We start from the raw sequence: 55,366 nt of genomic DNA on the forward strand, positions 1-55,366 counted from the left end.
TCAGACCGGAACTGGGACGACGACACCGCCTCCAACCGTCACATCTCCAACCATCCCGCCTCCAACCGTCACATCCCCAACCATCCCGCCCCCAACCGACAGCTCATCTTCGACGACCGATAAAGTCGTCGGTACCAGCGGAGCCGATATTCTTAAGGCGAACGGTGCCGGTGCCCACACAATGACCGGCTACGGCGGCAACGACGATTACTATGTCGACCATGCCGGCGACAAAGTGGTCGAGGCCGCTGGCCAGGGCCAGGACAGGGTGTGGACCTCTGTGAGCTATGCGCTCGCGGCCGGCTCGTCGATTGAAGTCCTTGGCACCACCAACGACGCCGGCACCACCGCAATCAACCTGACCGGCAACGAGTTGGCCCAGACCATCCAGGGCAATGCCGGTAACAATATCATCAATGGCGGCGGCGGTGTTGACAAGATGAGCGGCCTTGGCGGCGATGACGATTACTATGTCGACCATGCCGGCGACAGGGTGATCGAGGCCGCTGGCCAAGGTCAAGACAGGGTATGGACGTCTGTGAGCTATGCGCTTGAGGCTGGCTCGTCGATCGAAGTCCTTGGCACCACTAAGGACGCCGGCACCACGGCAATCAACCTGACCGGCAACGAGTTGGCCCAGACCATCATAGGGAATGCCGGTAGCAACGTCATCAACGGCGGCGGCGGCGCCGACAAGTTGAGCGGCCTTGGCGGCAACGACATTTTCGTTTTCAATACCGCTCTTGGTAGCGGCAATGTCGACAGGATCACCGACTTCAACGCGTCCCAGGACAAGATCCACCTCGAGAACGCCATTTTTGCCGGGCTGGGCGCGGGCGCGCTCACAGCCGCCGCTTTCTTTGCCGGGACGACCGCGCACGATAGCTCCGACCACATCATCTACAACAGTTCAACCGGGGCGCTCTCTTTCGACAGCGACGGCATCGGCGGCGCGGCTCAGATACAGTTCGCCACCCTTTCTCCAAGCCTCTCGCTTACCGCAAGCTCATTCTTTGTGACTTGAACGAGTGGACGGAAGTCAACGTAGTACGGTGTTTGCGGGGCCGGCGAGATAGCGTCCCTGCAAATGCTGTGCCTGTCGATTTCTGAAAACACTACCTGCACGCAAAAGCTCTGAGCCCGGCACCACCTAAACGCCCTCGATGTTGCGTCATTAATAGACTCTGTTCATCTGGAAGCCGATGATCACTGTCGCCCGCCACGAGGAACGCCGCGCCCCACCCGCCGCAGCCAGCAATTGCAATGACAGTGCTATTCGCGGTAGCCATTCTCAGCTTGATTTCAGAGGGAGACGCGGCATGGACCGGTTCACCGGCGGTTGCCTGTGCGGCAATGTCCGAATTGTGGCGTCGGGACTCCCATACCGGGTCGGCATCTGTCACTGCCTCGACTGCCGCAAGCATCATGGAGCCCTTTTCTACGCTGCCGCGGTATTCCCTCAGGATGCGGTGACGATCGATGGCGAAACACGCGATTACGCTGGGCGGTTTTTCTGTCCTCGCTGCGGCTCGTCCGTTTTCGCGCGCAGCGCGGACGAGATTGAAGTGCACCTGGGATCCCTGGATGCCCCCGACCAGCTTATGCCGACCTACGAAAGCTGGACCGTCCGTCGCGAATCCTGGTTGCCGCCGTTTCCGCTTACGAGGCGATACGAGCGCGATCGTGACGCCACGGGTCGCTCGGAGGAGTAAGTCGCACACACGAACGGTGCGAGGGCGGCGCTACGAGCTGACCGAGATTGCCTTCATCAAAACCTGACGCATCACTCCGGAAGGCCGGCCTTGCGGAAGCCATCGACGAAATGATCGAGCGTTGCAGCATCGCGGAATGGCTCCGTCGTGACCCAGAAGCGGGTTGTGAAATGCGGGTTGCTGACAAGGAACAGCTCAACCTCCGCGCGCGCCTCGTCGAGCCGGCCGAGTTGCGCGAGGCTTGCCGCCAGGAAACGGCGTGAGCTTGTGCGATAAGTCTCGTCCCTGCGCAGTGTCTCGACCGCGGCTTCGTATTCGCGCGCCGCATATTGCGCCTGGCCGAGCGTCAGATAGTACCAGCTTGCCGGAAACGGATTCAGTCGGAACGCCTTGCGGATCTGCTCAAGGCCTTCCTCGACGCGCCCGGCCAGTGTCGTGATGTCGGCCAGTGTCGCCCAGGCGTCGGCCTCGTTCGGGTCGAGCTCGAACGCCTTGGCGAATTCCGCATCCGCCTCGTCGAAGCTGCGCTCATAGGCAAGCAGGTTGGCCAGCACCCAATGGCAGCCGGCATCGTTGGGATCGATCGCTACAGCCTTACGCGCCAGTTCCAAGGCAATGCCACGGTTAGGTTCAATGGGTTGGCCCCAATGCACCCATCCCATCCAGTGGTTCATGGCAAGCCAGCGATAGGCCTCGGCGTATCCCGGATCGAGCGAGACCGCGCGGGTGAGCATCAGATGCGCTTCCCGCGCCGTCTGCGGCGAATCGTCGATCAGCTTGCGCGCCCGCACGCAGAGATCGTAAGCCTCGAGATTCTTGGGCCGATTGCGCGGTGGCGGTGCACGCAGCCGGCCGAGCAAGGCCTCCACGATCGTGGCCGTCACCTCGTCCTGAACCGCAAAGATATCTTCCAAACTGCGATCGAAGCGTTCCGCCCATAGATGTTCGCCGCTCGCCGCGTCGACCAGCTGTGCGTTGATGCGCACACGCCCAGCGGCACGTCTTGCACTACCCTCCAACAAGTAGCGCACGCCAAGGTCCTCGGCGATCCCCCGCACGTCCATCGCCTTTCCTTTGTAGGCAAAGGTCGAGTTGCGAGCGATGACGAACAGGCCGGAGATCCTGGACAGGTCAGTGATCAGGTCTTCGGTCAATCCATCCGCGAAGGAGTCCTGCTCGGGATCGTTGCTGAAATTGACGAAGGGCAGCACCGCTATCGATGGTTTGTCGGGCAGCGGCAAAGGTTTTCGCTTCGCGCTGCCGAGCTGTTCGATGGCCCCGGTGAAGCGGTAACCGACGCGCGGAACCGTGGCGATCCATTCACCGCCCCCATTGCTGGCATCGCCGGACGGACCAAGCAGCTTGCGCAACTGCGAGATCTGGACGGTGAGGTTGCCTTCCTCGACGGCCGTGCCCGGCCATGCCGCATCCATCAACTCGGCCTTCTCAAGGATTTCGCCGGGCCGTTCGACGAGCGCCGCAAGCAGCTTAAGCCCGCGGTAGCCAACGGCAACGGGGACATCGTTCCGAAGCAGCGTTCCCGCATCGGAATCAAGCACGAACGGACCAAAGGCAAAGCGCGATCCCATGGGCGCATCTATAGAGCAATTCCAGGAAAAGTGTGAGACGGTTTTCTGTCCGGAATTGCGTCAAAACAAAGAGTTAGAGCAGTTTGTCGGTTCCAGGAACCGGTGAACTGCTCTAGCCCGTTTGGAAGTTTTGAGAACTATTTGGGAGAGCTTAATTACGACGCCGGTCGTATCCTGCAGAATTCAACCTCTTTCAGGTCGAGGGTCACCGGACCCTCAAACCATAGGAGGTTGCCATGAACGATACCCTTGCGTCGGCTCCGCATCAGGCAGCGCGGCCGGAAACGCCCGTGGGGCTGGCGGCAGTTTCGCGTCGGCGCCTGACGACCCTGCGAGACACTATCGCGACCTGGCGCGAGCAGACACGTTTTCGCTGGGACCTCAAAAGAATGTCGCAGGACAATCCCCATTTGATCGACGATATCGGCCTGACGAGACGGCAGGTCGAGGAAGAGATCGCCAAGCTGCCCTTCTGGCAACGATAAGGTGCGAAGAACCGCGAGACCTTACAGCACAACGACCCCCGGAATATCCCGATCGAGTATTGTCGCTCATGTCTCAGGTACAAAACGTTACCGATGTCTCCGGGCCGTACACCTGGGGGAATTGGCGCACCCGACAGGATTCGAACCTGTGACCTCTACCTTCGGAGAATGGATAGTGGCTTTCGCCGAAACTATCCACTTCTACCCGATTGCGCGCTATGCCACTGAAATCACAAAACAAATTTGAAGTCGATCAGCGCCGACGGTACGACGGAGCGGTTCAAACCTGCGGGCATGATCCTAGGTTTGCGCTCGAGTTGGCAGATGAGCTTTAACTAGATTGCGTGCCGCCATCACATCTGCAGAGGGAAAGCTGTTGTCGAAGCGCCGCAAGATCGAGGCAAGTTGCGTCAGTGCGGCGTCACGTTGGCCCGTCACCGCCCCTAGTTCAACCAAACTTGTTGTTGCGCGCAATTCGAAACTCAAAGCGCCGCTCTGTCGAGCCAGCCGAATGGCTTCGTGCAGTCGAGACTCCGCCCCGTCGATATCCCTCTCGCGCCAGTGCATCATGCCCTGGAGGCGCCTCAGCTCGGCGTCGCACCAGTGCTCATCCGTCCGATGGGCATGTTCTAGCGCCTGCTCGACCGAGGCTCGGGCGACGTCGAGTTGATCATGGGATAGCGCTACATCCGCATGCATCGCAAGGCGCATCGGCAAATGAACGAGGAGATTGCATCCGACGAGTTCGTCGATGGCTGCGCGCATTCTTTCGAGCGCGCCCGGAATTTGGTGCTTAGCGTCGATTGTAGCCTGATAGTAACGCGCGAATGGTGGCCAAATTTCATCCTGGATCAGGGCGATATAGCCGGACAGAGCCAATACCCCTCTCTGAGCGACATCGAGAAAACCACACAAAATCGCGACCGGGATTGCTCCCAAGCCTAAGACAAAGGTGCTCGAAACGGTATGCTCCAAACTTCTCGCGGCTTCCGTGGCTTCCAGCGAGGTTTCGAAAGCCTTTCGGGGTTCGCCCGCTGTCCATGCTGCCAAGGCCAAAAACGTTCGGATGGCGACAAAACGGTCGATCACAAACCGCGAGATTTGTGATCGATGAACCACTGTCCCATGTTCGCGAGCCAGTTTTGTCAAACCGTCATGCGCGTAGTTGAGGTCCCCGCAACAGAAACGGATCATCAACTCGTGCCACTGGATGTCTGGCGATGCGGATCCTGGACCGGCGACACCAATGATTGCGCGGAGTTCGGCGAGGGATAGCAGCGCCTCGCGATAACGGCCCGAGAAAAACTGGGCGCCGGCCGATATGCCGACCATGCGAGCGCGATATTCGACATCGCCCAATTCGTCAGCTAAGCGCACGCCCTTTCGCAGAATATCTATTGCGGCATTCAACTCGCGGGCATGGCAGAGGTTGATACCCTGTACGGCAAATAGCTTCACTTTGAGCATGCGATCGCAACCGGGAAGCGCGTCAATGGCGTTCAACGCGGTCCCGATACGGGATCGGTTTTCCACGAATGAAGACAGTTCGCGCCACAGAGGAATCCCCGCAACTGTAAGCCGCACCCCGAGCTGCGGGTCCTGTCCTGCGCCGAACGACCAGTCGATTGCCCGACGTAGATCATTTCCCCAATAGCCATAAAGCGCAGTCCAATCCTCTCTTGTGCGCCAGTTCCACTCGTCCTCGGCGTTCTCGAAGAGAGTCAGCAGGTAACGTGAATAGCTGGCCATTGCGGCTGGCTGCTCCCCGCCGGAGCGAAGGTGTTCGCTCGCAAAGCTGCGCGTGCTGTCGAGCAACCGGTAGTGCCGGCGACCAGCATCGTAGCTGAGCGACAACAAAGATCGGGCGGCAAGGTTCTCCAGGCCGACAGCAAGGTGCTCCGCTGCCGCCAAGTGCCCGCACACGCCGAGGACATTGTCCAGTGCGAATGTGCCACCGAATACGGACAGATGACGTAACAGACGGGCCTCGTGCTCCGAAAGCAGCCTATAGCTCCAGTCCAGTGTCGCCATCAGCGTGGTATGGCGGGGCGTCGCCCCGTCCGCCGGCGACGCCAGCAAGTCGAAGCTTTCCTCCAACAGGCCGAGCAGCATGGCAGGCCCCTTGACGGACAAACGTGGCGCCGCCAATTCAATAGCCAGCGGAATTCCATCCAAGCGGCGGCTTATTGCGGCGAGCAAGTGTATGTCCGCCTCCTTCAACCGGTAGCCTTGCGCCGCAGCGCGGTGCACCAGCAGTTCCACTGCGGGGAAGCTCATCGCCGAGCCCGCCGCAGTCTCGCTCTCCCCGGGGCAAAGGAGCGGTGCAAGTCGATAGATCGACTCCCGCCTGCACCGAAGGGGTTCACGGCTCGTCGCGACAATCATGAATTTGGGAAGCGCGTCGCTCAGGTAGTCTGCAATCGTCGCCGCAGCGCTCAGCACATGCTCGCAATTGTCGAGTACCAGCAACATCTCCCGGCCACGCATCGACTCGACAAGCCCCGGAAGAATATCGATACGATTGCTGCGCACTCCGAGCGCAAAAGCGATTGCTGGAGCGACGAGGTGTGGGTCCTCGATCACCGCAAGGTCGACGAAACAGACGCCATCCTGCAACGGCTCTCCGATCTGCCGCGCAATGGTTACCCCAATGCTCGTCTTGCCGACGCCCGCTGGTCCAACGATCGTCAGCAGCCTGGTCTTCAGGAGGTGTTCAGCGAGTTCGACTATTGCATCATCGCGACCGATCAGGGCCGATGTGGCGGGCAGTTCGCCTGTGATCCTCCTGACCGAGTCCGGGACTGAGATCTCGTCGGATGAGGCGAGGACGCGCAGCGGTGCGACAAAACGGTAGCCGCGGCCGGGAACGGTTGCGATATAGGAGTGCTCGGACGCGATAGTCGCAAGCGCTCGCCGCAGAGCGGCTATGTTGACCTTCAGATTCTCGTCTTGGACGAATGTGTTCGGCCAGGCGAAGCGAATGAGTTCGTCCTTGGTGACCAATTGCCCGGGCCTCCGAACCAGGGCGTGCAGAAGATCGAGCGCGCGCGAGCCTACTCGGATTCGAACATCGTCGTGAAGCAGCAATTGACGAGCTGGAATGAATCGGAAGTCGCCGAAATAGTAGATGCTATCGTCAGCCTCTTCCGCCTGCTTCATGGCTTTTCATCTCGTGCCGCCAGGCATCTGCATTTTTGTTCGCCGCTTGGTTCGTCCTTCTGCTCCCACCATAGGAAGCCGGATACACAACACCTCCTCTATCAAAATTACCTATTTTTACCATCAATTTCCTACGTTTGGTCGTAACGTGCCTCGAAGGCGAAATCGCTTGCGCGCTATCGGTCATCCAAGCGCTCCGAAGCAATCGCCTCAAACTAGGACAGCTGCTCGGCAGCAACTCCACAACCTTATCTTGAGACGCGCGCAAGCAGCTTACGAGAAGTAGCCGAATTGACCTCCGAAAGAGCAATCCTAAAGCGAGCAGTCTGATGCCTCGTTCGCGTACCACCCTCACGCTGGCCGATGCGAAGCAGATGCTCGAGGCGGGTGAAGCCAAGGCCGTGAGCTTCGGAATTCCATATAATATTGCCGTTGTTGATTCTGGCGGTGCCCTCATGGCGTTTTCGCGTCAGGATGGTGCCCTGATCGGAAGCATCGATCTCGCCATAGGCAAGGCAGTGACTGCCCGTCTGTTCGATAAGACCACCGCCTACCTGAGCGAGTTGGCGCAGCCCGGTGCGCCGCTCTTCGGCATCGAGCAAAGCAATGGCGGAAGGGTCGTTATCTTCGGCGGGGGAGTACCGGTCCGAGTTGATGGTGAAATCGTGGGCGCGGTTGGCGCGAGCGCCGGCACGGTCGAGCAGGACATTTCGGTCGCAGAGGCGGCGGTCGCAGCCATTACCCTAAGCAACGCCTAAAGAGACGTTGCGACGAAATCGACGCGCATCGCATTCAACCGACGACATGAAGATTTGTAGTCGAGCGACTTTCAGCTCAATGCGCGTGCGGCTTGTTCTCCGGAAGACGATTTCACGCTTCTGAAGCCCAATGCAGCGCGGTGCCGTCCCGGCTACGGTTAAAAGAGGTAAATTCTGCACAATCATCTTGCTCGCGTTGTTGGCAACCTTTGAGGCCGCCATTACGGTTGTGCGCAATAGCCATGTACCGACAACCGAGGGACGGCTTACGATGTTTGATATTACGGTCAATGGCGTTAAGCATCAGGTCGACGTAGTATCCGAGATGCCTTTGCTTTGGGTTTTGCGAGATGAGCTCGGCATCACAAGTCCAAAATATGGTTGCGGAATAGCCCTGTGCGGCGCCTGTACGGTGCAAGTCGATGGCGAGGCCGTCCGCTCCTGCCAGGCGCGCATGGCCGACGTCGCCGGCAAGGCGGTAACGACGATCGAAGGGGTTGGCAACGGCAAGCTGCACCCGGTGCAGGAGGCATGGATCGAGCACCAGGTTGCGCAGTGCGGCTACTGCCAGACGGGGCAGATGATCCAGGCGATCTCGCTGCTCAAAACGCATCCCAAGCCGACCGACAAGGACATCAACGAGGTCATGTCGGGCAATCTCTGCCGATGCGGAACGTATGAACGCATCCGCGTCGCGATCCACGCAGCCGCCGAAAAGATCGGAGGGGAGTGAGATGGGCGCTACGCCAGGACTTTCCCGCCGCGCCTTCGTATTTGGCTCTGCTGCCGTCGCTGGAGGGGTCGCCTTCGGGTCATATGGCCGCGCTGAGGAGACGCCCGCTTCTCCCGCCCCGACGAACCCGCTGGCGGCGGACCTCGGCCCGGACTCGGTCGCCTTCAATCCGTGGGTCGAGATCAGCCCGGACAGGATCACGCTCATTGCACAGCATGCCGACATCGGACAGGGCATTGGTTCTATTCAGCCGGTGATGATCGCGGAGGAACTGGATCTGGAATTCGGCCAGTTCGAGATCCGTTTCGCCGGACCCAGCCCCGCCTATTTCAACACCGGCTTCGCGCACGAACTGGCTCCCTTCATGGCGGCGGACCAAAGCCCTGAGGCCGAGAAAGCGCGCGCGGTGGCGCTGGAATCGCTGCGGCAATCCGGCCTGCAGATGACCGGAGGCTCCAGCGCGATCCCTGACACCTACGAGAAGCTGCGCGTCGCCGGCGCCGTTGCGCGGGAAACACTGAAGGCGGCCGCTGCCAGCCGCAGCGGCGTCGCTGTCGCAGATATCCGCACCGAGGCGGGCCATGTAATCCTGCCGGACGGGACCAAAATCCCCTACGTCGCGCTTTCAGCGGAGGCAGCGAAGATACCGCCGGTCACCGACGTCAAGCTGCGCGACCCGTCACAGTGGCGCTTGATCGGCAAGCCGATGGAGCGGCTCGACACCCGCGCCAAGGTTACCGGCGAAATCATGTTCGGCATCGATCGCAAGATGGACGGCATGGTCTACGCGGCAGTCAAACTGAACCCGAACAAAGGCCAGCCGATCAAGTCGTACGACGCGAGCAAAGCGCAGTCGATGCCCGGCGTTCGGCAGATCCTCAAGCTATCGAACGGCGTAGCCGTCATCGCGACCAACAGCTGGTATGCGATGCAGGCGGCGGACCTTGTCGAGTGCATTTGGGAACCATCCAAATACCCGGCCGAGCAAGCCGGGCACTGGGACATCGTGCAATCCTCCTTCACCCCGGAATTCCTCGCCAAGCAGTGGCGCAACGATGGCGATATCGATGCTGGTCTAAAAGAGGGGACGCTGCTCGAGGCGGAGTACCGGGCGCCCTATGTCGGCCACCAGCCGCTGGAACCCCTCAACGGCATCGGCATCGTGACTGACGACGGGATGGAAATCTGGGTCGGCCACCAGACGCCGCAATCGGTGCAGTACATTGCGGCAAATGCGATCGGCATGAAGCCCGAACAGGTCACCTTCCACAATGAGTGGTCGGGTGGAAGCTTCGGCCACCGCCTCGAATTCGAAAACGTCAGGGCGCTCGCCGAGATCGCGAACCAGCTGCGCGGAACGCCGGTGAAGATCGTCTTCTCGCGCGAACAGGATTTCCTGCAGGATATCCCGCGGCAGATCGCGATGGGCAGGTATCGGGGCAGCGTCAAGGACGGCAAAATCGTGGCGGCCGATGTTCAGGTGGCGGCAACGCCTCCCTTCAAGGAGCTGCTGGGGCGCATGGGCATGCCGCCGAAGGCCCCCGACGGCCAATTGGCCGTGGGTATCTGGAACATGTACTACGACATCCCGAACTACCGTGCGGCGAGTTTCGAGGTGCAGGGCGTGTCGCCTTCCACCACCTGGCGGTCGGTCGGCGCGTCGGCCAACGGCTTCTTCACAGAAAGCTTCATCGACGAACTGATCCATGCGGCCGGGCTCGATCCGCTCCAGGCGCGCATCGACATGTGCAAGATCCCGATCTACCGCAAGCTTCTGGAAACGGTCGGCGAGATGGCCGACTGGAAGGGTCCGCTCGGCAACGGAAAGGGCCGCGGCGTCGCCTTCGTCGAGTCATTCGGCACGTCGGTGGCCGAGATTGTTGAAGTGACCATGACGGATGCCGGCATCAAGATCGACAAGGTCTGGGTGGCTGCCGATGTTGGTAAGGTCCTCGATCCGATCAATTTCGAGAACCAGGTCCAGGGCGGCGTCGTCTGGGGCCTTGGCCACGCCATGAACTGCGAACTGACCTATGCGAACGGCGCTGTCCAGCAAACCAACTACAACCACCACGAAGCGATGCGGATGTATCAGTGTCCGGTGATCGAAGTGCGTGGCCTGGAAAACGACTATACGGTGCGGGGCCTCGGCGAGCCGCCCGTACCACCCGCGGCGCCGGCGCTCGCCAATGCGATCTTCGCTGCGACGGGCAAGCGCATCCGCGAGATGCCGTTCAACAAATTCATCGACTTCGTTTGAGGGGGGCAGTCATGGACAGATTCCTGATTGCCATTGCGCTCGCTGCTTCAACGTTGGCGCCTCTGACAGTGATGGTTTACGCGGAAGGGGAGGGTTCCAGGGATGCACTGCCGCCAGGCAGCGTCAGCCAAGCGGCAGGTCTGGAAGCATGGCAACGGATCGAGGCGGTGGTCACCCATCCGCGCTGCGCCAACTGCCATGTCGACACTCGAGCGATTCCGATCTGGACCCCTGCCGGTGAAACGAAGTCTCGTGCCCACGGGATGAACATTCATGGGGGGGTGAGCAGGATTGGCGCTGAAGCGATACCCTGCTCGACCTGCCATATGACGTCCACCCTGCCGAACGACCCTGCTCCCGCGCCGCCACGAGCCGGTATTCCCTGGCAACTTGCTCCGGTGGAGTTTCTTTGGTACGGCCAAAGTGGCGCCGAGATCTGCAAGCAGCTCAGGGATCCAGCCCGCAACGGCGGCCGCGATGCCGTCGCCCTGCTCAATCATCTTCGGCATGATGCGTCCCTAAGCGGGTTTATCCCGCGAGGGTGGGAGCCCGGGGAGGGCCGCAGCACGCCGCCCGGAACGTTCGAGGACCACGTGCGGGACATGGCGGAATGGGGAGCCGCCGGACAGCCATGCCCGGAATGACGCTGTTTTTTGGCATTCAGTACAGACCGCCGTCACAGTAGACATACGCATCGTGCTGGCGGCTGCGCTTGAGCGGGCATACGGAACAAAACTTGAGCATGACCCGATAGTGCTGGCAAGAATAGGCATGGTCCTCGCAACAGGTCATCCCAGATACGACCAGATGTTCCCTGTCCTGGAGCCGCGCGACATCGAGCGGTTGAAGCGCTTCGGCAGGAGCGTGACGTATCTCGCCGGCACGCAGATCGCGAAGACCGGCAGCCTGGGCCCCGGCGTCGTCGTGCCTGACCTACACCTCGTGCAATTGACTGGAAAATAAGAAGAAATTGGCGCACCCGACAGGATTCGAACCTGTGACCTCTGCCTTCGGAGGGCAGCGCTCTATCCAGCTGAGCTACGGGTGCTTTCAGGATCGGCGATCCGGAAAACGAACCGGTCGGTGAACCGGCCAGTCACGGCTTCTTAGCGGAAGCGGAAGCAGGCTTCAACGGTCAATTGGGATAGCTTCCTCAGGGCATGGCGCGACCTCACCCAGCCGCGTCACCCTTCGCCACCCGTCTCCGCCCCGCGTCGCCCGCTTCGGCTTATTCGCCCAGCTATGGATTCGGCAAACCAGGTGGCGGCAAACCGGGGAGTGGCGAAGCGGTCTGCTGCTGCCCTGCGTACATCAGCCTTGTCTTGGTATCCGCGCTCGTCGGCGAGAGGCTGCGCTGGATCAGCGCCTCGACATGGTCGTTGCGCTGGCGCGCGCTGTCGGCGCCCATCACCACGACGATGAGCTGGCGCCCGTCGGCCTCGTAGGAGGTGACGATGTTGAAGCCGGAGGCCCTGATATAGCCGGTCTTGATGCCGTTGACGCCGCGCACCCGGCCGAGCATGTCGTTATGGCCGCGCACCAGCCGGCCGCGGAACATGAAGTCGCCGTCGGAGAAATAGTGGAACTGCTGCGGGAAGCGGGCGCGCAGCGCCATGCCCAGCACCGCCATGTCGCGCGCCGTGGTGTGCTGGTCACCGTCCGGCAAGCCGGACGCGTTGCGGAAGACGGTGCTGCGCATGCCGATCTGCCGCGCCTTGGCCGTCATTGCGCCGGCGAATGCGTCTTCGCTGCCGGCGAGATACTCGGCGACGGCGACAGCCACATCGTTCGCCGATTTGACGACGATCGCCCGGATCGCCGAATCGACATCGATCGTCTCGCCGCGCCTGAAGCGCAGCTTGGTCGGCGGCTGCCTGGCGGCATTGTCCGAGACCGGGATCCGCGTCTCTTTGCTGACGCGGCCTGAATCCAGCGCCTCGAACAGCAGGTAGAGCGTCATCATCTTGGTCAGCGACGCCGGATAGCGCGGCGCCGTCGAATTCACCTCGAACAGCGTCTGGCCGGTTCTGGCGTCGACGACGATCGCCGCATATTTCTGCGGCGCCGCCGGCACCGCCAGCATGGTCTCCGGCGGCGTCGTCGTGCAGCCGGCGACGAGCGCCAGCAGCGCGAACGCCGCGACAAATCTTTGGATAAGCGGAAAGGGACGCGGTTTGGACAAGATGGTCTATTCTGAAGGCAAGCTGTTGCTGAGACTGATGGAATCTAGCCTAACCCGGTTGCCGCGTCCATTTGGTTAATGCCGGTCCCGCCCGGGATTGTCGGCCAGCCTGATGTGAAATGCTGGCCACGCAGCTTGCTTAACAGGCGCTGAGCGAGTTTGCTGATGCGACAGAATCGGCGGGTGCGCATGGACATTGTCACGATCGAGGCAAAGGGTATATCGGTGTCGGTCGATCTTGCGGTTGGCCACCTCTCCGACATGGCGGTCGACATGGACGGCCGCAGGCTGAAGCCGCTGCATCGCGCGCCCTGGGTCGAGGAGGCGCGCGAGACGCTGCCGCAAGACCTGCCCGAGGGCACCGTCCACCTTTCCGGCGATTTTCTCTGCGCGCCGTTTTCGCGCAGCGATGTCGAGGCAGCACCCTTGCATGGCTGGACGGCGAACAGTCCCTGGGATGTCGTTGCCTCCGGGGCGACGGCCGATGGCTGGCAGGCCACCTTCAGGCTGCGCCGCAAAGTCATGGGAGCCGCGGTCGACAAGATCCTGACCTTGCGCGACGGCCATACCTTTCTCTACCAGGAGCATATCTTTTCCGGCGGTTCGGGCGCGATTTCCGTTGCCCATCATCCGATGACGGCAATGAAGAATGGCGGCAGGCTCGCCTTCTCGCCGAAGCGGCTTGCCGCGACGCCGGACGATCCGCTGGAGCCCGATCCGGCCCGCGGCCGCTTCCGCCTGGCCTACCCCGCCCGTTCAGCCGACCTGACGCGGTTTCCCGCCGCCGATGGCGGCACGCTCGATCTCGGCGACTACCGCATGGACTTCGAGCGCGAGGACTTTCTCACGCTGGTCGAGGCCGACCATGGCGGGCCGGGCTGGACCGCGCTGGCGCGGCATGCCGAGCAGGATCTGGTGCTGGTGCTGAAGAACCCGGCCGAACTGCCGGTCACCATGCTGTGGATCAGCAATGGCGGGCGCGATTACGCGCCCTGGAGCGGCCGTCATCGCGGCGTGCTCGGCATCGAGGATGGGCGCACGGCGCTCGGCCATGCCGCGTCGCTTGGCGACAACTGGCTGAAGCGGGAAGGCGTGGCGACCGCCTTTGCCCTTGCCGAAGGCCGCAGCCTCTCGTTCCGCCATGTCATCGGCGCCTTGCCGCAGTCCCGGGAAGGGTCTCGGAACACAGGCCAGCCGCCGCGCGACATCGCGACTGGACAGGGAAAGATGCGCATCCTGGCTGCTGATGGCACGACGCGGGAAATTGCTTTCAACAGCGATTTCCTGCGGATCGGCCGGTCCGCTCCCGCCTGAATGCGTGGCATAGTTTGAAATTTCCGCGAATTGTCGCCAAGATGCGGCCGAGATTGTCTCACGAATCCAGGTCAGAAAACCCCGATGTCCGAGATCGCCCATCTTGCCGCCACCATCTTCAAGCGCGCCGGCAAGGCGAGCCGCTTTATCGTCGCCATCGCCGGCCCTCCGGGCTCCGGCAAGTCGACATTGTCGGCCAGCCTGCATGATCTGCTGCCCGAGGGTGCCTCGGAAGTCGTGCCGATGGACGGCTTCCACTACGACGACATCGTGCTCGAGCGGCGCGGCCTGCGCGCACGCAAGGGAGCTCCTGAAACCTTTGACTTTGCCGGCTTCGAGACGCTGCTGAAGCGCATCCGCGCCGGCGAGCCGGATATCGCGATTCCCGTGTTCGATCGCAGCATGGAACTGTCGCGCGCCGCCGCTTCGATCGTCGCCACCGGGACCAAGTTCATCCTGGTCGAAGGCAACTATCTCTTGCTTGACGAGGAACCCTGGTCACGGCTGGCGCCTTTGTTCGACTTCTCGATCTTCGTCGATGTGCCGCGCGCCGAGCTCGAACGCCGGCTGCTCGAGCGATGGCACGGTCATGGCCGCTCCGATGAGGATGCCCGCGCCTGGATCGCTTCCAACGACATGCCGAACATCGACCGCGTGCTTGCCCGCCGCCGGCAAGCCGATCTGGTGATCGGCGATCACGCCTAGTTCGCAGAAGGCTCGGGCCGGAACCTTAAGACTTTCAGGCCGTTATGGTTGACACGGCAATTGTGCCCACGAGGGAACCGTCCGATGGCAACCAAGGCAAGGAAGCCTGCGCCCGCCAAGGGCAAGGTAGTTCAATCAAAATCAGTTCAGTCGAAGACGGGCGCCGGTCCCGCGATCGCCGCGCGCTCCAAGGATGCAAAGCCGGTTTTTGGCAAGGCGGCGCCCAAGAAGGTCATGCCAGCGGCCAAGGCAGCTGCAAAATCCGCCCCAAGACCTGCCAAGCCCAAAAAGCCGTCAACCAGCGGCGGCTCCATTGCGGGCAGCGCCATGCGCACGGTCAAGACGACAGCCAATGTTGCCGCCGGCGCCGTTGTCGCCACCGCCAGGGGCGCAGCCTCCCTGGCCGCTTCCGTCATGGGCAAGGGTGGCTCCAAAACCGGGGCCAAGGCAAAATAGGCGGCTACGGCCGGTTTACTCAGGCCCGCGCCGGGATGGTGAGGCCCCTTTGCACCGCCGGCCGGGCAAGGCCGCGCTCCAGCCATGCCGCTACATCGGGAAAATCGTCGAAACCGACGAGTTCCCGCGCCTCATAGAAGCCGATCAGGTTGCGCACCCAGCCGAGCATCGAGATATCGGCGATGGTGTAATCGTCGTCCATGATCCATTTGCGGCCCTTCAGCCTGGTCTCGATCACGCCGATCAGCCGTCGCGACTCATCGCGGTAGCGCTCCAGCGGCCGCTTGTCGGCAATCTCGCGCCCGGCGAATTTGTTGAAAAAGCCGACTTGTCCGAAGATCGGCCCGATCGAGGCCATCTGGAAGAATACCCACTGGATCGTCTCGTAGCGTCGCACCGGGTCGGCGGGGATGAGCTTGCCGGTCTTGTCGGTGAGATAGAACAGGATGGCGCCGGATTCGAACAGGCCGATCGGCTTGCCGCCGGGGCCGTCCGGATCGATCATCGCCGGTATCTTGCCGTTCGGGTTCAGCGACAGGAATTCGGGCGTCCAGCTTTCATTCTTGCCGATATCCACAAAATGCGCCTCGTAGGGCAGGCCGAGTTCCTCCAGCGCAATCGAAATCTTGACGCCGTTCGGAGTCGGAGACGAATAGAGCTGGACGCGGTCGGGGTGGCGGGGCGGCCAGCGCGTGGCGATCGGAAAAGCGGACAGGTCGGTCATCGGAACTCCTGGGCGGGGATTTGCGCCGGGCGGCACGGGCATGGCGAAGGAGAGCTAATACAGCGCCCGGCGCGATCAATATGCATGCGCACAAAAAGTTTCAGCCTGTCGGGATCATGGCACGGTGCCTGCGGTCAGACCGCCTTGAGCGCCAGCACCGCATTGGTGCCGCCGAAGGCGAAGCTGTTGCTGATCGCTGTACGCACCTTGCGCTCGCGCGCCACGTTCGGCGTGATGTCGAGATCGCAATCGGCGTCGGCTTCGCGAAAATTGGCCGTCGGCGGCACGATACCTTCGCGAATCGCCATGACGCAGGCGATCAGTTCCAGCGCGCCCGACGCGCCAAGACAGTGGGCGTGCATCGATTTGGTCGACGAGATGGAAAGCCTGTGGGCATAGTCGCCAAAGACGCGTTTGATCGCCGCCGTCTCGATCTGGTCATTGGCTTTGGTGCCGGTACCATGCGCGTTGAGATAGTCGATATCTTCCGGATTGAGCCCGGCATCGACGAGGCAGAAGCGCATCGCCGCCTCCGGCCCTTCGATGGTCGGCGCGACGATGTCGGACGCATCGCCGGAAAGGCCGGCGCCGGCCACCTCGGCAAGGATTTCGGCGCCGCGCGCCATGGCGTGCTCATAGGTTTCCAGCACCACCATGCCGGCGCCTTCGCCGAGCACCAGGCCCTGGCGATCGGCCGAGAACGGCCGGCACGTGTCGGGCGCCAGCACCCTCAAAGCCTCCCAGCCCTTCAGGATACCCCAGACCAGCGGCGCATCGGTGCCGCCGGCAACCATGATGTCGGCGCGGCCGAGCCTGATCTGGTCGACCGCCGAAGCGATGGCGTGATTGGACGAGGCGCAGGCCGAGGTTATGCCGAAGACCGGGCCGCGCAGGCCGAGATTCATGCTGACATGGCCGGCCGCCGCACCGGGCATCACCTTCGGCACGGTGAAGATGCCGGCGCGGCTCTTTCCTTCGAGCAGGATGGCACGATAGCTCTCTTCGATCGCCTCCCAGCCGCAGACGCCGACGCCGACGATGGTGCCCATCCGGAAGGTATTGGTCTCGTGCGGCGCCAATCCGGCTTGCTGCGCGGCTTCCCGTGCAGCGATCGTCGCCAGGAGGCTGAAGCGGTCCATCGACACCAACTGCTTGCGGTCGATGCCATGCTCGGGCAGCGCCTTGATCTCGCAGCCGACCCTGACCTTGAGGTCATACAGTTCCGAATTGACGATCGGGCCAATGGCCGAGCGGCCGGCGCGCATTTCGCCCCAGATCGCGGACGCATTGGTGCCGAGCCCGCAAATGCCGCCGATACCGGTAATGACGACGCGCTTGTGCATTCGGTCAGGCTTTTTTCGCGATCAGCGCGCGAACCGCCTCGACCATGTCGCCCACATTCTTCAGATTGCTCCAGGCATCGACCGTGTTCATCTCGATCTCGATGCCGTACTCCTCCTCGAGATCGAAGATGATCTCGGTCAGTTCCAGCGAATGGATGCCCAGTGCAGTCAACTCGGTATTGGTGGTGATTTCTTCGCCGCTGGGCTCGGCGTGAGCCTTGATCTTCGAGATGATGTCTGTTGCCAGCTGATCAGCCATTCGGTTTCTTCCCCAACCTTGTCGTTTCCCGACGCCAACTGATCAGCGCCCCTTTGTCCCCGGATTCGGATCGTCGTTGCCTTTTTACCCCATCAGGCGCTGCATGACCGCTCCAAGGAGGCTCCCTCTATAGAAACCGAAACGCTGTCAGGCAACAAGGTATATATCGACAAAGCCGTGCGAGTGCTTAACGTTGGTGTCGTGGATACGATCGAACATGGCCAGACTTCGGTTCTGCCGGCCGCCCAGCGCGTCGCCGGAATGGCGCGGCTTGCCTGCGACAGGAATGGCGGCCGCACGCGCCTGCGGCGCCTCTATCAGGATGGTTCCGCCAAGATCCGCATGCCGGCCGTCTCGGCAGATCCGTTGGAAGCCGTGCTGATCAACACCGCCGGCGGACTGACCGGCGGAGACCGCCTTGGATGGGAGATCGAAGTCGGTGCCGGCGCTTCCGCCACCATAACCACCCAGGCCTGCGAGAAGGTCTATCGGGCGGCATTCGGCCGCGCGGAGGTGAGCGTGAAGCTGAGCGTCGGCGAGCATGGCCGCATTGCCTGGCTGCCGCAGGAGACCATCGTATTTGATCGATCGGCCTTTGCCCGCCGGCTCGATGTGGAACTCGCCGCCGATGCCGAGGCGCTGTTGCTCGAGGCGACCGTCTTCGGCCGCCTCGCCATGGGTGAATGCGCTGCCCAGGGCAGTTTCCATGACCGCTGGCGGGTCAACCAGGCAGGCGTGCTCGTTCATGCCGAGGATTTCCGCATCGGGCCCGGCATTGCGGCCACTCTTGACCGTTCAGCGGTGGCCGGCGGCGCCATCGCCATGGCGACGCTGCTGATGGTCTCGCCGCGCGCCGAGGATTTGCTCGACCCGGCCAGGCAGATCATCGGCGGCGAGGGCGATGCCAGTGCCTGGGGCGTGAGGAAATCTGGCAAGCTTCTTGCGAGGCTGTTCGCTACGGACGGCTACCAGCTCCGTAAGCGGCTGGTTCCGCTCGTTGAATTGCTCAACGGACGGGCGGGCCTGCCCAAATTATGGTCACTCTGATTCCGATTATGCCGTTCTTTGTTGATGTCATCCGGGAAAACGCATGAACCTGACGCCGAGGGAAAAGGACAAGCTGCTCATCGCCATGGCGGCCATCGTGGCGCGCAAGCGGCTCGAACGCGGCGTCAAGCTCAACCATCCGGAGGCGATCGCGCTGATCAGCGACTTCGTCGTCGAGGGCGCCCGCGACGGCCGCCCGGTCGCCGAACTGATGGAGGCCGGCGCCCATGTCGTGACCCGCGCGCAGGTGATGGAAGGCATCGCCGAGATGATCCACGACGTTCAGGTCGAGGCGACGTTTCCCGACGGCACCAAGCTGGTGACCGTGCACGAGCCGATAAGGTGAGGGCCGATAAGGTGAGGAGAGAGAATGCTTGAGCTGCGCCCCAACTGCGAATGCTGCGACAAGGACCTGCCGCCGGAGGCGACGGACGCGCTGATCTGCACCTTCGAATGCACCTTCTGCGCAGAGTGCGTGGAACATGTACTGGGCGGCGTCTGTCCGAACTGCGGCGGCAATTTCGCACCGCGCCCGATCCGCCCGGCAGCGAAGCTGACGAAATATCCCGCCTCGACCAAGCGCGTGCTCAAGGCCGATGGCTGCGGCTCCAGCAAGGCCGCCTGACCGGCATCATCCCTATAACGGAAGGCATACAGATGATCCCCGCAACGATGAAACGCACCACCCTCTCGGCGATCCTGCTTCTGGCTGCGGCGATGCCCGCCTATGCCCATGTCGGCATCGGTACGACATCGTCCTTCACATCTGGCTTCAGCCACCCGCTTTCCGGCCTCGACCACATGACGGTGATGATCGCCGTTGGCCTGTGGGCTGCGCTCAAGGGCGGCAAGGCGGTTCTTGCCTGGCCACTGGCCTTCGTCGGCGTCATGCTGGCCGGCGGCGCGCTTGGCATGGCGCATGTGCCGGTGCCCCTCGTCGAGCCGGGCATATTGGCCTCGGTCGTAGCGCTCGGGCTGCTGGTCGCGCTGGCTGTCGATCTCCCTGTCTCTGCCGGCGTCGCCATCATCGGCATGTTCGCGCTGTTCCACGGCCATGCCCATGGCACCGAGGTGCCCGAAAATGCCGGCGGGCTTGAATATATGGCCGGCTTTGCCGTCGCCACGGCAGCGCTCCATGCCGTCGGCATCGCTGCCGGGCTCGGTCTTGGCGCGCGGTTTCGCAGCCTTGCCCGTGTCGCCGGCGGTGCCTGTGCCGCAGCCGGCGTCGGCCTGGTCTTCGGCGTTCTGTGAGGCTGGCGATGATCCCGGGCGAAATCATAACAGCAGGCGGCGACATCGAGCTGAACAAGGGGCAGCCGACCGTCACCTTGAAAGTGGCCAACAGCGGCGACCGGCCGATCCAGGTCGGCAGCCACTACCATTTCTTCGAAACCAATGAGGGGCTGAAATTCGATCGCGACAGGGCGCGGGGCATGCGTCTCGACATCGCCGCCGGCACGGCCATGCGTTTCGAACCGGGGCAGGAGCGCGACGTCACGCTGGTGCCATTCGGCGGCAAGCGCGAGGTCTACGGATTTCAGCAGAAAATCATGGGCGCCCTGTGAGATCGAGGGACGGCCTAGTTGGATGGCTTGGCCGCGGCGTAGATGACGATCCTTCCCGGATCGTCGAATTCGACGGCGAGAACGTCTTCGGTCGTCACGCGGCGCGAATCGATGGCGTTGAACAGCAGCGCATTCGCCTCGATCTCCTTGCGCAATTCCGCGATGTCGTCCTGATGTTGCTCGACCTTGCTCTCGATCGCCGGCGGCGGGCCGCCTTCCGTGCGTGCGGCGTCGGTCAGGAAAACGATATCGACCTTGTCGAGCTTGGATGTCTTGCGAACCGTGCCGATGTTTTCGCGCGTCCGATCGATCGCGGTAGCGACCTTGCGGGCCTCCACGGCCGTGTTGGTCTCTTCCTGCCTGACCTCGGAGCCGACGATCCGGTCGACGGTATCGGGGCTCTCGAGACTTTGCGCATTGAGCGCTGTGTGAGGGACGCTCGCCGCCAGAAACGCCGCCGCGGCAGTCGCATGAAGCCATTTGGCGTCGGGGAAGGTGGTTATCGCCATGGCTTGCCCTCAGCCCTTTCGAGACTCGTTTTCACGCCAAAAAGTCGAAACGCATCCTCCCCTATGAAGGTTCCCTGCTCGACGCGGCAGGCCGACCTTGTGCCGGCCCGCCACGGCCTGTCGTCAACTCGCTTTCTTGGTGATCAGGGTCAGCGCGCCATCGTTGCTCATGCTGGCGGCGATCACCTGCGCCGAGGTCAGCCCCTTGGCTTCAAGCGCGGACTTGACCTTCGGTGTCGCGTCGATCGAGCTGCGCAGTTTCTGCAGACCTTCGTCGCCGCGCTGGGCGATCACCTGGTTGACCTGCGTCTGCGTGGCCGCGGGCAGTTCCTTGATGTCGACGATGTTGACGCTCTGGATCGTCGGCGCGGCCGGCTGAGCTCCAGGCGCCGCCGGGGCGGGTGCTGCTGGCGGTTGAGCCGGCGCGGGCTGGGCAGGCTGTTGCTGGGCGCTGGCGGCGCTCGCCAGGGCAAGAGTGGCGACTGCCGCGAGAAGTATCGTTTTGCGCATGGATCTTCCTTTCCATCGATTGGCAAACGGTCGGTTTGGGATGACCCGGCCACCTCAAAGGGTAAATGGGATCGCAAGGTGTCGCCGAGCGGGTCATTGCGTGACCATAGGATGGCGACAATGTGGGCCGGGCTTCGACAAACCACATCTTCCGGCCGCATCTTCGGGCCGTATTTCGGGAGCAATTGCTGATGGCTAGAATCACCCGCGCTGCCTATGCCCAGATGTATGGCCCGACGGTCGGTGATAGAGTTCGGCTTGCCGACACCGAATTGTTCATCGAGGTCGAAAAGGATTTCACCCTGCATGGAGAGGAGGTGAAATTCGGCGGCGGCAAGGTGATTCGCGACGGCATGGGCCAGAGCCAGGTGTCGCGTGCGCAAGGCGCGGTCGACACCGTCATCACCAACGCCCTGGTCGTCGATGCCGTGGCCGGCATCGTCAAGGCCGATATCGGCCTCAGGGATGGCCGCATCGCCGCGATAGGCAAGGCCGGCAATCCGGATACGCAGTCGGGCGTCACCATCATCATCGGCCCCGGCACGGAGATCATCGCCGGCGAGGGCAAGATCCTGACCGCCGGCGGCTTCGACGCGCATATCCATTTCATCTGCCCGCAGCAGATCGAGGAAGCGCTGATGTCGGGCATCACCACCATGCTCGGCGGCGGCACCGGCCCGGCGCATGGCACGCTGGCCACCACCTGCACGCCGGGGCCGTGGCACATGGCGCGCATGATCCAGTCCTTCGACGCCTTCCCGATGAACATCGGCCTGTCGGGCAAGGGCAACGCCTCGCTGCCGGCGGCCCTCGAGGAGATGGTGCTGGCCGGCGCCTGCTCGTTGAAGCTGCACGAGGATTGGGGCACGACGCCGGCGGCCATCGACTGCTGCCTGTCGGTCGCCGACGATTATGACGTGCAGGTGATGATCCACACCGACACGCTGAACGAATCGGGTTTTGTCGAAAACACCGTCGCGGCGGTGAAGGGCCGCACCATCCATGCCTTCCACACCGAGGGCGCCGGCGGCGGCCATGCGCCTGACATCATCAAGGTTTGCGGCCTGCCCAACGTCATTCCGTCCTCGACCAATCCGACGCGGCCCTACACCGTCAACACGCTGGCCGAGCATCTCGACATGCTGATGGTCTGCCATCATCTGTCGCCGTCGATCCCCGAGGACATCGCCTTTGCCGAAAGCCGCATCCGCAAGGAAACCATCGCGGCGGAAGACATCCTGCACGACATCGGCGCCTTCTCGATCATCTCGTCGGACAGCCAGGCCATGGGTCGCGTCGGCGAGGTGGCGATCCGCTGCTGGCAGACCGCCGACAAGATGAAGCGCCAGCGTGGTTCGCTGCCGCAGGAGACCGGCGACAACGACAATTTCCGCGTCCGCCGCTACATCGCCAAATACACGATCAATCCGGCCATCGCGCACGGCCTGTCGAAGGAGATCGGCTCGGTGGCGGTGGGAAAACGCGCCGACCTGGTGCTGTGGAACCCGGCGTTCTTCGGCGTCAAGCCGGAAATGGTGCTGGTCGGCGGCTCGATCGCCGCCGCTCCGATGGGCGATCCCAATGCTTCGATCCCGACGCCGCAGCCGATGCATTACCGGCCGATGTTCGGCGCCTATGGCAAGGCGCTGACCAACTCGTCGGTGACCTTCGTCTCCAAGGCTGCTTTAGATTCAGGATTGCAAGTCCGGCTCGGCGTCGACAAGACCATGGTCGCGGTCGAAAACACCCGTGGCGGCATCGGCAAACACTCGATGGTGCTCAACGACGCCACACCGCATGTCGAGGTCGACCCCGAAACCTACGAGGTCCGGGCCGACGGCGAGCTGCTCACCTGCGAGCCGGCCACGGTGCTGCCGATGGCGCAAAGGTACTTTCTGTTCTAGCGCGATGGCGCTAGAACGCCTGATGCAGAACAGGCCGTGATAAATCCATGGAACAGCAGCTCGTTTCTGCCCACGACATTTTCCCGCATATCCGCATTGTCATGGGCATGGTGATCGGTCTCGGCGTTACCCGCCTTCTGTCGGGGCTGGCCCGCATCGTCCAGCATCCCGGCCAGTACCGGATCTACTCCGTGCATCTGGCCTGGGTCGCATCCATGCTGTTGTTGCTGGTGCATTTCTGGTGGTGGGAGTTCGGCCTCTACACCCTCGAGACCTGGACCTTCGGCAAATACCTGTTCATCATCTTCTACGCCGTCATCCTGTTCATGCTGTGCGCGCTGCTGTTCCCGGACTCCATGCTCGACTACACCAGCTACGAGGATTTCTTCTATTCGCGCCGCGCCTGGTTCTTCGGTCTGCTGGCGACGACCTATCTTCTCGACGTCATCGACACGCTGCTGAAAGGGCCTGAGCATTTCGCTCATTTCGGCATTGAATACCTGATCCGAACGCCGGTTTTCGTCGTGCTCTGCATTGCCGCGATCCTGCTGCGCGACCGCCGCTTTCACATCGCCTTTGTCGCCGGCACGCTGATCTACCAGGTATCGTTCATCCTGCGGCTCTTCGACACGATCGCTTGAGCCCCGTTGGGCCGACGGTCAGGATGGTCTAGGTTCCCACGGAAAGGCAGATTTACATGAAGCTCGACATCCGCACCGACTTCACCAAATTCCCGCGCGCCATCTCCGTGCTGACCGCCAGCGAGGCCGGAACGACCGCATCCTATGATCGTGTCGTGCTTGCCCATGACGAGCGGCATCTGCGCCGCCGCGCCATCCAAACGTCAGGCGGCGACAAGGTGCTGGTCGACCTGCCCGAGCCGGTTGCCTTGGGCGACCGCGATCGGCTGGTGCTCGAGGATGGCCGCCATGTCGAGATCATCGCCGCCGAGGAACCACTCTACGACATCCGCGCCTTGAGCGCTGTCCATCTCACCGAGCTCGCCTGGCATATCGGCAACCGTCACCTTGCAGCAAACATCGGGACGAACCGCATCCTCATCCTGCGCGACCATGTCATCAAGGCGATGCTGGAAGGGCTGGGCGCCACGGTCACCGATGTCCTGGAACCGTTCGTGCCGGTGCGCGGCGCCTATTCCGGCCATGGTCATGCCCATGCCGAGGCGCACAGCCATGCCGAAGCGCATTCGCATGCCCATGGCGAGTCGCATTCTCATTCGCACAGCCATTCGCATGACCATCACCATGACTGACCAGCCTTCGGGCATCGCCCTGTTGCGGCTGATGGCGTGGCTGTCGCCGGCTTTTCCGGTTGGCGGCTTTTCCTACAGCCATGGCCTCGAACGCACGGTGCATGACGGGTTGGTGGCCGACGGCGAAAGCCTTGCTGCGTGGCTGGAGACGCTGGTCGAGATGGGCTCGGGCTGGAACGACGCGGTGCTGTTCGCCGAAAGCTGGCGGCGCGCCCGCGAGGGCGGCGATCTCGACGGGATCGCCGCAGTTGCCGAGGCCCTGGCCGGCTCGCGTGAGCGCCACACCGAGACAATGCTGCAAGGCGCGGCTTTCCTAAAGGCGGCCTCGGCCTGGCCGTGCCACGTGCTGGAACGTCTGCCGGCCGAATGCCCCTATTGCGTCGCTGTCGGCGCGGTGGCCGGCGGCAACGGCATCGCCTTGCCTGACGCGCTGTCGGCCTTCCTGCAGGCCTTCTTCTCCAATCTCGTCCAAGCCGCGATCAGGCTCGGCGTCGTCGGCCAGACGGAAGCCGTGGCGCTGCTCGCCGGCTTCGAGCCGCTGGCGTTGGAAACGGCATCCCGCGCCTCCAATTCGACGCTTGACGATCTCGGCGGCTGCGCCTTCGTCTCCGATATCATGGCGATGAAGCACGAAACCCAGTATTCCCGGCTGTTCCGCTCATGATCGTGCTTGCCTTCATTCTTTCCCTCGTCCTGCTTTTGATCACCACGCTGCATGTCTATTGGGGCATCGGCGGCATCTGGCCAGGCAGGGACGCTGCCTCCTGCGCCCACGCGGTGGTCGGCTTTCGCGGCGTCGACGAGATGCCGGCGCCCTTCGCCTGTTTTGCCGTCGCCGCTTGCCTCGGCCTGGCGACGCTATGGCCGATGGCGCTCGAAGGCGTCTTTGCCACACCCTTTCCCAAGGCCGGGCTTGCCGCCGCCTCACTGCTCATTGCGCTGGTTTTCCTCGGCCGCGGCATTGCCGGCTTCACGCCCTGGTGGCGGCGGCTGGCGTCCGAACAGCCTTTCGCGCGCCTCGATGTCAGCTATTATTCGCCGCTCTGCCTGTTGATCGGGGCAGGCTTCGCCGTTCTTGCCATCACGGGGTTTTCCGCATGACACAGACCAATGGTCCTCTTCGCATCGGCATCGGCGGCCCCGTCGGCTCCGGCAAGACGACGCTCACCGAGAAGCTCTGCAAGGCGTTGCGCGACGAGTTTTCCATCGCCGTCGTCACCAACGACATCTACACCAGGGAAGACGCCATGATGCTGGCCAGGCTGCAGGCGCTACCGGAGGACCGCATCGTCGGCGTCGAGACCGGCGGCTGCCCGCACACCGCCATCCGCGAAGATGCCTCGATCAATCTACAGGCGATCGCCGAGATGAACCGGAAGTTCCCGGATCTCGACATCGTTTTCATCGAATCCGGCGGCGACAATCTCGCCGCCACCTTCTCGCCCGATCTCGCCGACCTGACGCTCTATGTCATCTCGGTCTGCCAGGGCGAGGAGATCCCGCGCAAGGGCGGTCCGGCGATCACGCGCTCCGATTTCCTGGTCATCAACAAGAGCGATCTCGCGCCCTATGTGAACGTCAATCTCGATGTCATGGAGGCCGATGCCGCCCGCATGCGCGGCAAGCGGCCATTCGGCTTTACCGACCTGTCGCGCGGCAAGGGCTTGCAGGAGGTGATCGATTTCATCGTCGAACAGGGCGGGCTGCGGGTCGGCGCCGCCACAAGCACCGCCGCGTAAGCACCGACGCTCGCCTGCACCAAACGAAACCGGTTGCACGACTGTCCGGCGCGCGGCATCCTTCATTCTTTGACGGAGGTTTTCAATGAGCATCGCCCGCCTGCAGAAGGAACCGTTGACCAACCTGCCCTTCTACGAGGAGCGCGTCGATCTTGCTTGCGCCTTCCGCTGGACTGCGCGGCTCAACATGCATGAGGCGGTGGCCAATCACTTCTCGCTGGCCGTCAACGAACACGGCTCGCAATTCCTGATGAATCCCAACCAGGTGCATTTCTCGCGCATCAAGGCGAGCGACCTGCTTTTGATCGACGCCAACGATCCCGACACGCAGTCCGGCCCCAATGCGCCCGACCCGACGGCGTGGGGCCTGCATGGCGCCATCCATCGCAATGTACGCCATGCGCGCTGCGTCATGCATGTGCACTCGATCCACGCCACCGTGCTCGCCTCGCTCGCCGACTCGACCTTGCCGCCAATCGACCAGAACTCGGCGATCTTCTTCAATCGCCATGTCGTCGACGGCCATTATGGCGGACTGGCCTTCGAGGAGGAAGGCGAGCGCTGCTCGCAGCTGCTCGTCGATCCCAAGGTCAAGGTGATGGTCATGGGCAATCACGGCGTGCTGGTCATCGGCGACAGCGTCGCCGACACTTTCAACCGCATGTTCTATTTCGAGCGCGCCGCCGAGACCTACATCAAGGCGCTGTGGACCGGCCGGCCACTGCGCGTGCTTTCCGACGAGATCGCCGAAAAAGCGGCGCGCGAGCAGGAAGACTATCCAGGCCAGGCCGAAAGGCACCTTTCGGAGCTGAAAGCGATTCTCGACGAGCAGGAGCCGGTCTACCGGAACTGACTATTTAAGCCCCAGTTGAGCTCGCAATTCCTCGGCGCTGTTGATGACGATGGCGCCGGGCGGTCCTTCCATCGGCGCCTCCGGCCAGAACATCGTCTTCATCCCTGCCGCCAGCCCGGCCATGGCGCCTGTCCGGCTGTCGTCAACCGCAACCGCTTGCGTGGGATCGACGCCGGCCAGCCAGGCGGCGCGCAGGAACGGCTCGGGGTGCGGCTTGCCCTCGCGCACATCGTTGCGGCTGATGGTTTTCATGCCGGGATAGGAAAGGCCGACCGCCCGCAGATTGGCGTCGACGATCAGCCGGTCGGAATTGGACACCACCGCCTGTTCCACGCCAAGCGCGTGCAGTTCGTTGAAGATCTCGATCGCGCCGGGACGCGGCACCAGCGTCTCGGCCATCGGCAGGTAGTGATCGTATTTGCGCACGATCCAGTCGTCGAACGGCAGGTCGAGACCGAACTCCTCGCGCAGCATCTCATAGACCGGCCATGCCGCGACACCGAGCACCCGCTGATGCAGGTTGTTTGGGGGCGGGATGCCGACACTGTGCAGCGCCGCCACCAAGGCCGCCTCGTGCAGCGGCTCGCTATCGACCAGCGTTCCGTCCATGTCCCAGAAAACCGCTTTTGGTGTCATGCGAGAATCCCTCTTTCGATCCCCATAACGGGTTTGCATCGGGAGATAAACCGTTGAGCCCGTCTATCCTCGATGTCGACGGGGCGATTGCCTCGTTGAACGATGCAAGCAATTGCTCTGGCGATAGACAATTGCGCACGGGGCAATTCCCTGCAAGACTATGGCATCTGTCCTGTGATGGGTGGAGGCGGGAGGGCTGAAGTTGAATTCGCGGCAGGAAGGCAGCAGCAGGCTGGACGACGCGGCGCGCGCCGGCTGGCTCTACTATGTTGCCGGCAACACGCAGGACCAGATCGCCGCCACGCTCGGCATTTCCAGGCAGACCGCGCAACGGCTGGTGTCGCTGGCGGTGTCGGAAGGCTTGATCAAGGTGCGGGTCGATCATCCGATCGCCAATTGCCTCGATCTCGCCGCACGGTTGAAATTGCGCTTCGCTCTCGACCTGGTCGAGGTGGTGCCGAGCGATCCCGCTTCGTCCTCGACCACCATCGGCATCGCCGAGGCGGCGGCCGCCGAGATCGAGCGGCGGCTGAGGTCACCGGAGCCGATCGTCATGGCCATCGGCACCGGCCGCACGCTGAAGGCGGCGATCGAGCAGCTGCCGCCGATGGAATGCCCGCAGCACAAGGTGGTGTCGCTGACCGGCAACATCTCGCCCGACGGTTCGGCCGCCTTCTACAACGTCATCTTCACCATGGCCGACCGGGTCAAGGCGCGCTCCTTCCCGATGCCGCTGCCGGTCATCGCCTCCTCGCCGGAGGAACGCGAGATGCTGCTCAACCAGCCGATGATCCAGCCGACATTGGCGCTTGCGGCGGAGGCCGACGTCACCTTCGTCGGCATCGGCGATCTCGGCCCCAGGGCGCCGCTTTACGAGGACGGCTTCATTTCCGAGAGCGAGCTGAAGGCGCTGCAAAAGGCAGGCGGTGTCGCCGAAATCGTCGGCTGGGTGTTCGACCGCGAAGGCCGGATGATCGAGGGCATCACCAATGAACGGGTGTCGTCGGCGGCATTGCCGTCGCGCGAAAAGTCGCTGGTGATCGCGCTCGCCATGGGCGAGCGCAAACTGCCGGGCATCCTTGCGGCGGTGAACCGGCGGCTGGTCAACGGCCTCATCACGGATGAGAAAACCGCCGCTGCCCTGCTGGCGGCGGGCTGATTTCCGATAAGCCCTAGCAAGGCTACTGGCGCGGGCCGTATGGATCGTTGCCGTCGAGAAAACCCATGTCGCGTTGCAGATGCGGCGGCAGTTCCCTGATGTCGAGATAGGTCCGTTTCCGCGCTACGTGCCGTGCAAATCCGCGCACCAACCGCGAAAACCAGCCGTGGCCTGGAGTGAGAAGCAGTTTTTCCTGGACCGTGGTCATGATCGTCAGCCTTCGCTATGAGGGATCGTCGACCACGAATATCGGCTTGGCGGCGCCTTGCCGCCAATCAAACGTCGATTACGGCCCATAAGGAGTCCTTATGCCCGAGCTCAATTCACGGCAGATCTCACAGCTCCCGCCGCTCGCCGCGATCCGGGTGTTCGAGGCGGTGGCGCGGCATCTGTCCTTCACCAAGGCAGCCGAGGAGCTCGGCATGACGCAGGCGGCGGCAAGCTACCAGATCAAGCTTTTGGAAGAGCGTGTCGGCGCGCCTTTGTTCCTGCGCCGCCCCAAGCAGATCGTCTTGACCGAGGCGGGGCAACGGCTGGCGCCGTCGGTCAGCGAGGCCTTCGCTCTGTTGAGCGGCGCCTATGCCGCCGCGCGCAGCGGCGCCGACGGCGTGCTGTGCGTTTCGACGCTGCTGACCTTTGCCTCCAACTGGCTGGCCCGGCATCTCGGCTCTTTCCAGGTCGCGCATCCGTCGCTGGCAGTGCGCCTCGACACCTCGAATCGCCTTGTCGATTTCGCCCGCGAGGACATCGATATCGCCATCCGCTCCGGCGGCGGCACCTGGCCGGGCGTCGAGGTGCACAAGCTTTTCAATGCGGATTTCACGCCGGTTCTGAGCCCGGCGCTGGCGGCCAGCATCGGCGGTGTCAAGGAGCCGGCCGACCTGCTGCGCCTGCCGATCCTCGATCCCGGCGACATCTGGTGGCGGGACTGGTTTGTCGCCGCCGGCCTGCCGGTCGAGGAGCTGGCAAAGCGCCCCGGCACCAGCATGGGCGCGCAGGCCTATGAGGCGAACGCCGCCATCGCCGGCCAGGGCGTGGCGATCGTGACCAGAGCGCTGTTCAAGGCCGAGCTCGCCGATGGCCGCCTGATCCAGCCTTTCGACCTGGTCGGCGACGATGGCCACGCCTATTGGCTGGTCTATCCCCAGGCGCGGCGCAACGTGCCGAAGATCCGGGCCTTCCGCGACTGGATCCTGGCCGAGATCGCCCGGCAACAGGCAGGCTAAATCAAACAGATAGAGATGATGTCGTCCGAAAACCGCTTCACACTTTTCGGCATCGTGCTCCAGGCCAGACGATCGCCGAAGTCCGACGTTTCGCGGCGCGTACGGCTCATTCCAACCATTTTCCGATATCCCCCAAAACGTCAGGCGCGAGCTGCCGTCGCCTCTTTGTGCTGCGCTGCAGCAACGAATCCGGCTTGACATAATTAATGGAGAGTGAGTAATTGCCCAAAGCCAAGGCAAATGCTCAACTTGGTTTATGGGAGGAATTTAATGAAACTTCGCACGCTCACCCTGGGCCTGTTGTCGGCCAGCGCCCTTGCATTCGCCGCGCATGCCGAATCCATCACCATCGCCACCGTCAACAATGGCGACATGGTCCGCATGCAGAAGCTGACCGACGACTTCACCAAGGCGAATCCCGACATCCAGCTCAACTGGGTCACGCTCGAGGAAAACGTCCTGCGCGAGCGCGTCACCACCGACATCGCCACCAAGGGCGGTCAGTATGACGTGATGACCATCGGCACCTACGAAGTGCCGATCTGGGCCAAGCAGAGCTGGCTGTTGGCGCTCGACAAGCTCGGCGACGACTATGACGCCAAGGACATCATCCCGGCCATCGCCGGCGGCCTTTCGGTCGACGGCAAGCTTTATGCCGCGCCCTTCTACGGCGAAAGCTCCTTCGTCATGTACCGCAAGGACCTGATGGAGAAGGCCGGGCTGACCATGCCCGACGCGCCCACCTGGGACTTCATCAAGCAGGCCGCCGACAAGATGACCGACCGCGCCAATGGCGTGAACGGCGTCTGCCTGCGCGGCAAGGCCGGCTGGGGCGAGAACATGGCGTTCCTGACCGCCATGTCGAACTCCTTCGGCGCTCGCTGGTTCGACGAGAACTGGAAGCCGCAGTTCGACCAGCCGGAATGGAAGAACACGCTGCAGTTCTATGTCGACCTGATGAAGGCCGACGGCCCCGAGGGCGCCTCGTCCAACGGCTTCAACGAGAACCTGGCGCTGTTCCAGCAAGGCAAATGCGGCATGTGGATCGACGCCACGGTCGCCGCCTCCTTCGTCTCCGACCCGAAGAACTCGACGGTCGCCGACAAGGTCGGCTATGCGCTGGCGCCCGACAACGGGCTCGGCAAGCGCGGCAACTGGCTGTGGGCCTGGTCATTGGCCATTCCCGCCGGCACACAGAAGGCCGAAGCGGCGGAGAAGTTCGTCGCCTGGGCAACGAGCAAGCACTATGCCGAACTCGTCGCTTCGAAGGAAGGCTGGGCCAATGCTCCGCCCGGAACGCGCTCCTCGCTCTACGCCAATCCCGAGTACCAGAAGGCAGCGCCCTTCGCCAAGATGACGCTGGACTCCATCAACGCCGCCGATCCGACGCACCCGACTGTCAAGCCGGTGCCTTATGTCGGCGTCCAGTTCGTCGCCATCCCTGAGTTCCAGGGACTTGGCACCACCGTCGGCCAGCTCTTCTCGGCGGCACTCGCCGGTCAGTCGAGCGTCGACGATGCCTTGAAGCAGGCCCAGGACGCCGCCACCGCGACGATGACCGAGGGCGGTTATATCCAGTAAGGCTCCTCCCGGTGCCGAGCCGGTAGCGCATCGCGACCGGCTCCACCGTGACCAGCAGGGCGGCCGCCCGAGTCCCAGTTCGGGCGGCCACCTTCACCACCTGAAAATTGTGGCTGACCTTTGAAGGGTGACCGTCATGGCTACTCAGCAGACCCGTTCGCTTGCCCGCTTCATGATGGCGCCATCCGTGGTGCTGCTGTTCGTCTGGATGATTGTGCCGCTGGTCATCACCATTTGGTTCTCCTTCCAGCAATACAATCCGCTGAACCCGATCCGCGATGGCTTCATCGGCTTTTCCAACTACGCGCTGTTCTATTCCAACCCGGCCTTCCTGCAGTCGATCATCAACACGCTTGTCCTCGTGGGCAGCGTTCTGTTGATCACGGTGATCGGCGGCATCGCGCTCGCGCTGCTGATCGACCAGCCGATGTGGGGGCAGGGGATCGTCCGCATCCTCGTCATCTCGCCTTTCTTCGTCATGCCGCCGGTTGCGGCCCTTGTGTGGAAGAACATGATCATGCATCCGCAATACGGCGTCTTTGCCGACATTGCGCGCTTCTTCGGCGGGCAGCCGATCGACTGGTTCGGGCAATATCCGCTGACCGCCATCATCATCATTGTCGCCTGGCAGTGGCTGCCCTTTGCGACGCTGATCCTGCTGACCTCCCTTCAATCACTTGATGGCGAGCAGAAGGAAGCCGCTGAGATGGACGGCGCCAGCTTCGTCAGCCGCTTCATCTATCTGACGCTGCCGCACATGTCGCGCGCCATCACCGTCGTCATCCTGATCCAGACGATCTTCCTGCTGTCGGTCTATGCCGAAATCCTCGTCACCACCAATGGCGGCCCGGGCTACGCTTCCACCAACCTGCCCTTCCTCGTCTACCAGAAGGCGCTGCTCGAGTTCAAAATCGGCCAGGCATCCGCCGGTGGCGTGATCGCCGTCATTCTCGCCAACATCGTTGCCTTCTTCGCCATGCGCGCCGTCGGCAAGAACCTGGACAAATAGGGAGGATAAGATGGCACGTGCAGTCACCACCCAGCACAAGACGATCGCGACCGCGGCCGCCTGGATCGTCGCCCTGCTGATCTTCTTCCCGATCCTCTATACGGTCATCACCTCGTTCAAGTCGGAACAGGAGGCGATCCAGGGCTTCAACCTGTTCCCGTCGGGGACCACGGAAAGCTATTCCGAGGTCCAGGCGCAGAGCGGCTATTTCAAGTTCTTCCTCAACTCGGTGCTGTTGTCGGTCGGCTCGACAATCCTGGCCCTGCTTGTCGCCATACCGGCGGCGTGGTCGATGGCCTTCTCGCCGACCAAGCGCACCAAGGACATATTGATGTGGATGCTGTCCACCAAGATGATGCCGGCGGTCGCCGTGCTGTTTCCCATCTATCTGATCTTCCGCGACACCGGATTGCTGGACAGCCGCATCGGCCTGATGATCATGCTGATGCTGATCAACCTGCCGATCGTGGTGTGGATGCTCTACACCTACTTCCGCGAAATCCCGGGCGAGATCCTGGAGGCAGCGCGCATGGACGGCGCCTCGCTGTGGAACGAGATCGTCTATGTGCTGACGCCGATGGCGGTGCCGGGCATCGCCTCGACTATGCTCCTCAACATCATCCTGGCCTGGAACGAGGCGTTCTGGACCATCCGGCTGACCACCACCGAAGCCGCACCGCTCACCGCCTTCATCAGCTCCTTCTCCAGTCCGCAAGGCCTGTTCTGGGCGAAACTGTCGGCAGCCTCGACACTGGCGATCGCGCCGATCCTGATCATGGGCTGGTTCAGCCAGAAGCAGCTGGTGCGCGGCCTGACATTTGGTGCCGTGAAGTAGGGACGTTGCTCGAAGCATCTGGCGAAAAATAACCCCTCGGGGAGGAAACCATGGGAAACATCACGCTCAAGAACGTCTCCAAGTCCTTCGGGTCGACGGTCATCATCCCGGGCATCGATCTGGTGATCGAGAATGGCGAGTTCGTCGTCTTCGTCGGACCGTCGGGCTGCGGCAAGTCCACGCTGCTGCGCCTGATCGCCGGGCTGGAGGACACCAGCGGCGGCACCATCAACATCGACGGCCGTGACGTGACCGGCGAAGCGCCGGCCAAGCGCAAGCTCGCCATGGTGTTCCAGTCCTATGCGCTCTACCCGCATATGACGGTGGCCAAGAACATTGCCTTCCCGCTGAAGATGGCCGGCGAGGACCAGGCGACCATCGACAGGAAGGTGAAGGACGCCGCGCGTGTGCTGAACCTCACCAACTATCTCGAGCGTCGTCCCGGCCAGCTTTCCGGTGGCCAGCGCCAGCGCGTCGCCATCGGCCGCGCCATCGTGCGTCAGCCTTCGGCCTTCCTGTTCGACGAGCCGCTGTCCAACCTCGACGCGGCGCTGCGCGGCACCATGCGCCTCGAGATCAGCGAACTGCACCATCAGCTCAAGACGACGATGATCTACGTCACCCACGACCAGGTCGAGGCGATGACCATGGCCGACAAGATCGTCGTGCTCAACGCCGGCAACATCGAGCAGGTCGGCTCGCCGATGGAGCTTTACAAGACGCCGCGCAATCTGTTCGTCGCCGGTTTCATCGGCTCGCCCAAGATGAACCTGATCGAAGGTGCGCCGGCGGCCAAATATGGCGCCAAGACCGTCGGCATCCGGCCCGAGCACATGAACATCTCGGCCAATTCGGGCGACTGGAAAGCCACGGTCGGTGTCGCCGAGCATCTCGGCTCCGACACCTTCCTGCACGTGCAGGCCGACGGCGTCGGGCCGCTGACGGTGCGTGCCGACGGCGAACTGGCCGTCCATCACGGCGACACGATCTATCTGACACCCGACAAGGCGAAGCTGCACCGCTTCGGTGCTGACGGAAAGGCGCTGGCGCAGTGAGACTGAAGGGTAAATCGGCGCTGATCACCGGATCGGCGCGCGGCATCGGCAAGGCCTTCGCCGAAGCCTATGTTCGCGAAGGCGCCACGGTGGCGATTGCCGACATCAATCTCGAAGCGGCGGAAAAGACCGCGTCCGAGATCGGCAAAAATGCCTATGCGCTCAGGCTCGACGTCGCCGACCTGTCCTCGATCGAGGCGGCGGTCAAGGCCGTCGAGGCCAGGACCGGCGGATTGGACATACTGATCAACAACGCCGCGCTTTTCGACCTGGCGCCGATCGGCGAGATCACCAAGGCGAGCTACGAAAAGCTGTTTTCCGTCAATGTCGGCGGCACGCTGTTCATGCTGCAGGCCGCGAGCCGCGCGATGATCGCCAGGGGCAAGGGCGGCAAGATCATCAACATGGCGAGCCAGGCCGGCCGGCGTGGCGAACCTCTGGTCGCCGTCTATTGCGCCACCAAGGCCGCCGTCATTTCGCTCACCCAGTCGGCCGGGCTTGCCCTGATCAAGCACCGCATCAACGTCAACGGCATCGCGCCCGGTGTCGTCGACAGCGATATGTGGGACGAGGTCGATGCGCTGTTCGCCAAATACGAGAACCGACCGAAGGGCGAAAAGCGGCGGCTGGTCGGCGAAGGCGTGCCTTATGGCCGCATGGGCAAGCCGGAAGACTTGACAGGCATGGCCGTGTTCCTGGCCAGCGACGAGGCCGACTACATCGTCGCCCAGACCTACAATGTCGACGGCGGCCAGTGGATGAGTTGAGGGGGTGATGGCACTCTTCTCCCCGTCCCTCCACGGGGAGAAGAGCTGTCCCGCCAAAGGGTAAAAAGCCGATGACCGTGAAACTTTCTTCGTCAAGCCTCGCCAATCTTCCTGCCAAGGTTGCTGGCCCGAAATACGATCGCGCCGCGCTGAAGGCCGGTATCGTGCATTTCGGCGTCGGCAATTTCCATCGCTCGCATCAGGCGGTCTATCTCGACGACCTGTTCAATTCGGGTGCTGGCCATGACTGGGCAATCGTCGGCGCCGGCGTATTCGAAGGCGAGAAGGTCGGCCGTGGCAAGCTTGAAGAGCAGGACTGGCTGACCACTGTCGTCGAGCAGGATAGCGGCCATATGAGCGCTCGCGTCACCGGCGTCATGATCGACTTCCTGATGCCGGGCGATGCCAAGGCGATCATCGAGCAGCTTGCCGATCCGGCAATCAGGATCGTCTCGCTGACCATCACCGAGGGCGGCTATTTCATCGACCCCGCGTCGGGCCTGTTCAATCCCGCCCATCCCGACATCGTCGCCGACGCTCAGCCGGGTGCTGTACCGAAGACTGTCTTCGGCATCATCCTTGCCGGCCTGGTGCGCCGTCGCGATGACGGCATCGTGCCGTTCACGGTCATGTCCTGCGACAACATCCCTCACAATGGCCACGTCACATCCGATGGCGTCATCGGCCTCGCCCGTCTGATCGACGAGGATCTCGCCGACTGGATCAGCCAGAACGTCGCCTTCCCGAATGGCATGGTCGACCGCATCACCCCGGCCACCACCGATCGCGAGCGCGGCATATTGGCCAGCGAGTTCGGCCTTGAGGACAACTGGCCGGTGTTCTGCGAGCCGTTCCGCCAATGGGTGCTGGAGGATCATTTCACCGACGGCAGGCCACCGCTGGAAAAGGTCGGCGTGCAGTTCGTCAGGGATGTCGCTCCCTATGAGCTGATGAAGATCCGCATCCTCAATGGCGGCCATGCCACCATTGCCTATCCGGCCGGGCTGATGGACATCCATTTCGTCCATGAGGCGATGCAGGAGCCGCTGGTGCGCGACTTTCTTGCCAAGCTGGAGCATGATGAGATCATCCCGACGGTGCCGCCGGTGCCGGACACGAAGCTGGAAGACTACTATCAGCTCATCGAGAGCCGCTTCTCCAACCCGAAGATCGGCGACACCATCCGCAGGCTTTGTCTCGACGGCTCCAACCGCCAACCGAAATTCATCATTCCGACCATTGCCGACCGGCTGAAGGCGGGAAAGTGTATCACCGGTCTCGCGCTGGAATCAGCGCTCTGGTGCCGTTATTGCTTCGGCACGACGGATAGCGGCGCCATCATCGAGCCCAACGATCCGAGCTGGGACCGGCTGCAGACGACGGCAAAAGCGGCAAAGGATGCGCCGGCCGCCTGGCTTGCCATGGAGGACATCTATGGTGACGTCGGCCGCTCGGCGCCTTTCGCCGAAGCCTTCGCGCGCGCGCTCGAGCTGCTCTGGGCGAACGGAGCGCGCGCGACGCTGACGCAGTATCTCGCCGGCAAGCTCTGAGATCGGCCACCGCGATGGCGCCCGAACTGGTCATTTTCGACTGTGACGGCGTGCTGGTCGACAGCGAGGCGCTGTCGGTCGCCGCACTGCTCGGCATGATCGCGCTCGCCGGCGGTACGCTCGGCGAGGATGCGGCCTACGAGCATTTCCTCGGCAGGAGCATGAAGAGCGTCCGCGAAATCCTCGGCCGCGACTTCGGGCTCGACATCACCGACGGGCATCTCACCGCGATGCGCGTCGAGCTGATGCGCAAATTTCGCGAGGAGCTGAAGCCGATGCCCGGCATCACGGAAGTACTGCCCAGGCTCGGCGTGCCATACTGCGTCGCCTCATCCGGTACGCTCGATCGCATCCGCTATGCGCTCGACATAACCGGGCTGCTCGAGCTCATGGAGCCGCATCTGTTCAGCGCCACCATGGTCGCGCGTGGCAAACCCGCGCCCGACCTCTTCCTTCACGCTGCAGCCAGCATGCGGGCACATCCGAGGAACTGCCTCGTCGTCGAGGACAGTCCGGCGGGCATCGCGGCGGCGCGGGAGGCGGGCATGCGCGTCTTTGCCTTCACCGGCGGCTCGCATGCCGGCAACCCGGCCTTGAAAGCGCGGCTTGCGTCGAGTGAGCCGGACTTTATATTCGCTGACATGCTGCAATTGCCCGATCTGATTGCAGGCCTGGGAGCGAGAGTAAAAGCATCTTGACCAACAGTTTCGTTTGCGCGGTCGACGTCGGCACCGGGAGCGCCCGTGCGGGCATTCTCGACACCAAAGGCACCTTGCTCGGTCGCGCCGAGCGTCCAATCGCCATGAACCAGCCCAAGGCCGATCACGCCGAGCACAATTCCGAGGACATCTGGTCGGCGGTCTGTGTTGCCGTACGCGCCGCGCGCGAAAAATCGGGCGTGACGGCGAACGACATTGTCGGCATCTCCTTCGACGCCACCTGCTCGCTGGTGGTGCGCGACAAGGACGGCAGCCAGCTCAGCGTATCCGTCACCGGTGAAAGGCGCTGGGATACAATCGTCTGGCTCGATCACCGCGCCATTGCCGAGGCCGACGAATGCACCAAAAGCGGCCATGCCGTGCTCGACTATATTGGCGGCGTCATGTCGCCGGAGATGGCGACGCCGAAGCTGATGTGGCTGAAGCGTAACCTGCCCGGCACATGGAATGAAGCCGGCTACCTTTTTGATCTTACCGATTTCCTCACCTGGAAAGCGACGGGATCGCTTGCCCGCTCGCAATGCACGCTGACCGCGAAATGGACCTATCTGGCGCATGAGGAAACCGGTTGGCGGCGCGATTTCTTCGAGACGGTGGGGCTAGCGGATCTCTTCCAGCACGGCAATCTGCCAGAGAAGGCAAGCCCGGTAGGGACCGATATAGGCGCTCTCTCCGCCGAAGCGGCGGCGGAGCTTGGCCTGACCGAAAAGTGCCGGGTGGGAGCCGGAGTCATCGACGCCTATGCCGGCGCGCTCGGCGTGCTCGGCGGTTTCGCCGGTGATGACAAGAATATCGGCCGGCACCTGGCATTGATCGCCGGCACATCGTCCTGCGTCATGGCGATGTCGCCCGACCCGCAGCCTTTCGCCGGCGTCTGGGGCCCGTATTATGGCGCGGCGCTTCCCGGCCTCTGGCTGTCGGAAGGCGGCCAGTCGGCCACTGGCGCACTGCTCGACCATATCATCCGCTGGCACGGCGCCGGCGGCGAGCCGGACGCCACCATGCATGCCAGGATCGCCCGGCGTGTCGCCGAACTGCGCGCCGCCGACGGCGAAAACCTGGCGGCAAGGCTGCATGTGCTGCCGGATTTCCACGGCAACCGCTCACCGCTCGCCGACCCGCATGCGGTCGGCGTTATCAGCGGGCTGACGCTCGATTCCTCCTTCGACAGCCTGTGCAAGCTCTATTGGCGCACCGCCGTCGGCATCGCGCTCGGCGTGCGCCATGTGCTGGAGGCGCTGAACGAGAACGGCTATCTGATCGACACGCTGCATGTTACCGGCGGTCACACCAAGAACCCGCTTCTGATGGAACTTTATGCCGACGCCACCGGCTGCACCGTGGTCGAGCCGCTCGCCGACGAGGCGGTGCTGCTCGGCACCGGCATGGTGGCGGCCACCGCCGCCGGGCTTTTTCCCGATCTGAATGCTGCTTGCGTCGCCATGCAGCAGGGCGGCAAGAAGCGGCTGTCGAATCCGGCAGCCAGCGGCCGGTTCGACCGCGACTACCGCGTGTTCCTCGAGATGCATCGGCAGAGGCAGGCGCTGGACGAAATCAGATAGTTTCGCCGCTATCTCTGGTTCCAGCGCCGGACGACCGGTTCGCCAAGGTCGTGCTCGTAGCCGAGCACGCATATGCTGGCGGTATCCAGTACGAAGAGAGCGCCGTCTTGCGGCGGCAGGCCGAGCCAGCGCGCCGCCAGCACCCGCAGGAAATGCGCGCTTGAAAATACCAGGACATTGCCGTTGACGGCGCGCAATTCGCTGACGATCCGGTCCGCCCTCGCGCCGGCATCCTGCGCCATCTCGCCGTCCGGACAACCGTCGCGAAAAAGCCGCCAGCCCGGCCGCTCGGCAAGGATCTGCTTCGTGGTCAGCCCTTCGTAGGCGCCATAATCCCACTCCGCCAGGTCTGGCTTTTTGAGCCCGGCCGCACCGAAGCCGGCCAGCGCGCAGGTCCTGAAGGCGCGCTGTGACGGGCTCGACCACACGGCCTGGAACGACAGGCCTTGCAGGCGCCCGGCTAACCGCCGGGCGGCCTCCTCGCCGGCAGGCGTCAACGGTATGTCGGTTCGCCCCGTGTGCTTTCCCGACGCACTCCATTCGGTCTCGCCGTGCCGAACCAGGGTGATTTCCGCAAACCCGCTCATGCGCATGCCTTTCGACTGCCGTTCGGCAGGACTGCCGGTGACGCAAACCATAGCGGCTTCCGCGGCGCCCCCAAAGAGCGTGTTTGAAAATCGCTCCGCATGCTGGCTTAACCCTTGCCGATACCAGCCTCTTGCCATGGCGGCTCATTTCATGGACAAGCCATGCCGTTAATGCGGAATCTAGACCGACCACGGTCATTTTCCGCGCTGAGACGCGGCTTCCGGCTCTTTTCGCCGACGCGCCGCAATCGGATAGGCGAAACAATGTCTGTGATGGAAGCCGGCGCTTGCGCACCGGAAAATCTTTGGCGTCAGGAAATCAGGGCGATGCTGGCGCTCGCCTGGCCGATGGTGCTGACCAATCTCGGCCAGACCGCGATGACCGCCACCGACGTCATGATGATGGGCCGGCTGGGGCCGGACACGCTGGCCAGCGGCGCGCTCGGCGCCAATCTCTATTTCATGCCGATGATCTTCGGGCTCGGCCTGATGCTGGCGACCTCGCCGATGATGGCGACCGAGCTTGGCCGCCGCCGCCATTCCGTGCGCGACCTGCGCCGCACCGTGCGGCAAGGCCTGTGGCTGGCGATCCTCATCTCAATTCCGATCTGGATCGTGCTTTGGTACGGCGAGGCAATTTTGCTCGCCATGGGCCAGGAACCGGCGCTGGCGCATCAGGCCGGCATCTACCTGCGTTGGCTGGAATGGGCGGTGCTGCCCTTCTACGGCTATATCGTGCTGCGTTCGTTCATTTCGGCGCTGGAGCGGCCGGGCTGGGCGCTGGTCATCGTCTTCGTTGCCGTCGCCTGCAATGTCCTCTTCAACTGGATGTTCATGTTCGGCAATCTCGGCGTGCCGGCGATGGGCATTGCTGGGTCCGGCCTCGCCACTACGCTGTCCAGTATGCTGATGTTCGCCGGCATGGCGGCGGTGCTGTTGCTCGAGCCGAAGTTTCGCCGCTACCGCATGTTCGGGCGCTTCTGGCGGGCCGACTGGCCGCGCTTCAAGGGGCTGTTGCGGCTCGGCCTGCCGATCGCCGGCATCCTTGCCTTCGAGGTGACGATCTTCAACGCGGCGGCTCTGCTCATGGGTCTGATCGATGCGGACTCACTTGCCGCGCACGCCATCGCCATCCAGATCGCCTCGATCTCCTTCATGGTGCCGCTCGGCCTCAATCAGGCGGCGACCGTACGCGTCGGGCTGGCACACGGTGCCGGCAATCGGGAAGGCGTTTCCCGCGCCGGCTGGACCGCCTTCGTCATCGGCGTGTCCTTCATGGCGCTGACGGGACTGGTGATGATCCTGTGGCCGCGGCTCTTGATCAGCGCCTTCATCGATCTCGGCAATCCGGCCAATACGAGAGTGATCGCCCTTGCCGTATCATTTCTGGCCTTTGCCGCGCTGTTCCAGATTTTCGACGGCGCGCAGGCCGTGGCCGCCGGCATGCTGCGCGGCCTGCACGACACCAAGGTGCCGATGATCTACGCCGCGATCGGCTATTGGGGCGTCGGCCTGCCGCTCGGCGTGCTGCTGGCGTTCGATTTCGGTTTCAACGGTGTCGGCATCTGGATCGGCCTGTCGTCGGGATTGGCCGCGGTGGCGGCGCTGCTCATGGTCCGCTGGCTGCGGCGCGACCGCATCGCGCCGCCGCTGGCGTTTGGTCATTGAAAGCAAGGCAGACGCCGGCTCGCCCGGTGCCGTCATCTCCTGACATTGCGACTAATTAAGCGGCGCGCCTTCAGCCCACGAATATTCACCAAGCACCAAAAGCACATCAGGGTTGCCTCAGCCGGCGTCTACCCATGGCGCGCGGTCCGCGCTCAGCCAACCCTATTTGATGGACCGGTGATGTTGACCATAAGATACCTACCTGCTAGTAGGTAGACATTCAATCAAACCAACGTGGAAAACAGGCATGCTTGCTCAAAACACTGACAACCTCGCTCAAGCTTCAAACACATGGCTCAAAAGCTATTACCTTGTGCGATTCGCCGTCTCCGCGGCATGGGTCGCACTGGCCTTTACCGTCGCCAAGACCATGCCGCCATTGGCTGCGATCATGCTGGTGGCGTATCCTGCCTGGGACGCCTTGGCGAACGTCATCGACGCCCGGCGCACAGGCGGGATGAGCCGCAATAAGTCGCAGCTGCTGAACTTTGTCATCAGCGTGCTTGCCACTCTGGCGGTCGCTATCGCGCTGACCAACAGCATGAACGCGGTGCTCGCGGTTTATGGCGTCTGGGCGGTTCTATCTGGGCTGTTTCAACTGATTACTGCCGTGCGGCGCTGGAAGACCAGTGGCGCGCAGTGGGCGATGATCTTGAGCGGCGCTCAATCGGCGCTGGCCGGAATCTTCTTTGTGAAGATGGCTGGCGGCGTTGAAGATATCGGCATCACGAATGTCGCGCCATACGCTGCGTTTGGCGCATTCTACTTCCTGGTGTCGGCGGTGTGGCTGACGGTCAGCGACATCCTTCGAAAGTCACCGCGGATCGCCAGCTAGGGCATTTTGCAGCAGCCAAGTGGTCACACTTGGCGTCGCACAAATGCGGCTAAAACAAACAGATAGAGCGGGATGCATGTTCAATCCAAATGCATACCGCTCTAGGGGCGCCCCTTGAAACTGTCCGATATGCTGTCGTTCTTTTATGCCGACGACTGGTGCGCTGTCTTCCTGGGACGGCGCATTTCTTTTCGAAACAGACTGGCAGTTGAACCGGACTCTCGGTCCGCCGGCTCGGCCAAAACTTGCAAGGATCGGCAGAATTTCCTACCTCAACCTATCAGAAGGTAGACAATGAACACTGCACTGGGTGACACTGCGGGCAAATTGGTTGGCGGAGCCGCCCAGCTCATCATGCGTGTCGGCTACAACGGCTTCAGCTATGCCGACCTGTCGGAGCGCTTTGGCATCCGCAAGGCCAGCATCCATCACCACTTCCCCTCGAAAGTCGATTTGGTCGTGGCAGTTGTCGAACAAGCGCGTGCCGGTATCCGAGCCCAGATTGCGGCGCTGGAGGAAGGCTCGCCGGTCGCAATAGATCAGCTGCGGTTTTATACAGGGTATTGGGAACGCTGTATCAAGGATCAATCCGCTCCCTTCTGCCTGGCTGCCGTGCTGGCGGCGGAATTGCCCGGTCTGCCCGAAGAGGTGGCAGTTTCCGTACGCGGCCATTTCGCCGACCTCGGCAAATGGCTGGAGCGGCTGCTGGAACTAGGCGCAAAGCAGGGGTCAGTGCGTCTAGAGGCATCCCCCGACGTCGAGGCGCAAGCTTTCATGGCGGCCGTATACGGAGCCATGCTCGCCGCCCGGGCGTTCGATGACCCGGAGCGGTTTAACGTGATCGTGGAGACTCTTTTTCGTCGCATTCGCGCCTGACGCTTTCGAACGAGGCGTTCGAGCACCAACCGCCGTCGATGCAGGTCGATGCAACATGCTCGCGGCTCACTGGGCAGCCGCCCGCCGTTCGAGCGAGCGTGCGTATTGCGTCAGCGGGAAGCACATGGCGAAGAAGATCAGCGCGACCAGCCCGTAGACCTTGAACGGCTCGAAGGTCGCGTTGTTGATCGCGTTAGAGGTTCTCACCAGTTCCTCGAAGCCGATGATCGAGGTCAGCGCCGTCGATTTGATCAGCTGCACCAGAAAGCCGACTGTCGGCGCGCGGGTGATCGAAAACGCTTGCGGCAGGATGATCAGCCTCAGTTCCTGGAGATAGTGAAGGCCGAGGCTGGCGCCGGCATCCCACTGGCCGCGCGGCAGCGCGTCGACGCCGCTGCGCCAGATCTCGGCCAGATAGGCGCTGGCGAAGAAGGTCAGGCCAAGTGCTGCCGCCGTCCATGGCTCGATGCGCAGGCCGAGCATCGGCAGGCCGAAGAACATCAGGAAGAGCTGCATCAACAGCGGCGTTCCCTGGAACAGCGCGATGTAGCCCGAGGCAATGCGCCGGCTCCATTTATTTTTGGCGATGCGGAAGAACAGCACGATCATGCCGACCACGCCGCCGCCGACGAAGGCTGCCAGCGACAGAAGCACGGTCCAGCGCGCCGCCAGCAGCAGGTTGCGCAAAATGTCCCAGAAGGTGAACTCGATCATGACACGCCGGCTCCCAGAACCCGACGTCCGCCCGCTACCAGCAGCCGGCGCAACCCCATCGACAGGATCAGGTAGACCATCGTCACCACCAGATAGGTCTCGAAGGCGCGGAAGGTGCGCGCCTGCAGCATGTCGGCCTCGTAAGTCAGTTCACGCACCGCGATCTGCGACACGACGGCCGATTCCAGCATCATGATGATGATCTGGCTGGTCAGCGCCGGATAGATGACCTTCAGCGCCTGCGGCAGCACGATCTTGACGAACACCTGGCGTGGCCTGAGCCCAAGCGCGAGTGCGGCTTCCGTCTGCCCGCGCGGCACCGCATCGAGCCCCGCGCCAACGATCTCGATCGTGTAGGCCGCCATGTTGAGCGTCATCGCCAGCATGGCGGCCAGGATCGGATCGAGCCTTATGCCGATGCTGGGCAGCCCGAAGAAGATGAAGAAGAGCTGCACCAGGAACGGTGTGTTGCGCATCACCTCGACATAGACGCCGATCACGCGCTTGAGCAGAACGGGGCCGTTTCGCCGCCCCGCCGCGCCAAGGATACTGAGGAACGTACCGGCCAGCGTGGTCACGACGATCAACAGGATCGTCGTGGCCGCGCCGCGCGCAATCGCGCCTGTCGCACCGGCAAGCCAGCCGAAATCGAGGCCGTAGCCCATGAGGATGGGTCCTGACCCTGAGGTCAGTCCTTCAGATTATCGGGATTGAGCGGCGTCTTCAGCCAGGCCTTCGAGCTTTCGTCCAGTCTGCCGTCGGCCAACATCTTGGCGACCGCGTCATTGACCGCCGTCTTCAACCGGTCCTCGTTCTTGTTGAGGCCGATATGCGAAGGCGAGGTCAGCAGCTGGAACTTCTGCTCCGGCTTCAGCGCCTCCTGGCGAGCAAGCACCTGGGCGCCGACATCGTTGCCGACCACCATCAACTGCGTCTGGCCCGAGATGAAGGCCTGGATGACGGAATTGTAGTTGTCGAAGCGGCGGATGTCGGCCGAAGCCGGCGCGGCCTCGGTCAGCGAAGTATCCTCCAGCGTGCCGCGGTTGACGGCGATCGACTTGTCGGCAAGGTCTTCCTTGCCTTTGACCGCGAGTGCGGCCGGGCCGATGACGGCGATGTAGTAGGGCGCGTAGGCGACGGCGAAATCGATCACCTGCTCGCGCTCCTTGGAGTAGCCGACGCTCATCAGTATGTCGACGCGCTTGTCGGTGAGGTACGGGATGCGGTTCTGGCCGGTGACACTGACCAGGTTGAGCTTCACCTTCAGGGAATCGGCGATGGCCTGCGCCACGTCGACGTCATAGCCCTTGATGCTCATGTCGGCGCTGGCCGAGGAGAAGGGCGGAAAGTCCGAGAAGATGCCGACATTGATGGCGCCAGCCTTGGTGATGTCGTCGATTGCGTCGGCACTGGCCTGGCTGGTGAAACCAAGGCCGGTAAGCATCAGTGCGGCGGCAATGGATGATTTGAGCTTCAAGTGAAGTGTCATTGTCGTTCCCCTGCTGGAAGCGTGTTTGTTTGAGGTTGGCCGCCGGCTCCAGCGCGGCGGCCACCTTCGATCTGTCAGTGGGTCAGGCTCCCTTGCCTGTGATAGTCGGGCTGAACACCATCAGGCTGAGGATTTCGAACAGCACCTGCGCCCCGGCATGGGCGGTGTTGGTGGTCGCGTCATATTGCGGCGCCACCTCGACGACGTCGCCGCCGACGATGTTGAGGCCCTTGAGGCCGCGCAGCAGTTCGAGCACTTCGCGCGTCGTCAGGCCGCCGACTTCCGGCGTGCCCGTGCCCGGCGCAAAGGCCGGATCGACGCTGTCGATGTCGAAGGAGACATAGGTCGGACCGTCGCCGACAATCTTTCGCGCCTTCTCGATGATGGCGGGGATACCGAGACCGGTCACCTCCTCGGCATGCACCACTGTCATGCCGGATTCATAGGTGAACTCCCATAGGTATTCGGCCGAGCCGCGGATGCCGATCTGGATGGTGCGGGTCGGGTCGAGCACACCGTCCAGCACCGCGTTACGGAACGGCCCGCCATGGTGGAACTTGGTCATGTCGAACAACCCGCTGGTGTCGCAATGGGCGTCGATATGGATCATGCCGACCGGCGCCTTCTTTCCGACGGCCCTCAGGATCGGATGGCTGATTGAATGATCGCCGCCAACAGACAAGGGCAGCACGCCAGCATCGACGATCTGGTTGGTGCGGCGTTCGATGTCGTCATGGCTGGTTTCCAGCCGGTAGCGGCTCTGGAACGGCGTGTCGCCGATGTCGGCAACCCTGAGCTCATGCGTCGGCGCGCATTCCAGCACATGGTTGTAGGGGCCGATCCGCTCGATGGCGCGCAACGCCCTCGGCCCGAAACGCGAGCCCGGCCGGTTGGTGACGCCGAGATCCATCGGTACGCCGATCATCGCCACTTGCAGGTCGCCGAAATCCGGATTGTCGGCGGCAATCTGCCGGTACGGCGCGGCGAGGAAGGTCGGAATGCCTGAATACGGCGCCAGCCTTGTGCCGCTCTTGGAGAAGATCTTGTCGGCGACCTTGCGGAATTTCGGGTCGAACATCTCGCCGCCATGGCTTTCGCCATATTTGCGACGCAACGCTTCGAGCTTGCCGCTGTTAAAACCCATGTCCGCTCCTCGTCTATGGTTTATCCGATGAGACCGCTGACGCTTGGCGATGACCGTCATCCGGCCGGGTCGCTGTCCCGCTGGCCGCCTGCAGATTTCACGTCTTGATGCTGTTCCAGGTAAAGTGTCCGGCAGCCGCATTGAAAAATCAATTGATATTGTTAGGGTGTCGATTGTGAGAAAATCTCACAATGTTTCCGGGTTCCCATGGTCAAGCGTCTGCCTCCGCTGAATCCGTTGCGCGCCTTTGAGGCGACGGCCCGCCACGCCTCGCTGACCAAGGCCGCCGCCGAGCTCAACGTCACCCATGGCGCGATCAGCCACCAGATCAAGGCGCTCGAACAGTCGCTCGGCGTCAAGCTGTTCGAACGCACCGGCCAGCGGGTGAAGCTGACACCGCACGGTGCTGAACTTTTGCCGGCGGTGTCGACCGCTTTCGACGGCATCGCCGCCGCCACCCAGCGCATGACCAGGCCGGCCAGCGCCGGCACGCTTTCGGTGTCCTGCGTGCCGGCCTTGCTGTTGCTCTGGATGACGCCGCGGCTGGGTAGCTTCATGGCGCAATATCCCGATATCAGGCTGACGCTGATCCCCTCCAACGACGCCAGGGACGTTCGCGCGCCTGAGATCGACGTCTGCGTGCATTATGGCGATGGCAGCTGGACCGACTGCTGGATGCGCAAATGGTCGGGCCTCGAACTGTTCCCCGTGGTCAGCCCGACGCTGATCAACAACCGGCCGATCCGCACCGTGCGCGATCTTGCCGACCACGTCTTCCTGCATGGCGACGACGGCCGCGAGTGGCACACCTGGCTGGCGGCGGCCGACGGGCTGGATCTGGAGCGTGGCCGCCGCCACCATCTCGGCGACGCCCGTACGGCGACAGAAGCCGCGGTCCATGGCCATGGCGTGGCGCTTGGCGATTCCGTCACCGCAAGCACGCTGCTTGCCAGGGGCATGCTCGTCGCGCCGTTCAGCCTGTCGGTGCCGGCGATCGATGATTTCTACGTCGTCTGCCGCAACGAGATGCGATCGACGCCGATCGTGCAACTGTTCATCGACTGGCTGTTCGCCGAAAAGGAACAAGCCGACAGCCGCGCCGACGCGCCGGTGGCGGGCCGTATCGGCATCCGCCGCAAGCGGCCGGCGCTGAGAGTGATCGGCGCCAAGCCAGTCTCCTGAGGCGGCTTCAGATGAAAATGCGGCCGGCCGCAGGATTTTCTTTTTGTCGGGCCAGCCCGCAAAGCGGGCAGCGCTTTCGAAAATTCAATGCTAATAGGCATTTGGAGCAATCTAGGAAAAGTGCGCGGCGGCTTCCCGTGAAAAGCGCTAAACAAAAAAGCTAATGCATGTCGCCCAAAAGTGTGCAGCGGTTTTGGGACAACGACATGCATAAAACAAAGACCTAAAGCGCGTCGCATGTATCCGATTTACATGCGACGCGCTTTAGAGCGAGCAGCGAAGGCGGCATCGAGACATGGCAAAGACCGATATAGCGCGGCGCGTCTACAACCACACCTGGAAGCTCGACCCGATCGTCCGCAGCCTGCTCGACACCGATTTCTACAAGCTTTTGATGCTGCAGATGATCTGGGGCATGTATCCCAAGGTCGACGCCACCTTTTCGCTGATCAACCGCACCACCTCGGTTCGCCTTGCCGACGAGATCGACGAGGAGGAACTGCGCGACCAGCTCGACCATGCCCGCACCTTGCGCTTTTCCAAGAAGGAGATGATCTGGCTCGGCGGCAACAATTTCTACGGCCGCAAGCAGATCTTCGAACCGGAATTCCTCGCCTGGCTGGAGAATTTCCGCCTGCCCGACTATGAGCTCTCCAGGCGCGACGGCCAGTACGAGCTCTCCTTCAGCGGCCCGTGGATGTACACGACGCTGTGGGAGATCCCGGCGCTCGCCATCATCAATGAGTTGCGTTCACGTGCCGCTATGCGGGCCTTTGGGCCCTTCGCGCTCGACGTGCTCTACGCCCGCGCCAAGGCCAAGATGTGGGCCAAGACCGAGCGGCTTAAGGCCTTGCCCGGCATCCGCATTTCCGACTTCGGCACCCGCCGCCGCCATTCCTTCCTGTGGCAGCGCTGGTGCGTCGAGGCGCTGAAGGAGGGCATCGGCGAGGCCTTCACCGGCACCTCCAACGTGCTGCTTGCCATGGACAACGACCTCGAAGCGCTGGGCACCAACGCGCATGAATTGCCGATGGTGTTCGCAGCGCTCGCCAAGTCGGAAAAGGAATTGAAACAGTCGCCCTACAAGGTGCTGCAGGACTGGCAGCGCTATTATGGCGGCAATCTGCTGATCGTGCTGCCCGACGCTTTCGGCACCGCCTCGTTCCTGCGCGACGCGCCGGACTGGGTCGCCGACTGGACCGGCTTTCGCCCCGACAGCGCGCCGCCGATCGAGGGCGGCGAGAAGATCATTTCCTGGTGGCGCGAGAAGGGCAAGGACCCCAAGCAGAAGCTGCTCATTTTCTCCGACGGGCTCGAGGTCGAGACCATCGAGGAAACCTATCGCCACTTCCGCGGCAAGGTGCGCATGTCCTTCGGCTGGGGCACCAATCTGACCAATGATTTCGAGGGCTGCGCGCCGATCGAAACCAACAGCCTCGACGCGATCTCGCTGGTCTGCAAGGTCACCGAAGCCAATGGCCGGCCAGCGGTCAAGCTGTCGGACAACCCTGCCAAGGCGACGGGTGATCTGAAGGAGATCGAGCGCTATCTCAGGATATTCGGCGCCAAGGACAGGGTGGAGCAGTTGGTCAAGGTGTGAGGGGTCGGGGCTGACAAGACGGCATTCCTGGTAAGCATGAGTTCCTTCGCGCCCCCCTCTGTCCTGCCGGACATCTCCCCCTCAAGGGGGGAGATCGGCAGCTTCAGCTCCCGCACTTTATTTTACAATGCTGGAAACTGGCGAAAGCAGAGGCGAAATCCAATCTCCCCCCTCGAGGGGGAGATGTCCGGCAGGACAGAGGGGGGCGCCGTAGAGCGCCGTCTTCGCCGGCTAGCCCTTGTCACTCCTGCCCTCGTAATTCTTCCCACCCCCGCTTTCGCCCACGCCTCTGATCGCGGTCACGTGCTTCTGCTCCCGACCGGCTACTACGTCGCGGGCGGCGCGTTCGCCGTGGCCGTCAGCTTCCTCGTTCTGGCCTTGCTGCCGCCCGACGCGCTCGACCGCTTCTGGCGCCGGCGCCTGCCGCTTTTCACCTTCGGCGACGCCCCCCGCCAGATCATCAGCCTGCTATCCTTTGCCGGCTTTGCAATTCTTGTTGCGGCTGGACTGTTCGGCAGCCGCGATCCGCTTTCCAACCCGTTGCCGCTGGTCATATGGACTCTGCTCTGGGTCGGCTTGGCGCTCCTGCAAGGCCTGCTCGGCGATCTCTGGTCCTGGCTGAATCCCTGGTACGGGCCTTGGCGCCTCGCAATCCGCCTGATCGGCAGGCGCGGCGACGAAACGCTGCAATCGCGCCTGCCCGCGTGGCTCGGCTGCTGGCCGGCTGTCATATTGTTCTTCGCCTTTGCCTGGTTCGAACTGATCGATCCAGCGCCCGACGATCCGACGCGTCTGGCCTGGGCCGCCGGTCTCTATTGGCTGCTGAGCTTTGCCGGCATGCTGGTCTTCGGTTACCCCGACTGGAGCCGGCGTGGCGAATTCCTGACGATCTTCTTCGCCATGGTGGGGCGCTTCGCTCTCCTTGAGCGCAAAGAAGACGAACGCAGTAACAAAGGCCGGCTCAGCCTCTGCTGGCCGGGCGCCAAGCTGCTCGATGCTACGCCGTTGCCGTCGAGCGGCATCGCCTTCCTGCTGCTTGCCTTGTCTTCGGTGTCCTTCGACGGCCTGTCGAGAACCTTCTTCTGGCTGGGCTGGTTCGGCGTTAATCCGCTGGAGTTTCCGGGCCGCACGGCGGTGATCGGCATTGGCAGTCTTGGGCTCGATCTGACATTCGTCCTGCTTGCGGCAGCGTTCATGGCTGCAATTGGCCTCGGCCAGCGTCTTGCCGGCAGCCCGCATTCGCTCGGTCATGCTGCCGGGCTGCTGGTCTGGTCGATCGTGCCGATCGCGCTCGCCTATCATTTTGCGCACTATCTGACGGTGCTGCTCGTCGACGGCCAGTATGCGGTTGCTGCTCTTTCCGACCCGTTTGCGCTTGGCTGGAACCTGTTCGGCACCGCCGGCATGGAGATCGAAGCCGGCGTGATCGCCGGCGCCGGCTCGGCCTGGTGGTTGTGGAATCTCCAGGCCGGCGTCATCATCGCCGGTCACATGCTCGCCGTGCTTGTCGCGCATGGCCTCGCCTGGCGATTGCACCCAGTTCCCGCCCGGACCGCGCTCAGCCAATTGCCGCTCACTGTGCTGATGATCGCCTATACGGTTTTCGGCCTGTGGCTGCTTGCCACGCCGACGGTTGGATGAGACAAGGACGCCCTCGATGCCCCGGGGGAAAGCTCGCTTGCCACGCCAGGGCTTTGGTGATTTAGTTTGTACACATGCAATTTTTGCATCCTCTGACCGAGGGTGCTCAAACCGCCTTATCGTTGGTCAAGACTGAAAAACAGGGGAACGAACATGGCTGACAAGAACGGATTCTTCGACCTCTCCAAGACCAATCTTACCCGCCGCACGGCGCTGAAAGGTCTAGCCGCTGGCGCTGGCCTTGCCGTGGCGCCCGGCTTCGTCCGTTACAGCCAGGCGCAGAGCTCGGCACCGATCAAGATCGGCTTCCAGTCGCACCGCACCGGCATCGGCGCTGCCTATGGCCGCTGGTATGAGAAGACCACGGCGGCAGCGATCAAGGCGATCAACGACGCCGGCGGCATCAACGGCCGGCCGGTCGAGGTGATCATCGAGGATGACGGCACCGATCCCGGCCGTGGCGCCGAAGTGGTCGGCAAATTCGCCACCCAGCACAAGACCGACATCGTCTTCGGCACGCTGTTCTCGCATGTCGTCATCGGCTCGGCGCCGGCCGCCGGCGAAGCCAAGATGCCCTACTTTGTCGTCAGCGAGGGCCACCACGTCGCCTCGACCAAGCTCAACCGCTACGTCTTCCAGCCCGGGATCACCGACGTGAAGAGCCAGATCCAGTCGATGGCGCCGTGGATCGCGGCCAATGCCGGCAAGAAGGTGACGCAGATCTTCCCCGACTTCGCCTTCGGCTACGATCATCGCGACTATCTGCCGCCGGCGCTGAAGGCGCAGGGCGCCGAGGTCATTGCCCAGATCGCCATCCCGCCGACGGAATCCTCTTTCACCAAGTATTTTCCGCAGATCCCGGCCGAGACCGAGGTGATCTACCACGTCATGGTCGGCCCGGCGGTGCTCACCTTCGTCAAGGAACTCGGCGAGTTCTACGGCTCCAACCGGCCGCAGCTGTTCGGCTTCATCGATTCGCTCGAGGCCACCGACATCAACAGCCCCGGCCTCGAATTCCTCGACGGCAGCCATTTCTGGGAAGGCTCGCCGCGCTATGCCCAACCTGACGATTCCGCCGCGCAGAAGGCCTACCGCGCCGCCGTCGGCATCGATGACAATGGCGCCGCCGTCGGCGATCCCAAGGACGTCTCCACCGCCGCGCATATGTTCGGCTGCTGGGAAACGCTCTACGTCGTCAAGAAGGCCATGGAAGACGCCGGCTACAAGGGGCCGGAAGACCGCGCTAAGCTGGTCGAGGCGACCGAGGCCTTGACCGAATTCGCCGAGGGACCCGAGCATCCGCAGGGGCCCAAGACCTTCAACGGCAAGATCCACCAGTGCTTCGGTATCCAGAACATCTCCAAGGTCGAAGGCGGCCGGCTGAATGTCGTCCACAAGACCAAGATCGAGGACGGCCTCTACGAGCCGGAAGGGGATTACACGACGCAGCCGCTCTAGACACGGCTTTGTCTGTAAGCGTGGGAGCCAAGTCACCCCCCTCTGTCCTGCCGGACATCTCCCCCTCAAGGGGGGAGATTGGCCGTCATCGCTGCTTTCGCCAATCGCCAAGGTTGGTAGGCGGTCGCAGTCGCAGGAACTGCCAATCTCCCCCCTTGAGGGGGAGATGGCCGGCAGGCCAGAGGGGGGTGCACTTGGCGCCGGCCTGCGCGTAACCGATGCACTTCGGACCCCACCTTCTCCTCGCTGCCCTCGAGGGCCTCGTCACCTCGGCCGTACTGGCGTTGACGGCGCTTGGCCTGTCGCTGGTGTTCGGCGTCATGCGCGTCGTCAATGTCGCCCATGGCGAGTTCTTCATGCTGGGCGCGGTGCTGGCCTGGGCGATCTCGACGGCGATATCGGGCCATCCGGCGCTCGGCTTCCTGGCCGCTCTCGTGCTGGCGCCGCTGATCGTCGGTGCCATCGCGCTCGTCGCCGAGCGGCTGGTGCTGCGCCGGCTGAACTACAATCCCGAAGCCACCATCGTCGCCACCATCGGCATGCTCTACATCATCCAGCAACTGGCGCTGACCTTCTACGGACCCGAGGCGCGGCCGGTCGAGCCGCCCTTCAGCTATCGCATCCTGCTGCCCTGGTTCGGCTATTCCGGCTACAAGCTGTCGATCATCGCCGCTTCCGCGCTGCTGCTCGTGGCGACGTGGCTGGTGCTGACCCACACCAAGATCGGGCTCGTCATGCGCGCCACGCAATATGACAGCGAGACGGCGCAGGCCTTCGGCATTCCGGTCGACCGGGTCTATGCCGGCGTCTTCGCGCTCGGCGCCATGCTGGCGGCGGTGGCCGCGGTGCTGATCGTGCCGATCAGCCAGGCGCATTACCTGATGGGGCAGGACCCGCTGCTGCTCTCCTTCATCGTCGTCATCATCGGCGGTCTCGGCTCGCTGCGCGGCACCCTTGTCGCCGCCGTGCTCATCGGCCTGTCGGACGGCATCATCTCGGTGTTCTTCTCGCCGACATTGGCCAAGATCATCGCCACGCTGCTGGTCGCCATGGTGCTGGTGTTCCGGCCGCAAGGCCTGTTCGGAACGGCATCGCGATGAAGGATGCTTCGCCGGCAAAACCCTATGCGCTGCATCTTGGCGTCATCGCTTTGCTCTTCGCCCTGAGCTTCGTCTTGCCGGACTATCACCATGGCCTGCTCGCCCGCATCATGGTGCTGGCGGTCTTCGCCATGGGCTACAACATGCTGTTCGGCTATGTCGGTCTGCTCAGCCTCGGCCACGCCATGTTCTTTGCCGCCGGACTCTATGGTGCGGGTCTCGCCGTCATCCATCTCGGCTGGAGCGTGCCGGCCGCCTTCGCCGTCGGCATCCTCTGCGGCGCGGTCCTCTCCTTGGTGATCGGCGTGCTCGCGCTGCGCACCTCCGGCGTCGCCTTCATGATCGTCACCATGATGTTCGCGCAGGTCTTTTACCTCGTCATGCTCTATCTCGCCTCATGGACCGGCGGCGACCAGGGCATGGTGGTGCCGCAGCCGGCGCGGGTGCTCAGCTTCGGCGCGACATCGTTGGAACTGACCAATCCGACCGTGCGCTACATGAGCGCGCTGGCACTGTTTTCGATCGTCCTGCTGGTCACGCTCGCCATCGTCCGCTCCAGGTATGGCCGCGTTCTGGTCGCCATCCGCGAGAACGAGGAGCGGACCAAAATGCTGGGCTACGACACCTTCTCCAACAAGCTCGCCGCCGTCGTCGTCTCCGGCACAATCTGTGCGGCGTCCGGTGCTGCCTATGCGCTGCTGTTCGGCTATGTCGGCTCGAGCTTCGCTTCGGTGCAATATTCCATCCTGCCGCTGCTCTGGGTGCTGCTCGGGGGCGCTGCCACGACGCTCGGTCCGCTGGTCGGCACGTTGTTCATGTACTATGTCGTCGACATCACCAGCGGCTACACCTCGGCATATCTCTTGATCGTCGGCATCGCGCTCATTCTTTTGGTGCTGTTTTTCCCGAAAGGCATTCTCGGCACCATCCGTCACCGCTGGCTCGGGTGGCTGCCATGATGCCGCTGCTGACCACCAAGGGACTTTCGCGCAATTTCGGCGGCCTGCGCGCTGTCGACAATGTCGACTTCGCGCTGATGCCGGGCGAGATCCGCGCCGTCATCGGTCCCAATGGCGCCGGCAAGACCACCTTCGTCAGCCTGGTCAGCGGCCGCATCCAACCATCCTCCGGGATGGTCGTCTTCGACGGCGCAGACATCACCGGCCTGCCGGCCTATGCCAGGGTGCGGCTTGGCGTCGCCTACACTTTCCAGATCACCAGCGTCTTTGCCAATCTCAGCGTCTACGACAATGTTGCGCTGCCGGTGCAACGCACGCTGACCGACGGCCGCTCGAAAGGCGCGGTACGCACCGGCGTCATGGCGGCGCTCGAACGCACCGGCCTTGCCGACCGCACGCATATGCTGGCCGGGCAATTGTCCTACGGTCACCAGCGCCTGCTCGAAGTGGCGATGGGGCTGGCGCTGAAGCCGCGCCTGCTGATCCTCGACGAACCGACGCAAGGCCTGGCCGACAGCGAGATCGACAATTTCATCGAACTGGTGCGCGAGATCGCCAAGAGCGCCACCGTGCTTCTGATCGAACACAACATGCCTGTCGTTATGCATCTCGCCGATCGCATCACCGTCTTCAACGCCGGCAGGATCCTGGCCGAAGGCACGCCCGAGCAGATCCGCGCCAACACCGAGGTCCAGGACGCCTATTTGGGGACGACCCATGGCTGAGGCGCTGACGATCTCCGGGCTCGACTGCTTCTATGGCGAGGTCCAGGTGCTCTACGGCCTCGACCTCGCGCTGAACAAGGGCGAGGTGCTTTGCCTGTTCGGCCGTAACGGAGCCGGCAAGACGACGACGCTGAAGGCGATCATGGGTCTTGTCCCGGCAAGTGCGGGTTCTATCAATCTCGACGGCAAGGAACTGACCGGTTTGCCGGC

58 protein-coding genes, 1 tRNA gene and 1 pseudogene (1 of these 60 cut by a window edge) are annotated in these 55,366 nt (G+C 62.9%); 44 read left to right on the plus strand and 16 right to left on the minus strand.

Annotation, left to right across the window (positions count from 1 at the left end; genetic code table 11):
• Window positions 1-1,024: pseudogene (locus C9427_RS09195) on the plus strand (calcium-binding protein); the annotation flags it as partial.
• A 295-nt stretch (window positions 1,025-1,319) separates the two neighbouring features.
• Entirely contained in the window at window positions 1,320-1,712 is a 393-nt protein-coding gene (locus tag C9427_RS09200; RefSeq protein ID WP_107648828.1) for a GFA family protein, read from the plus strand.
• Window positions 1,713-1,783: 71 nt separating this feature from the next.
• On the opposite strand, the gene C9427_RS09205 is transcribed toward C9427_RS09200, so the two are convergent.
• On the minus strand, window positions 1,784-3,301 hold the full coding sequence (locus C9427_RS09205; protein ID WP_107648829.1) for a winged helix-turn-helix domain-containing tetratricopeptide repeat protein: 1,518 nt from the start codon (window positions 3,299-3,301) through the stop codon (window positions 1,784-1,786).
• Window positions 3,302-3,537: 236 nt separating this feature from the next.
• Here C9427_RS09205 and C9427_RS09210 point away from each other — a divergent pair, with 236 nt between their 5' ends.
• The gene (locus C9427_RS09210; protein WP_107648830.1) at window positions 3,538-3,786 is read left to right on the plus strand and encodes a DUF1127 domain-containing protein; all 249 of its coding nucleotides are present in this window, start codon (window positions 3,538-3,540) and stop codon (window positions 3,784-3,786) included.
• A 300-nt stretch (window positions 3,787-4,086) separates the two neighbouring features.
• Here the strand turns inward: C9427_RS09210 and C9427_RS09215 are convergent, their stop codons facing one another.
• Window positions 4,087-6,945: an ATP-binding protein gene (locus C9427_RS09215; RefSeq protein ID WP_107648831.1), complete on the minus strand. Its 2,859-nt coding sequence runs from the start codon at window positions 6,943-6,945 to the stop codon at window positions 4,087-4,089.
• A gap of 329 nt (window positions 6,946-7,274) precedes the next feature.
• Between C9427_RS09215 and C9427_RS09220 the strand changes: the two genes are divergently transcribed.
• From C9427_RS09220 to C9427_RS09240, 5 genes are all read left to right on the plus strand, one after another.
• Window positions 7,275-7,703 (plus strand): GlcG/HbpS family heme-binding protein, encoded by a 429-nt coding sequence (locus C9427_RS09220; RefSeq protein WP_107648832.1) that lies wholly within the window; start codon window positions 7,275-7,277, stop codon window positions 7,701-7,703.
• Window positions 7,704-7,974: 271 nt separating this feature from the next.
• Entirely contained in the window at window positions 7,975-8,436 is a 462-nt protein-coding gene (locus C9427_RS09225; protein WP_107648911.1) for a (2Fe-2S)-binding protein, read from the plus strand.
• Window position 8,437: 1 nt separating this feature from the next.
• Window positions 8,438-10,696 (plus strand): xanthine dehydrogenase family protein molybdopterin-binding subunit, encoded by a 2,259-nt coding sequence (locus C9427_RS09230; protein ID WP_107648834.1) that lies wholly within the window; start codon window positions 8,438-8,440, stop codon window positions 10,694-10,696.
• 11 nt (window positions 10,697-10,707) lie between these two features.
• Window positions 10,708-11,340, plus strand: coding sequence for a hypothetical protein (locus C9427_RS09235; protein WP_107648836.1), 633 nt, complete (start codon window positions 10,708-10,710; stop codon window positions 11,338-11,340).
• 127 nt (window positions 11,341-11,467) lie between these two features.
• Complete coding sequence (locus tag C9427_RS09240) at window positions 11,468-11,659, plus strand: hypothetical protein (protein WP_146172527.1); 192 nt, start codon at window positions 11,468-11,470, stop codon at window positions 11,657-11,659.
• An 8-nt stretch (window positions 11,660-11,667) separates the two neighbouring features.
• On the opposite strand, the gene C9427_RS09245 is transcribed toward C9427_RS09240, so the two are convergent.
• A tRNA-Arg gene (locus C9427_RS09245) sits at window positions 11,668-11,744 on the minus strand.
• Window positions 11,745-11,936: 192 nt separating this feature from the next.
• Entirely contained in the window at window positions 11,937-12,878 is a 942-nt protein-coding gene (locus tag C9427_RS09250; protein WP_107648839.1) for a D-alanyl-D-alanine carboxypeptidase family protein, read from the minus strand.
• Between the two features lie 189 nt (window positions 12,879-13,067).
• On the opposite strand from C9427_RS09250, the gene C9427_RS09255 reads away from it, so the two are divergent.
• From C9427_RS09255 to C9427_RS09265, 3 genes are all read left to right on the plus strand, one after another.
• Window positions 13,068-14,192, plus strand: a complete 1,125-nt coding sequence (locus C9427_RS09255; RefSeq protein WP_107648841.1) for a hypothetical protein — start codon at window positions 13,068-13,070, stop codon at window positions 14,190-14,192.
• Between the two features lie 84 nt (window positions 14,193-14,276).
• Window positions 14,277-14,897: a nucleoside triphosphate hydrolase gene (locus C9427_RS09260; protein WP_107648843.1), complete on the plus strand. Its 621-nt coding sequence runs from the start codon at window positions 14,277-14,279 to the stop codon at window positions 14,895-14,897.
• A gap of 84 nt (window positions 14,898-14,981) precedes the next feature.
• A complete protein-coding gene (locus C9427_RS09265; RefSeq protein ID WP_107648844.1) occupies window positions 14,982-15,353 on the plus strand; it encodes a hypothetical protein in 372 nt (123 codons plus the stop codon).
• A gap of 19 nt (window positions 15,354-15,372) precedes the next feature.
• On the opposite strand, the gene C9427_RS09270 is transcribed toward C9427_RS09265, so the two are convergent.
• The 3 genes from C9427_RS09270 to C9427_RS09280 all read right to left on the minus strand — a co-directional run bounded on the left by C9427_RS09270 (window position 15,373) and on the right by C9427_RS09280 (window position 17,679).
• Entirely contained in the window at window positions 15,373-16,077 is a 705-nt protein-coding gene (locus tag C9427_RS09270) for a glutathione S-transferase family protein (protein ID WP_107648846.1), read from the minus strand.
• Between the two features lie 134 nt (window positions 16,078-16,211).
• Window positions 16,212-17,420: a beta-ketoacyl-[acyl-carrier-protein] synthase family protein gene (locus C9427_RS09275; RefSeq protein ID WP_107648847.1), complete on the minus strand. Its 1,209-nt coding sequence runs from the start codon at window positions 17,418-17,420 to the stop codon at window positions 16,212-16,214.
• A 4-nt stretch (window positions 17,421-17,424) separates the two neighbouring features.
• Window positions 17,425-17,679, minus strand: a complete 255-nt coding sequence (locus tag C9427_RS09280) for an acyl carrier protein (protein WP_097571760.1) — start codon at window positions 17,677-17,679, stop codon at window positions 17,425-17,427.
• Between the two features lie 261 nt (window positions 17,680-17,940).
• On the opposite strand from C9427_RS09280, the gene C9427_RS09285 reads away from it, so the two are divergent.
• Genes C9427_RS09285 through C9427_RS09305 form a run of 5 tightly spaced genes read left to right on the plus strand, consistent with a single transcriptional unit; the run spans window position 17,941 to window position 20,291 of the window.
• Window positions 17,941-18,726 (plus strand): urease accessory protein UreD, encoded by a 786-nt coding sequence (locus C9427_RS09285; protein ID WP_107648913.1) that lies wholly within the window; start codon window positions 17,941-17,943, stop codon window positions 18,724-18,726.
• Window positions 18,727-18,769: 43 nt separating this feature from the next.
• On the plus strand, window positions 18,770-19,072 hold the full coding sequence (locus tag C9427_RS09290; RefSeq protein WP_006325996.1) for an urease subunit gamma: 303 nt from the start codon (window positions 18,770-18,772) through the stop codon (window positions 19,070-19,072).
• 24 nt (window positions 19,073-19,096) lie between these two features.
• Complete coding sequence (locus C9427_RS09295; RefSeq protein WP_107648848.1) at window positions 19,097-19,351, plus strand: DUF1272 domain-containing protein; 255 nt, start codon at window positions 19,097-19,099, stop codon at window positions 19,349-19,351.
• A 32-nt stretch (window positions 19,352-19,383) separates the two neighbouring features.
• Window positions 19,384-19,977, plus strand: coding sequence for a HupE/UreJ family protein (locus C9427_RS09300; RefSeq protein WP_107648849.1), 594 nt, complete (start codon window positions 19,384-19,386; stop codon window positions 19,975-19,977).
• 8 nt (window positions 19,978-19,985) lie between these two features.
• Complete coding sequence (locus C9427_RS09305; RefSeq protein WP_107648851.1) at window positions 19,986-20,291, plus strand: urease subunit beta; 306 nt, start codon at window positions 19,986-19,988, stop codon at window positions 20,289-20,291.
• Window positions 20,292-20,305: 14 nt separating this feature from the next.
• On the opposite strand, the gene C9427_RS09310 is transcribed toward C9427_RS09305, so the two are convergent.
• On the minus strand, window positions 20,306-20,800 hold the full coding sequence (locus C9427_RS09310) for a hypothetical protein (RefSeq protein ID WP_107648852.1): 495 nt from the start codon (window positions 20,798-20,800) through the stop codon (window positions 20,306-20,308).
• Between the two features lie 123 nt (window positions 20,801-20,923).
• Window positions 20,924-21,310 (minus strand): hypothetical protein, encoded by a 387-nt coding sequence (locus tag C9427_RS09315; RefSeq protein WP_107648854.1) that lies wholly within the window; start codon window positions 21,308-21,310, stop codon window positions 20,924-20,926.
• A 191-nt stretch (window positions 21,311-21,501) separates the two neighbouring features.
• Between C9427_RS09315 and ureC the strand changes: the two genes are divergently transcribed.
• From ureC to C9427_RS09350, 7 genes are all read left to right on the plus strand, one after another.
• Window positions 21,502-23,214, plus strand: coding sequence for an urease subunit alpha (ureC, locus tag C9427_RS09320; RefSeq protein WP_107648856.1), 1,713 nt, complete (start codon window positions 21,502-21,504; stop codon window positions 23,212-23,214).
• Between the two features lie 47 nt (window positions 23,215-23,261).
• Window positions 23,262-23,855: a hypothetical protein gene (locus C9427_RS09325; protein WP_107648857.1), complete on the plus strand. Its 594-nt coding sequence runs from the start codon at window positions 23,262-23,264 to the stop codon at window positions 23,853-23,855.
• Window positions 23,856-23,911: 56 nt separating this feature from the next.
• Window positions 23,912-24,487 (plus strand): urease accessory protein UreE, encoded by a 576-nt coding sequence (locus tag C9427_RS09330; RefSeq protein WP_107648858.1) that lies wholly within the window; start codon window positions 23,912-23,914, stop codon window positions 24,485-24,487.
• Window positions 24,480-25,151 carry an urease accessory protein UreF gene (locus C9427_RS09335; RefSeq protein WP_167434294.1) on the plus strand — a complete coding sequence of 224 codons (672 nt, stop codon included), beginning with the start codon at window positions 24,480-24,482 and terminating at the stop codon, window positions 25,149-25,151. Before C9427_RS09330 ends, C9427_RS09335 begins: the two co-directional genes overlap by 8 nt.
• A complete protein-coding gene (locus C9427_RS09340; protein ID WP_107648861.1) occupies window positions 25,148-25,588 on the plus strand; it encodes a DUF3995 domain-containing protein in 441 nt (146 codons plus the stop codon). Before C9427_RS09335 ends, C9427_RS09340 begins: the two co-directional genes overlap by 4 nt.
• On the plus strand, window positions 25,585-26,226 hold the full coding sequence (gene ureG / locus C9427_RS09345; protein WP_097571772.1) for an urease accessory protein UreG: 642 nt from the start codon (window positions 25,585-25,587) through the stop codon (window positions 26,224-26,226). Before C9427_RS09340 ends, ureG begins: the two co-directional genes overlap by 4 nt.
• An 85-nt stretch (window positions 26,227-26,311) precedes the next feature.
• On the plus strand, window positions 26,312-27,079 hold the full coding sequence (locus C9427_RS09350; protein WP_107648862.1) for a class II aldolase and adducin N-terminal domain-containing protein: 768 nt from the start codon (window positions 26,312-26,314) through the stop codon (window positions 27,077-27,079).
• Here the strand turns inward: C9427_RS09350 and C9427_RS09355 are convergent, their stop codons facing one another.
• On the minus strand, window positions 27,080-27,715 hold the full coding sequence (locus tag C9427_RS09355; protein ID WP_107648863.1) for an HAD family hydrolase: 636 nt from the start codon (window positions 27,713-27,715) through the stop codon (window positions 27,080-27,082).
• Between the two features lie 202 nt (window positions 27,716-27,917).
• On the opposite strand from C9427_RS09355, the gene C9427_RS09360 reads away from it, so the two are divergent.
• The gene (locus C9427_RS09360; RefSeq protein WP_107648914.1) at window positions 27,918-28,874 is read left to right on the plus strand and encodes a sugar-binding transcriptional regulator; all 957 of its coding nucleotides are present in this window, start codon (window positions 27,918-27,920) and stop codon (window positions 28,872-28,874) included.
• A gap of 22 nt (window positions 28,875-28,896) precedes the next feature.
• Here C9427_RS09360 and C9427_RS09365 read toward each other — a convergent pair whose 3' ends face one another.
• The gene (locus tag C9427_RS09365) at window positions 28,897-29,082 is read right to left on the minus strand and encodes a hypothetical protein (protein ID WP_097571775.1); all 186 of its coding nucleotides are present in this window, start codon (window positions 29,080-29,082) and stop codon (window positions 28,897-28,899) included.
• A 100-nt stretch (window positions 29,083-29,182) separates the two neighbouring features.
• Between C9427_RS09365 and gcvA (C9427_RS09370) the strand changes: the two genes are divergently transcribed.
• From gcvA (C9427_RS09370) to C9427_RS09410, 9 genes are all read left to right on the plus strand, one after another.
• Window positions 29,183-30,100, plus strand: a complete 918-nt coding sequence (gene gcvA, locus C9427_RS09370; protein WP_107648865.1) for a transcriptional regulator GcvA — start codon at window positions 29,183-29,185, stop codon at window positions 30,098-30,100.
• A 270-nt stretch (window positions 30,101-30,370) separates the two neighbouring features.
• Window positions 30,371-31,681 carry an ABC transporter substrate-binding protein gene (locus C9427_RS09375; protein ID WP_107648866.1) on the plus strand — a complete coding sequence of 437 codons (1,311 nt, stop codon included), beginning with the start codon at window positions 30,371-30,373 and terminating at the stop codon, window positions 31,679-31,681.
• 136 nt (window positions 31,682-31,817) lie between these two features.
• Window positions 31,818-32,690 (plus strand): carbohydrate ABC transporter permease, encoded by an 873-nt coding sequence (locus tag C9427_RS09380; protein ID WP_107648867.1) that lies wholly within the window; start codon window positions 31,818-31,820, stop codon window positions 32,688-32,690.
• 10 nt (window positions 32,691-32,700) lie between these two features.
• Window positions 32,701-33,525, plus strand: a complete 825-nt coding sequence (locus C9427_RS09385; RefSeq protein WP_107648868.1) for a carbohydrate ABC transporter permease — start codon at window positions 32,701-32,703, stop codon at window positions 33,523-33,525.
• Window positions 33,526-33,575: 50 nt separating this feature from the next.
• Window positions 33,576-34,580, plus strand: a complete 1,005-nt coding sequence (locus tag C9427_RS09390; protein ID WP_107648870.1) for an ABC transporter ATP-binding protein — start codon at window positions 33,576-33,578, stop codon at window positions 34,578-34,580.
• Window positions 34,577-35,347, plus strand: coding sequence for an L-iditol 2-dehydrogenase (locus C9427_RS09395; protein WP_107648871.1), 771 nt, complete (start codon window positions 34,577-34,579; stop codon window positions 35,345-35,347). The genes C9427_RS09390 and C9427_RS09395 overlap by 4 nt, the downstream gene beginning before the upstream one ends.
• Before the next feature lie 71 nt (window positions 35,348-35,418).
• Window positions 35,419-36,897 carry a mannitol dehydrogenase family protein gene (locus C9427_RS09400; protein WP_107648873.1) on the plus strand — a complete coding sequence of 493 codons (1,479 nt, stop codon included), beginning with the start codon at window positions 35,419-35,421 and terminating at the stop codon, window positions 36,895-36,897.
• Between the two features lie 14 nt (window positions 36,898-36,911).
• Window positions 36,912-37,595, plus strand: a complete 684-nt coding sequence (locus C9427_RS09405) for an HAD family hydrolase (RefSeq protein ID WP_107648874.1) — start codon at window positions 36,912-36,914, stop codon at window positions 37,593-37,595.
• On the plus strand, window positions 37,592-39,178 hold the full coding sequence (locus C9427_RS09410; RefSeq protein ID WP_107648875.1) for an FGGY-family carbohydrate kinase: 1,587 nt from the start codon (window positions 37,592-37,594) through the stop codon (window positions 39,176-39,178). Before C9427_RS09405 ends, C9427_RS09410 begins: the two co-directional genes overlap by 4 nt.
• A gap of 8 nt (window positions 39,179-39,186) precedes the next feature.
• Here the strand turns inward: C9427_RS09410 and C9427_RS09415 are convergent, their stop codons facing one another.
• Window positions 39,187-39,765 carry a histidine phosphatase family protein gene (locus C9427_RS09415; protein WP_107648916.1) on the minus strand — a complete coding sequence of 193 codons (579 nt, stop codon included), beginning with the start codon at window positions 39,763-39,765 and terminating at the stop codon, window positions 39,187-39,189.
• 264 nt (window positions 39,766-40,029) lie between these two features.
• Here C9427_RS09415 and C9427_RS09420 point away from each other — a divergent pair, with 264 nt between their 5' ends.
• The 3 genes from C9427_RS09420 (at window position 40,030) to C9427_RS09430 (ending at window position 43,144) form a co-directional block, all read left to right on the plus strand.
• Window positions 40,030-41,433 (plus strand): MATE family efflux transporter, encoded by a 1,404-nt coding sequence (locus C9427_RS09420; protein ID WP_107648877.1) that lies wholly within the window; start codon window positions 40,030-40,032, stop codon window positions 41,431-41,433.
• Between the two features lie 247 nt (window positions 41,434-41,680).
• Window positions 41,681-42,268, plus strand: coding sequence for a DUF308 domain-containing protein (locus tag C9427_RS09425; protein ID WP_107648879.1), 588 nt, complete (start codon window positions 41,681-41,683; stop codon window positions 42,266-42,268).
• 294 nt (window positions 42,269-42,562) lie between these two features.
• Window positions 42,563-43,144: a TetR/AcrR family transcriptional regulator gene (locus C9427_RS09430; protein ID WP_107648881.1), complete on the plus strand. Its 582-nt coding sequence runs from the start codon at window positions 42,563-42,565 to the stop codon at window positions 43,142-43,144.
• Window positions 43,145-43,210: 66 nt separating this feature from the next.
• On the opposite strand, the gene C9427_RS09435 is transcribed toward C9427_RS09430, so the two are convergent.
• The 4 genes from C9427_RS09435 to speB all read right to left on the minus strand — a co-directional run bounded on the left by C9427_RS09435 (window position 43,211) and on the right by speB (window position 46,491).
• A complete protein-coding gene (locus C9427_RS09435) occupies window positions 43,211-43,858 on the minus strand; it encodes an amino acid ABC transporter permease (protein ID WP_107648883.1) in 648 nt (215 codons plus the stop codon).
• Entirely contained in the window at window positions 43,855-44,523 is a 669-nt protein-coding gene (locus C9427_RS09440) for an amino acid ABC transporter permease (RefSeq protein WP_107648884.1), read from the minus strand. Before C9427_RS09440 ends, C9427_RS09435 begins: the two co-directional genes overlap by 4 nt.
• 23 nt (window positions 44,524-44,546) lie before the next feature.
• Window positions 44,547-45,347, minus strand: coding sequence for a transporter substrate-binding domain-containing protein (locus tag C9427_RS09445; RefSeq protein WP_107648885.1), 801 nt, complete (start codon window positions 45,345-45,347; stop codon window positions 44,547-44,549).
• A gap of 82 nt (window positions 45,348-45,429) precedes the next feature.
• A complete protein-coding gene (speB, locus tag C9427_RS09450; RefSeq protein ID WP_107648886.1) occupies window positions 45,430-46,491 on the minus strand; it encodes an agmatinase in 1,062 nt (353 codons plus the stop codon).
• 207 nt (window positions 46,492-46,698) lie between these two features.
• Here speB and gcvA (C9427_RS09455) point away from each other — a divergent pair, with 207 nt between their 5' ends.
• The 8 genes from gcvA (C9427_RS09455) to C9427_RS09500 all read left to right on the plus strand — a co-directional run.
• On the plus strand, window positions 46,699-47,673 hold the full coding sequence (gcvA, locus tag C9427_RS09455) for a transcriptional regulator GcvA (protein WP_107648888.1): 975 nt from the start codon (window positions 46,699-46,701) through the stop codon (window positions 47,671-47,673).
• A 295-nt stretch (window positions 47,674-47,968) separates the two neighbouring features.
• On the plus strand, window positions 47,969-49,273 hold the full coding sequence (pncB, locus tag C9427_RS09460; RefSeq protein WP_107648889.1) for a nicotinate phosphoribosyltransferase: 1,305 nt from the start codon (window positions 47,969-47,971) through the stop codon (window positions 49,271-49,273).
• Window positions 49,274-49,456: 183 nt separating this feature from the next.
• Entirely contained in the window at window positions 49,457-50,914 is a 1,458-nt protein-coding gene (locus tag C9427_RS09470) for a hypothetical protein (protein ID WP_107648891.1), read from the plus strand.
• 153 nt (window positions 50,915-51,067) lie between these two features.
• Window positions 51,068-52,372: an ABC transporter substrate-binding protein gene (locus C9427_RS09475; protein ID WP_107648892.1), complete on the plus strand. Its 1,305-nt coding sequence runs from the start codon at window positions 51,068-51,070 to the stop codon at window positions 52,370-52,372.
• Window positions 52,373-52,590: 218 nt separating this feature from the next.
• Entirely contained in the window at window positions 52,591-53,472 is an 882-nt protein-coding gene (locus tag C9427_RS09485; RefSeq protein WP_107648893.1) for a branched-chain amino acid ABC transporter permease, read from the plus strand.
• Window positions 53,469-54,431, plus strand: coding sequence for a branched-chain amino acid ABC transporter permease (locus tag C9427_RS09490; protein ID WP_107648895.1), 963 nt, complete (start codon window positions 53,469-53,471; stop codon window positions 54,429-54,431). Before C9427_RS09485 ends, C9427_RS09490 begins: the two co-directional genes overlap by 4 nt.
• On the plus strand, window positions 54,428-55,156 hold the full coding sequence (locus tag C9427_RS09495; protein WP_107648918.1) for an ABC transporter ATP-binding protein: 729 nt from the start codon (window positions 54,428-54,430) through the stop codon (window positions 55,154-55,156). The genes C9427_RS09490 and C9427_RS09495 overlap by 4 nt, the downstream gene beginning before the upstream one ends.
• On the plus strand, window positions 55,149-55,366 hold the start of the coding sequence (locus C9427_RS09500) for an ABC transporter ATP-binding protein (protein ID WP_107648897.1). Its footprint extends 490 nt past the window's final position; only the first 218 of its 708 coding nucleotides appear in the window; its start codon is at window positions 55,149-55,151; its stop codon lies beyond the right edge, outside the window. Before C9427_RS09495 ends, C9427_RS09500 begins: the two co-directional genes overlap by 8 nt.

It is taken from the genome of Mesorhizobium helmanticense (assembly GCF_003034915.1).
Taxonomy (GTDB): Bacteria; Pseudomonadota; Alphaproteobacteria; order Rhizobiales; family Rhizobiaceae; genus Mesorhizobium; species Mesorhizobium helmanticense.

Excerpts from the sequence above, each read along its gene's own strand:
- gcvA (WP_107648865.1), top strand. The coding sequence starts at position 29,183 with ATGCCCGAGCTCAATTCACGGCAGATCTCACAGCTCCCGCCGCTCGCC.
- C9427_RS09225 (WP_107648911.1), top strand. The coding sequence starts at position 7,975 with ATGTTTGATATTACGGTCAATGGCGTTAAGCATCAGGTCGACGTAGTA.
- C9427_RS09300 (WP_107648849.1), top strand. The coding sequence starts at position 19,384 with ATGATCCCCGCAACGATGAAACGCACCACCCTCTCGGCGATCCTGCTT.
- gcvA (WP_107648888.1), top strand. The coding sequence starts at position 46,699 with ATGGTCAAGCGTCTGCCTCCGCTGAATCCGTTGCGCGCCTTTGAGGCG.
- C9427_RS09440 (WP_107648884.1), bottom strand. The coding sequence starts at position 44,523 with ATGGGCTACGGCCTCGATTTCGGCTGGCTTGCCGGTGCGACAGGCGCG.
- speB (WP_107648886.1), bottom strand. The coding sequence starts at position 46,491 with ATGGGTTTTAACAGCGGCAAGCTCGAAGCGTTGCGTCGCAAATATGGC.
- C9427_RS09275 (WP_107648847.1), bottom strand. The coding sequence starts at position 17,420 with ATGCACAAGCGCGTCGTCATTACCGGTATCGGCGGCATTTGCGGGCTC.
- C9427_RS09285 (WP_107648913.1), top strand. The coding sequence starts at position 17,941 with ATGGCGCGGCTTGCCTGCGACAGGAATGGCGGCCGCACGCGCCTGCGG.
- C9427_RS09400 (WP_107648873.1), top strand. The coding sequence starts at position 35,419 with ATGACCGTGAAACTTTCTTCGTCAAGCCTCGCCAATCTTCCTGCCAAG.
- C9427_RS09430 (WP_107648881.1), top strand. The coding sequence starts at position 42,563 with ATGAACACTGCACTGGGTGACACTGCGGGCAAATTGGTTGGCGGAGCC.
- C9427_RS09295 (WP_107648848.1), top strand. The coding sequence starts at position 19,097 with ATGCTTGAGCTGCGCCCCAACTGCGAATGCTGCGACAAGGACCTGCCG.
- C9427_RS09365 (WP_097571775.1), bottom strand. The coding sequence starts at position 29,082 with ATGACCACGGTCCAGGAAAAACTGCTTCTCACTCCAGGCCACGGCTGG.
- C9427_RS09375 (WP_107648866.1), top strand. The coding sequence starts at position 30,371 with ATGAAACTTCGCACGCTCACCCTGGGCCTGTTGTCGGCCAGCGCCCTT.
- C9427_RS09205 (WP_107648829.1), bottom strand. The coding sequence starts at position 3,301 with ATGGGATCGCGCTTTGCCTTTGGTCCGTTCGTGCTTGATTCCGATGCG.
- C9427_RS09495 (WP_107648918.1), top strand. The coding sequence starts at position 54,428 with ATGATGCCGCTGCTGACCACCAAGGGACTTTCGCGCAATTTCGGCGGC.
- C9427_RS09355 (WP_107648863.1), bottom strand. The coding sequence starts at position 27,715 with ATGACACCAAAAGCGGTTTTCTGGGACATGGACGGAACGCTGGTCGAT.
- C9427_RS09230 (WP_107648834.1), top strand. The coding sequence starts at position 8,438 with ATGGGCGCTACGCCAGGACTTTCCCGCCGCGCCTTCGTATTTGGCTCT.
- C9427_RS09340 (WP_107648861.1), top strand. The coding sequence starts at position 25,148 with ATGATCGTGCTTGCCTTCATTCTTTCCCTCGTCCTGCTTTTGATCACC.
- ureG (WP_097571772.1), top strand. The coding sequence starts at position 25,585 with ATGACACAGACCAATGGTCCTCTTCGCATCGGCATCGGCGGCCCCGTC.
- C9427_RS09425 (WP_107648879.1), top strand. The coding sequence starts at position 41,681 with ATGCTTGCTCAAAACACTGACAACCTCGCTCAAGCTTCAAACACATGG.
- C9427_RS09420 (WP_107648877.1), top strand. The coding sequence starts at position 40,030 with ATGTCTGTGATGGAAGCCGGCGCTTGCGCACCGGAAAATCTTTGGCGT.
- C9427_RS09235 (WP_107648836.1), top strand. The coding sequence starts at position 10,708 with ATGGACAGATTCCTGATTGCCATTGCGCTCGCTGCTTCAACGTTGGCG.
- C9427_RS09260 (WP_107648843.1), top strand. The coding sequence starts at position 14,277 with ATGTCCGAGATCGCCCATCTTGCCGCCACCATCTTCAAGCGCGCCGGC.
- C9427_RS09490 (WP_107648895.1), top strand. The coding sequence starts at position 53,469 with ATGAAGGATGCTTCGCCGGCAAAACCCTATGCGCTGCATCTTGGCGTC.
- C9427_RS09445 (WP_107648885.1), bottom strand. The coding sequence starts at position 45,347 with ATGACACTTCACTTGAAGCTCAAATCATCCATTGCCGCCGCACTGATG.
- C9427_RS09265 (WP_107648844.1), top strand. The coding sequence starts at position 14,982 with ATGGCAACCAAGGCAAGGAAGCCTGCGCCCGCCAAGGGCAAGGTAGTT.
- C9427_RS09405 (WP_107648874.1), top strand. The coding sequence starts at position 36,912 with ATGGCGCCCGAACTGGTCATTTTCGACTGTGACGGCGTGCTGGTCGAC.
- C9427_RS09380 (WP_107648867.1), top strand. The coding sequence starts at position 31,818 with ATGGCTACTCAGCAGACCCGTTCGCTTGCCCGCTTCATGATGGCGCCA.
- C9427_RS09220 (WP_107648832.1), top strand. The coding sequence starts at position 7,275 with ATGCCTCGTTCGCGTACCACCCTCACGCTGGCCGATGCGAAGCAGATG.
- C9427_RS09240 (WP_146172527.1), top strand. The coding sequence starts at position 11,468 with ATGGTCCTCGCAACAGGTCATCCCAGATACGACCAGATGTTCCCTGTC.
- C9427_RS09310 (WP_107648852.1), bottom strand. The coding sequence starts at position 20,800 with ATGGCGATAACCACCTTCCCCGACGCCAAATGGCTTCATGCGACTGCC.
- C9427_RS09390 (WP_107648870.1), top strand. The coding sequence starts at position 33,576 with ATGGGAAACATCACGCTCAAGAACGTCTCCAAGTCCTTCGGGTCGACG.
- C9427_RS09325 (WP_107648857.1), top strand. The coding sequence starts at position 23,262 with ATGGAACAGCAGCTCGTTTCTGCCCACGACATTTTCCCGCATATCCGC.
- C9427_RS09385 (WP_107648868.1), top strand. The coding sequence starts at position 32,701 with ATGGCACGTGCAGTCACCACCCAGCACAAGACGATCGCGACCGCGGCC.
- C9427_RS09200 (WP_107648828.1), top strand. The coding sequence starts at position 1,320 with ATGGACCGGTTCACCGGCGGTTGCCTGTGCGGCAATGTCCGAATTGTG.
- C9427_RS09290 (WP_006325996.1), top strand. The coding sequence starts at position 18,770 with ATGAACCTGACGCCGAGGGAAAAGGACAAGCTGCTCATCGCCATGGCG.
- C9427_RS09255 (WP_107648841.1), top strand. The coding sequence starts at position 13,068 with ATGGACATTGTCACGATCGAGGCAAAGGGTATATCGGTGTCGGTCGAT.
- C9427_RS09280 (WP_097571760.1), bottom strand. The coding sequence starts at position 17,679 with ATGGCTGATCAGCTGGCAACAGACATCATCTCGAAGATCAAGGCTCAC.
- C9427_RS09350 (WP_107648862.1), top strand. The coding sequence starts at position 26,312 with ATGAGCATCGCCCGCCTGCAGAAGGAACCGTTGACCAACCTGCCCTTC.
- C9427_RS09270 (WP_107648846.1), bottom strand. The coding sequence starts at position 16,077 with ATGACCGACCTGTCCGCTTTTCCGATCGCCACGCGCTGGCCGCCCCGC.
- C9427_RS09475 (WP_107648892.1), top strand. The coding sequence starts at position 51,068 with ATGGCTGACAAGAACGGATTCTTCGACCTCTCCAAGACCAATCTTACC.
- C9427_RS09485 (WP_107648893.1), top strand. The coding sequence starts at position 52,591 with ATGCACTTCGGACCCCACCTTCTCCTCGCTGCCCTCGAGGGCCTCGTC.
- C9427_RS09335 (WP_167434294.1), top strand. The coding sequence starts at position 24,480 with ATGACTGACCAGCCTTCGGGCATCGCCCTGTTGCGGCTGATGGCGTGG.
- C9427_RS09215 (WP_107648831.1), bottom strand. The coding sequence starts at position 6,945 with ATGAAGCAGGCGGAAGAGGCTGACGATAGCATCTACTATTTCGGCGAC.
- pncB (WP_107648889.1), top strand. The coding sequence starts at position 47,969 with ATGGCAAAGACCGATATAGCGCGGCGCGTCTACAACCACACCTGGAAG.
- C9427_RS09315 (WP_107648854.1), bottom strand. The coding sequence starts at position 21,310 with ATGCGCAAAACGATACTTCTCGCGGCAGTCGCCACTCTTGCCCTGGCG.
- C9427_RS09210 (WP_107648830.1), top strand. The coding sequence starts at position 3,538 with ATGAACGATACCCTTGCGTCGGCTCCGCATCAGGCAGCGCGGCCGGAA.
- C9427_RS09435 (WP_107648883.1), bottom strand. The coding sequence starts at position 43,858 with ATGATCGAGTTCACCTTCTGGGACATTTTGCGCAACCTGCTGCTGGCG.
- C9427_RS09415 (WP_107648916.1), bottom strand. The coding sequence starts at position 39,765 with ATGAGCGGGTTTGCGGAAATCACCCTGGTTCGGCACGGCGAGACCGAA.
- C9427_RS09470 (WP_107648891.1), top strand. The coding sequence starts at position 49,457 with ATGTCCGGCAGGACAGAGGGGGGCGCCGTAGAGCGCCGTCTTCGCCGG.
- ureC (WP_107648856.1), top strand. The coding sequence starts at position 21,502 with ATGGCTAGAATCACCCGCGCTGCCTATGCCCAGATGTATGGCCCGACG.
- C9427_RS09305 (WP_107648851.1), top strand. The coding sequence starts at position 19,986 with ATGATCCCGGGCGAAATCATAACAGCAGGCGGCGACATCGAGCTGAAC.
- C9427_RS09330 (WP_107648858.1), top strand. The coding sequence starts at position 23,912 with ATGAAGCTCGACATCCGCACCGACTTCACCAAATTCCCGCGCGCCATC.